This window comes from Microcystis wesenbergii FACHB-1317 (genome assembly GCF_014696875.1).
Taxonomy (GTDB): Bacteria; Cyanobacteriota; Cyanobacteriia; order Cyanobacteriales; family Microcystaceae; genus Microcystis; species Microcystis wesenbergii_A.
The window spans coordinates 1-55,387 of sequence record NZ_JACJQV010000189.1; the positions used below are offsets into that span (position 1 = coordinate 1).

At 42.2% G+C, this 55,387-nt stretch carries 57 protein-coding genes and 2 pseudogenes; 36 read left to right on the forward strand and 23 right to left on the reverse strand.

All coding sequences use genetic code 11. The features are described 5' to 3' along the window. Window positions 1-137 precede the first annotated feature (137 nt). From H6F92_RS18635 to H6F92_RS18655, 5 genes and pseudogenes are all read left to right on the forward strand, one after another. Window positions 138-986: pseudogene (locus tag H6F92_RS18635) on the forward strand (IS630 family transposase); the annotation flags it as partial. A gap of 597 nt (window positions 987-1,583) precedes the next feature. Then, entirely contained in the window at window positions 1,584-1,781 is a 198-nt protein-coding gene (locus tag H6F92_RS18640) for a hypothetical protein (RefSeq protein WP_190359039.1), read from the forward strand. Window positions 1,782-1,843: 62 nt separating this feature from the next. After that, a complete protein-coding gene (locus tag H6F92_RS18645; RefSeq protein ID WP_190359040.1) occupies window positions 1,844-3,565 on the forward strand; it encodes a methionine biosynthesis protein MetW in 1,722 nt (573 codons plus the stop codon). 27 nt (window positions 3,566-3,592) lie between these two features. Further along, complete coding sequence (locus H6F92_RS18650; RefSeq protein ID WP_190359041.1) at window positions 3,593-4,636, forward strand: glycosyltransferase family 4 protein; 1,044 nt, start codon at window positions 3,593-3,595, stop codon at window positions 4,634-4,636. Continuing rightward, complete coding sequence (locus H6F92_RS18655) at window positions 4,633-5,928, forward strand: glycosyltransferase (RefSeq protein WP_190359042.1); 1,296 nt, start codon at window positions 4,633-4,635, stop codon at window positions 5,926-5,928. The genes H6F92_RS18650 and H6F92_RS18655 overlap by 4 nt, the downstream gene beginning before the upstream one ends. Here H6F92_RS18655 and H6F92_RS18660 read toward each other — a convergent pair. After that, complete coding sequence (locus H6F92_RS18660) at window positions 5,925-6,848, reverse strand: PhzF family phenazine biosynthesis protein (RefSeq protein WP_190359078.1); 924 nt, start codon at window positions 6,846-6,848, stop codon at window positions 5,925-5,927. The genes H6F92_RS18655 and H6F92_RS18660 overlap by 4 nt on opposite strands. A 282-nt stretch (window positions 6,849-7,130) precedes the next feature. Here H6F92_RS18660 and H6F92_RS26210 point away from each other — a divergent pair, with 282 nt between their 5' ends. Further along, the gene (locus H6F92_RS26210) at window positions 7,131-7,370 is read left to right on the forward strand and encodes a hypothetical protein (protein WP_265795857.1); all 240 of its coding nucleotides are present in this window, start codon (window positions 7,131-7,133) and stop codon (window positions 7,368-7,370) included. On the opposite strand, the gene H6F92_RS18665 is transcribed toward H6F92_RS26210, so the two are convergent. Next, window positions 7,310-7,783 (reverse strand): hypothetical protein, encoded by a 474-nt coding sequence (locus H6F92_RS18665; RefSeq protein ID WP_079209492.1) that lies wholly within the window; start codon window positions 7,781-7,783, stop codon window positions 7,310-7,312. The genes H6F92_RS26210 and H6F92_RS18665 overlap by 61 nt on opposite strands. A 61-nt stretch (window positions 7,784-7,844) precedes the next feature. Between H6F92_RS18665 and H6F92_RS18670 the strand changes: the two genes are divergently transcribed. From H6F92_RS18670 to ligA, 4 genes are all read left to right on the forward strand, one after another. Continuing rightward, window positions 7,845-9,164, forward strand: coding sequence for an aminopeptidase P N-terminal domain-containing protein (locus H6F92_RS18670; RefSeq protein WP_190359043.1), 1,320 nt, complete (start codon window positions 7,845-7,847; stop codon window positions 9,162-9,164). Window positions 9,165-9,292: 128 nt separating this feature from the next. Continuing rightward, complete coding sequence (locus tag H6F92_RS18675) at window positions 9,293-9,856, forward strand: Uma2 family endonuclease (protein WP_190359044.1); 564 nt, start codon at window positions 9,293-9,295, stop codon at window positions 9,854-9,856. 23 nt (window positions 9,857-9,879) lie between these two features. Continuing rightward, on the forward strand, window positions 9,880-10,446 hold the full coding sequence (locus tag H6F92_RS18680) for a Uma2 family endonuclease (RefSeq protein ID WP_190359045.1): 567 nt from the start codon (window positions 9,880-9,882) through the stop codon (window positions 10,444-10,446). Window positions 10,447-10,460: 14 nt separating this feature from the next. Then, entirely contained in the window at window positions 10,461-12,470 is a 2,010-nt protein-coding gene (gene ligA, locus H6F92_RS18685) for an NAD-dependent DNA ligase LigA (RefSeq protein WP_190359046.1), read from the forward strand. 4 nt (window positions 12,471-12,474) lie between these two features. Here the strand turns inward: ligA and H6F92_RS18690 are convergent, their stop codons facing one another. Next, window positions 12,475-13,320 (reverse strand): hypothetical protein, encoded by an 846-nt coding sequence (locus H6F92_RS18690; protein WP_190359047.1) that lies wholly within the window; start codon window positions 13,318-13,320, stop codon window positions 12,475-12,477. A gap of 2 nt (window positions 13,321-13,322) precedes the next feature. Next, a complete protein-coding gene (locus tag H6F92_RS18695; protein ID WP_265795363.1) occupies window positions 13,323-13,595 on the reverse strand; it encodes a DUF4160 domain-containing protein in 273 nt (90 codons plus the stop codon). A 166-nt stretch (window positions 13,596-13,761) separates the two neighbouring features. Here H6F92_RS18695 and sppA point away from each other — a divergent pair, with 166 nt between their 5' ends. Then, entirely contained in the window at window positions 13,762-14,583 is an 822-nt protein-coding gene (gene sppA, locus H6F92_RS18700) for a signal peptide peptidase SppA (protein WP_002739893.1), read from the forward strand. 68 nt (window positions 14,584-14,651) lie between these two features. Further along, window positions 14,652-15,053, forward strand: a complete 402-nt coding sequence (aroH, locus tag H6F92_RS18705) for a chorismate mutase (protein ID WP_190359049.1) — start codon at window positions 14,652-14,654, stop codon at window positions 15,051-15,053. Between the two features lie 16 nt (window positions 15,054-15,069). Here the strand turns inward: aroH and H6F92_RS18710 are convergent, their stop codons facing one another. Next, window positions 15,070-15,963: an alpha/beta fold hydrolase gene (locus tag H6F92_RS18710; RefSeq protein ID WP_190359050.1), complete on the reverse strand. Its 894-nt coding sequence runs from the start codon at window positions 15,961-15,963 to the stop codon at window positions 15,070-15,072. 58 nt (window positions 15,964-16,021) lie between these two features. Here H6F92_RS18710 and H6F92_RS18715 point away from each other — a divergent pair, with 58 nt between their 5' ends. Next, window positions 16,022-16,870, forward strand: a complete 849-nt coding sequence (locus H6F92_RS18715; RefSeq protein ID WP_190359051.1) for an alpha/beta fold hydrolase — start codon at window positions 16,022-16,024, stop codon at window positions 16,868-16,870. Between the two features lie 134 nt (window positions 16,871-17,004). On the opposite strand, the gene H6F92_RS18720 is transcribed toward H6F92_RS18715, so the two are convergent. From H6F92_RS18720 to accA, 3 genes are all read right to left on the reverse strand, one after another. Then, complete coding sequence (locus tag H6F92_RS18720) at window positions 17,005-18,180, reverse strand: lipid-A-disaccharide synthase-related protein (protein WP_190359052.1); 1,176 nt, start codon at window positions 18,178-18,180, stop codon at window positions 17,005-17,007. Next, window positions 18,173-18,640: a cobalamin biosynthesis protein gene (locus tag H6F92_RS18725; RefSeq protein ID WP_190359079.1), complete on the reverse strand. Its 468-nt coding sequence runs from the start codon at window positions 18,638-18,640 to the stop codon at window positions 18,173-18,175. The genes H6F92_RS18720 and H6F92_RS18725 overlap by 8 nt, the downstream gene beginning before the upstream one ends. A gap of 118 nt (window positions 18,641-18,758) precedes the next feature. Further along, a complete protein-coding gene (accA, locus tag H6F92_RS18730; RefSeq protein WP_190359053.1) occupies window positions 18,759-19,748 on the reverse strand; it encodes an acetyl-CoA carboxylase carboxyl transferase subunit alpha in 990 nt (329 codons plus the stop codon). A 350-nt stretch (window positions 19,749-20,098) separates the two neighbouring features. Between accA and H6F92_RS18735 the strand changes: the two genes are divergently transcribed. Next, entirely contained in the window at window positions 20,099-21,046 is a 948-nt protein-coding gene (locus H6F92_RS18735) for a fused MFS/spermidine synthase (protein ID WP_190359054.1), read from the forward strand. A gap of 404 nt (window positions 21,047-21,450) precedes the next feature. On the opposite strand, the gene recJ is transcribed toward H6F92_RS18735, so the two are convergent. The 5 genes from recJ to H6F92_RS18760 form a co-directional block, all read right to left on the reverse strand. Beyond that, window positions 21,451-23,733 carry a single-stranded-DNA-specific exonuclease RecJ gene (recJ, locus tag H6F92_RS18740; protein WP_190359055.1) on the reverse strand — a complete coding sequence of 761 codons (2,283 nt, stop codon included), beginning with the start codon at window positions 23,731-23,733 and terminating at the stop codon, window positions 21,451-21,453. A 276-nt stretch (window positions 23,734-24,009) separates the two neighbouring features. Beyond that, window positions 24,010-24,264 (reverse strand): MoaD/ThiS family protein, encoded by a 255-nt coding sequence (locus H6F92_RS18745; RefSeq protein WP_002760275.1) that lies wholly within the window; start codon window positions 24,262-24,264, stop codon window positions 24,010-24,012. Window positions 24,265-24,283: 19 nt separating this feature from the next. Next, window positions 24,284-27,307, reverse strand: coding sequence for an exonuclease subunit SbcC (gene sbcC / locus H6F92_RS18750; RefSeq protein WP_190359056.1), 3,024 nt, complete (start codon window positions 27,305-27,307; stop codon window positions 24,284-24,286). Window positions 27,308-27,529: 222 nt separating this feature from the next. Then, window positions 27,530-27,979: a type II toxin-antitoxin system VapC family toxin gene (locus H6F92_RS18755; RefSeq protein WP_045358103.1), complete on the reverse strand. Its 450-nt coding sequence runs from the start codon at window positions 27,977-27,979 to the stop codon at window positions 27,530-27,532. Next, on the reverse strand, window positions 27,979-28,206 hold the full coding sequence (locus H6F92_RS18760; RefSeq protein ID WP_190359057.1) for a hypothetical protein: 228 nt from the start codon (window positions 28,204-28,206) through the stop codon (window positions 27,979-27,981). The genes H6F92_RS18755 and H6F92_RS18760 overlap by 1 nt, the downstream gene beginning before the upstream one ends. 208 nt (window positions 28,207-28,414) lie before the next feature. Between H6F92_RS18760 and H6F92_RS18765 the strand changes: the two genes are divergently transcribed. Both H6F92_RS18765 and hrcA read left to right on the forward strand, forming a co-directional pair. Beyond that, window positions 28,415-28,753 (forward strand): rhodanese-like domain-containing protein, encoded by a 339-nt coding sequence (locus H6F92_RS18765; protein WP_190359058.1) that lies wholly within the window; start codon window positions 28,415-28,417, stop codon window positions 28,751-28,753. A gap of 157 nt (window positions 28,754-28,910) precedes the next feature. Beyond that, on the forward strand, window positions 28,911-29,987 hold the full coding sequence (gene hrcA / locus H6F92_RS18770; protein WP_190359059.1) for a heat-inducible transcriptional repressor HrcA: 1,077 nt from the start codon (window positions 28,911-28,913) through the stop codon (window positions 29,985-29,987). Here the strand turns inward: hrcA and H6F92_RS18775 are convergent. Further along, the gene (locus H6F92_RS18775) at window positions 29,974-30,267 is read right to left on the reverse strand and encodes a hypothetical protein (RefSeq protein ID WP_002760270.1); all 294 of its coding nucleotides are present in this window, start codon (window positions 30,265-30,267) and stop codon (window positions 29,974-29,976) included. The two genes, hrcA and H6F92_RS18775, sit on opposite strands and share 14 nt — an antisense overlap. A 630-nt stretch (window positions 30,268-30,897) precedes the next feature. Between H6F92_RS18775 and H6F92_RS18780 the strand changes: the two genes are divergently transcribed. The 6 genes from H6F92_RS18780 to H6F92_RS18805 all read left to right on the forward strand — a co-directional run bounded on the left by H6F92_RS18780 (window position 30,898) and on the right by H6F92_RS18805 (window position 37,331). Continuing rightward, window positions 30,898-31,536, forward strand: coding sequence for a PEP-CTERM sorting domain-containing protein (locus H6F92_RS18780; RefSeq protein ID WP_190359060.1), 639 nt, complete (start codon window positions 30,898-30,900; stop codon window positions 31,534-31,536). Between the two features lie 308 nt (window positions 31,537-31,844). Beyond that, entirely contained in the window at window positions 31,845-32,756 is a 912-nt protein-coding gene (gene menA, locus H6F92_RS18785) for a 2-carboxy-1,4-naphthoquinone phytyltransferase (protein WP_190359061.1), read from the forward strand. A gap of 258 nt (window positions 32,757-33,014) precedes the next feature. Next, window positions 33,015-34,709 (forward strand): helicase HerA domain-containing protein, encoded by a 1,695-nt coding sequence (locus H6F92_RS18790; RefSeq protein ID WP_190359062.1) that lies wholly within the window; start codon window positions 33,015-33,017, stop codon window positions 34,707-34,709. 56 nt (window positions 34,710-34,765) lie between these two features. Beyond that, a complete protein-coding gene (locus H6F92_RS18795; RefSeq protein ID WP_190359063.1) occupies window positions 34,766-35,218 on the forward strand; it encodes a DUF29 domain-containing protein in 453 nt (150 codons plus the stop codon). A gap of 2 nt (window positions 35,219-35,220) precedes the next feature. Then, the gene (gene rlmD / locus H6F92_RS18800) at window positions 35,221-36,588 is read left to right on the forward strand and encodes a 23S rRNA (uracil(1939)-C(5))-methyltransferase RlmD (protein WP_190359064.1); all 1,368 of its coding nucleotides are present in this window, start codon (window positions 35,221-35,223) and stop codon (window positions 36,586-36,588) included. A gap of 341 nt (window positions 36,589-36,929) precedes the next feature. Next, on the forward strand, window positions 36,930-37,331 hold the full coding sequence (locus H6F92_RS18805) for an ATP-binding protein (RefSeq protein WP_147072253.1): 402 nt from the start codon (window positions 36,930-36,932) through the stop codon (window positions 37,329-37,331). Here the strand turns inward: H6F92_RS18805 and H6F92_RS18810 are convergent. Next, window positions 37,328-37,609 carry a DUF6439 family protein gene (locus H6F92_RS18810; RefSeq protein ID WP_190359065.1) on the reverse strand — a complete coding sequence of 94 codons (282 nt, stop codon included), beginning with the start codon at window positions 37,607-37,609 and terminating at the stop codon, window positions 37,328-37,330. The two genes, H6F92_RS18805 and H6F92_RS18810, sit on opposite strands and share 4 nt — an antisense overlap. 72 nt (window positions 37,610-37,681) lie before the next feature. On the opposite strand from H6F92_RS18810, the gene H6F92_RS18815 reads away from it, so the two are divergent. Next, entirely contained in the window at window positions 37,682-38,083 is a 402-nt protein-coding gene (locus H6F92_RS18815; protein WP_190359066.1) for a sll0565 family protein, read from the forward strand. Window positions 38,084-38,408: 325 nt separating this feature from the next. Here the strand turns inward: H6F92_RS18815 and metK are convergent, their stop codons facing one another. Continuing rightward, window positions 38,409-39,659 (reverse strand): methionine adenosyltransferase, encoded by a 1,251-nt coding sequence (gene metK, locus H6F92_RS18820; protein ID WP_190359067.1) that lies wholly within the window; start codon window positions 39,657-39,659, stop codon window positions 38,409-38,411. 325 nt (window positions 39,660-39,984) lie between these two features. Between metK and pcrA the strand changes: the two genes are divergently transcribed. Then, on the forward strand, window positions 39,985-42,306 hold the full coding sequence (pcrA, locus tag H6F92_RS18825; RefSeq protein ID WP_190359068.1) for a DNA helicase PcrA: 2,322 nt from the start codon (window positions 39,985-39,987) through the stop codon (window positions 42,304-42,306). Between the two features lie 9 nt (window positions 42,307-42,315). On the opposite strand, the gene H6F92_RS18830 is transcribed toward pcrA, so the two are convergent. Next, the gene (locus H6F92_RS18830; protein WP_002759489.1) at window positions 42,316-42,657 is read right to left on the reverse strand and encodes a DUF5615 family PIN-like protein; all 342 of its coding nucleotides are present in this window, start codon (window positions 42,655-42,657) and stop codon (window positions 42,316-42,318) included. Further along, on the reverse strand, window positions 42,654-42,887 hold the full coding sequence (locus H6F92_RS18835; RefSeq protein WP_190359069.1) for a DUF433 domain-containing protein: 234 nt from the start codon (window positions 42,885-42,887) through the stop codon (window positions 42,654-42,656). Before H6F92_RS18835 ends, H6F92_RS18830 begins: the two co-directional genes overlap by 4 nt. Before the next feature lie 325 nt (window positions 42,888-43,212). Here H6F92_RS18835 and H6F92_RS18840 point away from each other — a divergent pair, with 325 nt between their 5' ends. Beyond that, window positions 43,213-43,644, forward strand: a complete 432-nt coding sequence (locus H6F92_RS18840; RefSeq protein WP_045358126.1) for a CAAD domain-containing protein — start codon at window positions 43,213-43,215, stop codon at window positions 43,642-43,644. Window positions 43,645-44,212: 568 nt separating this feature from the next. Here H6F92_RS18840 and H6F92_RS18845 read toward each other — a convergent pair. After that, the gene (locus tag H6F92_RS18845) at window positions 44,213-45,385 is read right to left on the reverse strand and encodes a CBS domain-containing protein (RefSeq protein WP_190359070.1); all 1,173 of its coding nucleotides are present in this window, start codon (window positions 45,383-45,385) and stop codon (window positions 44,213-44,215) included. Window positions 45,386-45,623: 238 nt separating this feature from the next. Beyond that, a complete protein-coding gene (locus tag H6F92_RS18850) occupies window positions 45,624-46,064 on the reverse strand; it encodes a recombinase family protein (protein WP_190359071.1) in 441 nt (146 codons plus the stop codon). A 47-nt stretch (window positions 46,065-46,111) separates the two neighbouring features. Here H6F92_RS18850 and H6F92_RS18855 point away from each other — a divergent pair, with 47 nt between their 5' ends. The 7 genes and pseudogenes from H6F92_RS18855 to H6F92_RS18885 all read left to right on the forward strand — a co-directional run bounded on the left by H6F92_RS18855 (window position 46,112) and on the right by H6F92_RS18885 (window position 50,256). Continuing rightward, window positions 46,112-46,267 (forward strand): hypothetical protein, encoded by a 156-nt coding sequence (locus H6F92_RS18855; RefSeq protein WP_190359072.1) that lies wholly within the window; start codon window positions 46,112-46,114, stop codon window positions 46,265-46,267. Between the two features lie 71 nt (window positions 46,268-46,338). Next, a complete protein-coding gene (gene trxA, locus H6F92_RS18860) occupies window positions 46,339-46,662 on the forward strand; it encodes a thioredoxin (RefSeq protein WP_002790944.1) in 324 nt (107 codons plus the stop codon). Between the two features lie 67 nt (window positions 46,663-46,729). After that, window positions 46,730-47,056, forward strand: a complete 327-nt coding sequence (locus tag H6F92_RS18865; protein ID WP_190359073.1) for a hypothetical protein — start codon at window positions 46,730-46,732, stop codon at window positions 47,054-47,056. Between the two features lie 51 nt (window positions 47,057-47,107). Further along, on the forward strand, window positions 47,108-47,725 hold the full coding sequence (locus H6F92_RS18870; RefSeq protein ID WP_002746099.1) for a CP12 domain-containing protein: 618 nt from the start codon (window positions 47,108-47,110) through the stop codon (window positions 47,723-47,725). A 480-nt stretch (window positions 47,726-48,205) separates the two neighbouring features. Further along, a pseudogene (locus H6F92_RS18875) lies at window positions 48,206-48,517 on the forward strand (IS1 family transposase); the annotation flags it as partial. A gap of 115 nt (window positions 48,518-48,632) precedes the next feature. Next, on the forward strand, window positions 48,633-48,782 hold the full coding sequence (locus H6F92_RS18880; RefSeq protein ID WP_206755598.1) for a hypothetical protein: 150 nt from the start codon (window positions 48,633-48,635) through the stop codon (window positions 48,780-48,782). A gap of 313 nt (window positions 48,783-49,095) precedes the next feature. After that, window positions 49,096-50,256 (forward strand): aminotransferase class V-fold PLP-dependent enzyme, encoded by a 1,161-nt coding sequence (locus H6F92_RS18885; RefSeq protein WP_190359074.1) that lies wholly within the window; start codon window positions 49,096-49,098, stop codon window positions 50,254-50,256. A gap of 128 nt (window positions 50,257-50,384) precedes the next feature. Here the strand turns inward: H6F92_RS18885 and H6F92_RS18890 are convergent, their stop codons facing one another. Next, the gene (locus H6F92_RS18890) at window positions 50,385-51,161 is read right to left on the reverse strand and encodes an RNA polymerase sigma factor SigF (protein WP_190359075.1); all 777 of its coding nucleotides are present in this window, start codon (window positions 51,159-51,161) and stop codon (window positions 50,385-50,387) included. 329 nt (window positions 51,162-51,490) lie between these two features. Here H6F92_RS18890 and H6F92_RS18895 point away from each other — a divergent pair, with 329 nt between their 5' ends. The 4 genes from H6F92_RS18895 to H6F92_RS18905 all read left to right on the forward strand — a co-directional run bounded on the left by H6F92_RS18895 (window position 51,491) and on the right by H6F92_RS18905 (window position 52,376). Then, window positions 51,491-51,772: a hemolysin XhlA family protein gene (locus H6F92_RS18895; protein WP_190359076.1), complete on the forward strand. Its 282-nt coding sequence runs from the start codon at window positions 51,491-51,493 to the stop codon at window positions 51,770-51,772. Between the two features lie 71 nt (window positions 51,773-51,843). Further along, window positions 51,844-52,047 (forward strand): type II toxin-antitoxin system HicB family antitoxin, encoded by a 204-nt coding sequence (locus H6F92_RS18900; RefSeq protein WP_190359077.1) that lies wholly within the window; start codon window positions 51,844-51,846, stop codon window positions 52,045-52,047. Between the two features lie 39 nt (window positions 52,048-52,086). Then, window positions 52,087-52,158, forward strand: coding sequence for a type II toxin-antitoxin system HicA family toxin (locus H6F92_RS27095; protein ID WP_409790921.1), 72 nt, complete (start codon window positions 52,087-52,089; stop codon window positions 52,156-52,158). Between the two features lie 8 nt (window positions 52,159-52,166). Continuing rightward, a complete protein-coding gene (locus H6F92_RS18905; protein WP_185239110.1) occupies window positions 52,167-52,376 on the forward strand; it encodes a hypothetical protein in 210 nt (69 codons plus the stop codon). Between the two features lie 559 nt (window positions 52,377-52,935). Here H6F92_RS18905 and groL read toward each other — a convergent pair. Further along, the gene (gene groL / locus H6F92_RS18910; RefSeq protein ID WP_002769846.1) at window positions 52,936-54,561 is read right to left on the reverse strand and encodes a chaperonin GroEL; all 1,626 of its coding nucleotides are present in this window, start codon (window positions 54,559-54,561) and stop codon (window positions 52,936-52,938) included. 46 nt (window positions 54,562-54,607) lie between these two features. After that, window positions 54,608-54,919 carry a co-chaperone GroES gene (groES, locus tag H6F92_RS18915; RefSeq protein ID WP_002737272.1) on the reverse strand — a complete coding sequence of 104 codons (312 nt, stop codon included), beginning with the start codon at window positions 54,917-54,919 and terminating at the stop codon, window positions 54,608-54,610. Window positions 54,920-55,387: the final 468 nt, after the last annotated feature.

Below are 55,387 nucleotides of genomic sequence, written 5' to 3' on the forward strand. Positions count from 1 at the left end.
CCTCGAATGGAAATTTTTTCTTTCTTCCAGACATCGATAATTTTTTGGCGAAAATCTACGGAATAGGGTCTCATAGGAAGCTGGTAAGTTCTATTATTTGTCTATTTGCTTTCTATTGTACCTCATAGCTCCAAGAATTGCTATATCTTCGAGATTATCAAGAAGGCGGAATAGAAAAATTAAAAGAAATCAACTTCTATCGCCCTAAAAGTGAATTAGAGTCTCAAAGAGAAACGCTCAAAAAATATTTCGAGAAAAATCCACCAGCCACAATAAATGAAGCTGTATATAGGAGAGAAGAATTGACGGGAATAAAACGAAGTCCTACCCAAGTGAGAAAATTTTTAAAATCAATGGGAATGAAATGTTTAAAAGTAGGTTCTCTTCCTTCTAAAGCTGACCCAGATGAACAAGAGGACTACAAAGAAAAAAAGCTAGAACCCAGACTAAATGAGGCTAAAGAAGGAAAAAGGGCTGTTTTTTTTGTTGATGCCGCTCACTTTGTTATGGGAGCTTTTCTCGGTTTTGTTTGGTGTTTTGAGAGACTTTTTGTTAAGTCACCGAGCGGGCGTAAACGCTTCAATGTTTTAGGAGCATTGAACGCAATAACTCATGAAGTTATTCTGGTTACTAATGACACTTATATTACAGCAACTCAAGTCTGTGAACTTATTGAAAAAATAGCTGCTTTAGGACTAATGATTCCCATCACTCTAGTCTTAGATAATGCCCGCTATCAGAAATGTAAAATTGTTGAAGAATTGGCTCTTTCTTTGTCAATAGAGCTACTCTATCTGCCGTCTTATTCGCCTAATCTAAATTTAATTGAAAGGTTGTGGAAATTTGTCAAAAAGAAATGTTTATATGGTAAATATTATGAAAACTTTTCTGACTTTTCTTCAGCTATTTATGAATGTCTGAATGATGCCCATCTGAAACATAAAAAAGAACTGGATTCGGGAGCATCTCACCTTTGTAACCCCTAAATCAGGTTTTTATGTCAAGCTATTTTGAAAGCCTTGCTAGAAACCAGCTTTAAGGATAAGTATAATTACTCACTTGCATAAATGAGATGCTCCCCTAGATTCCTTGCTGACTCTACGATTTCAGAAGTTTAATAAATCTCAGATTACGAACCCCTAAAGTATAGCATAGATGACCTCAATTATCAAGCTATGGCAAAATTTTTTTTTGTGGGAGTAGTTTCGCTCAAGGTCTTCTACCGTCGGTAATGATCGCTGAAGACTGAACCCCGACCAGACTGAGTAGATTCTTTAAGACCTAACTTTATATCCCCACCCCTCAGAATACACCCTGATTCACCTTGATTTGGCAATTCGGTTACAATATTTAAACTGTCTTAGTTTATCGAGATGTACCCATAGGTTAGTCCGACTTCCTCGGTCAATTTTGCTGGGGCAATTTGTCCAACCCTAGCCATCTGATCCTCACTGCTGGTGCTGGAATTTGGCGGGAATTTTTTCTGGCTGCTAATCTGTGTGTGTTAGAGGGAGCGGAAACAAATCTAAAAATGTCTAGTCTGGTATCTATCGAACTCTTTTCTGATTCTGAGGTTTAATTTTTTGGTTCTAAAACCTGATGGGCTATTGTCGAGAGAGCCAGAAACTTGCCGCTCCGTCACCACAGGGCAGCAAATGTCTTGTTCGGGGAAACTTTATCAGAAAAAAACTGTCTTAACAGCGATGCCCTCCCAGCCTGATGGTACAGGAACCTGTAAGATGGGATTGGTAGTCACTATCGAGAATCTAGATTCTCGATAGTGGCAGTTTCGTCTCTGTCGGTTCCGGAATAAACGAGAATATTAAACTTAATTTTTTCTTCTATGACTATCGAAACTTACTATCCCCATCTAAATGTCAAGCATTTGCTTGATAAAATTCGCCGAGAAGCCCTGCGTCAAAATCTGCACCTTGGGGTTCCCTCAGCACCATTACCACCACCACCGGCAGCGACAAGGGAATTAGTCCTGAAGGGGGATTTTGATCGGGAAGCAATTAATAATCAAATCGATTATATAGAGGGATTTATCAAAACAGCCGAGTCAAGAGCGGCAGTGCGTAACCAACTGCCAGAGAAATTTGGACGTTTCCCCTGGTTATTATTTAAACCCTTGCAAGCTCTGGCTTTAAAGATTCTCAATACCATATTTCGCGATCAAAGGGAAGTGAACTTCAATCTGGCCAGTGCCTTGCGAGAATGCCTACAATTAAATCGACAGTTATTATCAGAGGTGGAAAGTTTGCGATCGCAATCCCAGCGAGATTTAGAGAATTTAATGGCGGTTAGTCAGAGTTTATCTGGTTACAGCCAAGCGGTGGAGAAAAATCTGGTCAATAATACCCAAAATCTACAGGAAAAACTGCATAATCTTGACCAAAAATGGCAGGAGCGGCAGCAGCAAAATCAAGATGAACTCCAAGGAGAAATCCAGGAACTTGAGCGAGAGATGCAAAGCCAAATCGAGCAACTGGCTCAAAAGGGGGATAGGATCGCTAATCAAATTCAAGAGGGGCTGCAAAGCCAAATCGAGCAACTAGATCAAAAGCGCGATCGGATCGCCAATCAAATTCAAGAGGGGCTGCAAAGCCAAATCGAGCAACTAGATCAAAAGCGCGATCGGATCGCTAATCAAATTCAAGAGGGACTGCAAACCCAAATCCAACACCTCGATCGAGAATTGTATCAGAAGACCGAGCAATTGCAGGAGTATCTAGAAACCCAAATTAAAGATAGTAATGAGAAGAATTTTCAAAATAGCCATTATTTGAAGATAGATTTACTGCAACAAAAGCGCTTAATTAATAAGTTTTTAGAAGTGACAGCAGGATCGGAAGAGGGATTTTCGAGGGAACCAGCGCAAATTTTTGCGGGAGAGTTAGATCATTCTCTAGATGCTTTTTACTTCGCTTTTGAGGAGCATTTTCGCGGCAGTCGCGAGGAAATTAATAGGAGATTAGAAGTATATCTTCCTCGACTCAGAGAAGCACAAATTGCTCCGGGAGACTCGCTGATTTTAGATTTAGGTTGTGGTCGGGGAGAGTGGTTAGAGCTTTTGCGAGATAATGGTTACAGAGCCAGAGGTATCGATCTAAACCGAGTCGTCATTGAACAGTGTCAAAGTCGAGGATTAGACGTTTTAGAAGGGGATGTTATCGCTTATTTGCAATCAATGCCAGACGAAAGCGTGGCGGTAATCACGGGATTCCATATTATTGAACATCTACCCTTTGAAATATTAGTCAAGCTATTAAATGAAGCATTTCGAGTGCTGCGTCATCGAGGTTTGGTTATCTTTGAGACTCCCAATCCTGCTAATGTTTTAGTGGGCAGTTGTAATTTTTACTTCGATCCAACCCACCGCAATCCTCTACCCAGTTTAATGACTCAATTCCTAGGGCAATACTGCGGTTTTGCCGAGGTAGAAATTCTTAATTTAAACCCTTCAACGGAAACTGCTATCTGCGAAGACTCGGAAATCGCCAAGCGATTTAATGAATGTTTTTATGGTCCGATGGATTATGCGATAATCGGCTATAAACTGTAAAAATTAGATTATTTTGAGTGCTTATCTATGCGAATTATTATTGCCACAAGTCAAGCCCCCTTTATTTATGGTGGTGCGGAAATTTTAGCCACACAATTATGTCAATCACTACAAGAAGCAGGTCACGAAGCTGAAATAGTAGCAATACCTTTTCGGTCTGATCCCTTAGAGAGAATATTAGACACAATGTTAAGCTGTCGCTTGCTAGATTTATCAAGTTTTTACGGACAGAAAATTGATCGATTAATCGGCCTAAAATTTCCCGCCTATTTAATTCAGCATCCCAATAAAGTTCTATGGTTATTGCATCAACATCGGCAGGCCTACGATCTCTGGGGTGGTGAATATGATGGTTTAGATATCAGTGCCAACGGGTTAGCGATTCGAGAAAGCATTATCAGAGCGGATAATAAAGTTTGTGCCGAATGTCAAGGAATTTATACAATTTCTCAAAAGGTTGTCCGCCGTCTGAAAACCTATAATAATGTTGATTCTATGGCTGTCTATCATCCCCCTCAAGATGCAGATTCCTTTTATTTTCAGGAAGAGGAGGGTTATTTCTTTTTTCCCAGCCGCATTAATCGGATTAAACGACAGGAATTGGTGCTGGAAGCCTTAGCAAAAACAACTCACCCCGTGCCAGTTATTTTTGCTGGTAAAGCCGAGGGTAATTTTGACATTTATTTGCAGGAAAAAATTGCCAAGCTGGGACTAACAGAAAGAGCCAGGTTTATCGGCAGAATAACTAATGAACAAAAAATTGCCTATTCTGCTAAATCCCTAGGAGTTATCTATCCACCTTTTGACGAAGATTACGGATATGTCACCCTGGAAGGAATGTTAGCTTCTAAACCGGTGATTACCTGCCAAGATTCGGGAGGACCCCTGGAATTTATTCGTGATCGAGAAACCGGTTTAATTGTGGAACCGACGGCTAATGCTCTAGCAGCAGCGATGGACGAACTTTGGGAAAATCGGTCTTGGGCAGCAAACTTAGGTAAATCTGCTGGTGAATACTACAAAAGTCTCGATATTAATTGGTCAAACGTTATCAAAAAACTACTCGCATGAAAATTAATTGGTTTTCCCCTTTACCTCCCGCTAAAACTGGTATCGCTGATTACATGACTTGTATCTTGCCAGCTTTGATTAAAAATTGTCAGTTAGAACTATGGACTAATCAAAAAATTTACGATCGAGAACTAAACAACTATGTTAAAGTTAACTCCTACCATAGAGGTAACATAATGTGGTCAAAAATTAACCAAGCAGACATAAATATTTATCATATTGGTAATAACCCAGATTTTCATGAGGATATCTGGCGGATTAGTTGTCAATGCCCCGGTATAGTTGTCCTTCATGATTTAAAGCTGCAGGATTTTTTTAGTGAAATTGCTAGAATCAATAATGACCTAGATGGCTATCTTAATCAAATGTTCTATTACTATGGAAAGGAAGGAAAAATAGCCACAGAAATGTGGTGGGATCAGAAAATTACTATGCAATTTATGGCTGATAATTATCCCCTGACTCCTTTAGCGTTAAAAAATGCTATTGGGGTGATTACTCACAGTCAGGAAGGTTATCGTAAGTTTCGGCAAGAAAATGCGCTTCTTACTGCTTATTTTCCCCTACCCTATTCTAGATGCGATTTGTCATCAAATTACGAATTGCAGAAAAACCGGGATTTTTATCAACTAATTGTTTTTGGTCATATTGGAAAAAATAGATGTGTTGATATGATTCTGGATGCTTTAGCTAGTTTTTCCCAAAAACAAGCTTTTCGCTTAGACATTTATGGAGAATTATGGGATAGTAATTATCTCGTTCAAAAAATTAATAGCTTAAATTTAAATAATTTAGTAACCTTGCATGGTTTTGTTACGGAAACCAAATTAGAAACCGCCTTAGCTGACGCAGATTTAGCAATCAATTTACGTTATCCTACTATGGGAGAAGCATCCGTCAGTCAGCTGCAGATTTGGAGCCATGGTTTGCCAAGTTTAGTGACTAAAATAGGCTGGTATAGTGAGTTGCCAGAAAATACCGTAGGTTATGTGACTGTTGGCAACGAAATCGCCGATTTACATCAACATTTCTATCAATTTCTTCACGATCCGCAATTCTATCAGACTATCGGTAAAAATGGTCAAATTTGGCTAGAAAATAATCATTCCCCCGAATCATACGCCAAAGCTCTGGTGGATTTCGCTCGGGAAGCCTGTCAACAAAGATATCGTTATGCAGCCAATTATTTTATCGAAAAAGTAGGCAAAGAAATTAGTTATTGGAATGATGACAAAATCTCGGATTTAGAGCTAAAGTCCCTAGCGGAAACCATTCATTTTCTAACCAGCTAAAGTGCTTCCCCATCGGGAATTATCATCTTGCCTTGGCAGACTAGAACTGATGCACCACCCACAGAAACTTCCGTAATTGACCGGTTATTTTTCTGAAACTTTAATTGTATGTTGCTTGGTCTGCCCATTTCCACTCCCTGGATTATCGTCCATTGATTCATCCCTTCCCTAGAAGATTCTAACCCCCCTAGATAGCCCGCTAAAGCGGCCACAGCCGAACCGGTGGCGGGATCTTCCATAACTCCTAAACCGGGGGCAAACATTCGGCCATAGAGACGAGATTGGGGTGATTCTGGTTCAAAACAGCAGACAAAAAGGGAATTAGCGGGGGATTGTCCCAATAATGATGACCAGAGACTTAGATTTAGTTTTATTTTCCCTAAAATATCGCGGTTTCTAACGGGGATGAATAAAAAAGGAAGGCCACAGGAAAAGGCGCGAGGGGGATAACCGGGTAAGAAATCGGCAACGCTTAGGGAAAGAATCGCCGCTAAATCATCGAGAGCATAATTATCCGCCACTAATTCTGGCAATTGTGCCACTTTTAACTCACTATAGACCGGTTTTTCCCCGTCCATGAGAATTTTTACCGGTACTAAACCGACTCCTTCCTCCAGATAAATCGTGGTTTCTTGGTGGGGGGGAATAGCACCGATTAGGGCTAAAATATAGGCTGTGCCGACGGTAGGATGCCCTGCAAAGGGTAATTCGGTACTGGGGGTGAAAATCAGGACTTTTTTGCTGCCTTGGGTCGTTTCTGGCGGAAAAACGAAGACTGTCTCTGAGAAGTTAAATTCGGCGGCGATTTTTTGCATCTGGGTGTGGGTTAATCCAGACGCTTCCGGAAAAACCGCCAGGGGATTACCGCCAAAAATGCGATCGCTAAAAACATCGGCGGTATAGTAGGAATAGATAGGCACGCGGGGATAGGGCAACAGTTATCGGAGAATTTTTTCATCTTACACCTATTTTCACCCCTGACCGTCCCCGGTTGTCTGTCTAGGGATAGATACTCCTTGTCAGTCCTGTTAGTCTCTGTTTATTAAGAAATAATTAAAATACAGAGTTTTTCCTAAAGATAAGGTATGTCTTGATAGGGCATCGTCTCGGAGTCTCCTCATAACTGCTATAGGCTCTACTACTTAGGGTTTGCTGAAAAAGCTTTTCCTGGGGGCAGGGTGTGGCCCCCCAATCCCCCCGACATCGGGGGGATTGGGTGTGGGGTGTGGGGTTTTATCGATTTTCAGGTGGTCAACTACCTAATTTTCAGGGAAAAAGTCCTGGAATTTTCCCCCCGATCCCCGCAATGGCTGGCACTTTTTGAGGGGAAAAAAGTCCAAAAGTCTTATCCAACAAGGTTTTTAGATTTATTCAGCAGACCCTACTTATTCGGTTCTAATCTGGCTAATAAACTGACTAACTTATCTCTGACGGAATTGTGAGTGTATTCGTCTTCAGGGTGAGGTTTTTGATTGGGTTGTTGAAAATAGGGACGTTCTCCGTATAATTGTCCCCATTTCACATCGACTCGGTGTACTAATTCATAGAGTAATTCTTGATTGTCTAAAATTTCTTCTAGGATTAACTGTAAAGCTTGAACGGGATTATCTAAATTTTGACTGACTTTTGTTAATTCTTCATCGACGATAAGCTGTAAAATTATCTGCAAAGCTCCCGAAGAATCCCCTAAATTAGCGGCAATAAACTGTTTAATTTCAGTCCTTACCTGCACTAATTTGGGGACAGGAGATTCCCCTTTGAGGAAATCCGCCCCCTCTTGAGCGATAAAATCTGCTAGGGTAAACTCGCGCCTTTCGATGATATCTTGGGAAAAATCCGGTTCTTCAGGGGTCATAAATTAAAAATATTAGCGATAATAGACTCTAGGACTTATTGTGACATTTTTAGGAATATCTATGGGCATCGATCGCAGAGAGTTTCAACACCGTCGTCAGCAGGTAATGGAAAAAATCGGCAATGGAACCGCAATTTTTCGCAGTGCGCCCATGGTGGTCATGCACAATGACGTAGAATACACCTATCGTCAGGATAGTGACTTTTTTTACCTGACAGGATTTAATGAACCAGAGGCGGTGGCGGTTTTAGCACCCCATCACCCCGAACATCAGTTTATCCTGTTCGTACAGCCAAAGGACCCGGAAAAAGAAACCTGGACAGGCTATCTCCACGGTGTGGAAGGAGCAAAGGAGATTTTTGCTGCTGATGAGGCCTATTCTATCGAAGAATTGGACGAAAAATTACCTCAATATCTCGAAAAAGCCGACCGAATTTATTATCATCTCGGACGGGACAAAACTTTTAATACAAATGTTCTAAAGCACTGGCAAAAATTAATCGCCACTTTTCCCCGTCGCGGCACTGGACCGACTGCTTTAGAGGATACTAATTTTATTCTCCATCCTTTGCGCTTACTGAAAACCGAGGCCGAATTGGACAATATTCGCCAAGCAACTGCTATTTCAGCACAGGCACATAATCGGGCCAGAGAATTTACCAAAGTTGGTCACTACGAGTATCAAATTCAAGCGGAAATCGAGCATACTTTTCGCCTAGAAGGGGGTATGGGTCCTGCTTATCCTTCTATTGTTGCTAGTGGTGCTAATGCCTGTATTCTGCACTATATCAACAATAATCGCCAAGTACAAGAAAATGAGCTTTTGTTAATTGATGCCGGTTGTGCCTACAATTACTATAACGGTGATATTACCCGCACTTTTCCCGTTAATGGTAAATTTACCCCCGAACAAAAAATTATCTATGAAATTGTTCTGGAAGCTCAATTAAAGGCGATTGAAGTGGTAAAAACCGGTAATCCTTATAATCTTTTTCATGACACAGCCGTGAGGACAATTGTCGAGGGATTAGTGGATTTAGGGCTATTGGTCGGCGATATTGATGAGATAATTAAAGAGGAAAAATATAAGCCTTTTTATATGCACAGAACTGGTCATTGGTTAGGATTAGATGTCCATGATGCAGGAGGTTATAAAGTTAACGAAGAAACTTGGCAAACTTTGCAACCCGGTCATGTTTTAACCGTGGAACCGGGGATTTATATCTCCCCCGATATTAAACCTGCTGAAGGACAGCCGGAAGTGCCAGAAAAATGGCGAGGTATCGGTATCCGTATCGAAGATGATGTGTTAGTTACTGCCACAGGAAATGAGGTTTTAACTGCAACAGTTCCCAAAAAAGTTGAGGATATCGAATCTTAAGTAAAAAGCTAGGTGTTAAAAATTGTCAGTTCCCCCCTAACCCTAGGGTTGATTCATAGTAGGGTTGATTCATGAATCAACCCTACCCCCCTTAAGGAGATTCAATTAAGTTTTTTCTAGAGATTATTATGGTTGCTACCCAACAAAAAATATATACCTTTACAGAATATTTAAATTATCAGGACTCCACAGATAATAAATACGAATTATTTAACGGAGAATTAATTCCCATGCCTCCCGCTAGTGGCTTTCATGCTTTGATACTTAGATATATATTTAAGGTGTTAGAAAGGGAAATAGAGAGGCTACAATTAGACTGGCAAGTTATGCCCGCCACCGTAGGAATTCGCACCGATAAAGCTAAATCGAGAATTCCAGACTTAATGATTTTAACTGCCGAACAATGTCAAGAGATTAGAAATATGACCACAGCAGTGATTGAATTTCCTCCCCTCTTAGTTGTAGAAATTGTTAGCCCGGGTAATGCCGATGATGACTACCGTTATAAACGTTCAGAATACGCAGTGAGAGGCATTCCTGAATACTGGATTATCGATTCTATTGCCCTAAAAATATCGGTTTTAACCCTGATTTCAGGATTTTATGAACTGGCAGAATTTAACAAAGAAGATAGAATAATATCGGTGACATTTCCCGATTTACAATTAACTCCTCAAATGGTTTTTGAATAGTAAAATCTCGGCTGGAGGTTATCATGATTGCTACCCGACAAAAAATATATAGCTTTGCAGAATATTTAAATTATCAGGACTCCACAGATAATAAGTACGAATTATTTAACGGAGAATTAATTTCCATGCCTCCCGCTAGTGGCTTTCATGCTTTAATTCTTGCCTTTATTTATGATTATTTAATGGCAGAAATTAAAAGATTAAATCTAACTTGGAAAGTTATGCCCGCCACGGTGGGAATTCGCACCGATAAAGCTAAATCGAGAATTCCAGACTTAATGATTTTAACTGCCGAACAATGTCAAGAGATTAGAAATATGACCACAGCAGTGATTGAATTTCCCCCCCTCTTAGTTGTAGAAATCGTTAGCCCTGGTAATGCCGATGATGACTACCGTTATAAGCGTTCAGAATATGCGGTAAGAGGCATTACTGAATACTGGATTATCGATCCTATTGCCCTAAAAATATCGGTTTTAACCCTGATTTCGGGATTTTATGAACTGGCAGAATTTAATAACGAAGATAGGATAAAATCGGTAACATTCCCCGATTTACAATTAACTCCTCAAATGGTCTTTGCCCAGTAGCATTATTAACGATTATGACTATCCCCTTAGAAATCCAACAACGTTGCCAACAACTAAAAACAGAACTACAAAGAGCCAGTTATGCTTATTATGTTCTTGATGATCCTTTTATACCCGATAGCGTTTATGATCAACTTTATCGGGAATTAGAAGACCTAGAAAAGCGTTATCCCCAATTAATCACCTCCGATAGTCCCACCCAAAGAGTCGGGGATAAAATCTCTAGTCAATTCGTTTCTGTTCGTCATAATATTCCCCTGTATAGTCTCGAAAATGCCTTTAACCTAGAAGAATTAAATAAATGGGGCAGCCGTTGGCAGAGATATATAAATGAAACCCAAGACACGGAATATGTGTGTGAATTAAAAATCGATGGTTCCGCGTTAGCTTTAACCTACGAAAACGGCTTTTTAGTCAGAGGTGTTACTAGAGGGGATGGAGTCACTGGCGAAGATATTACCCCCAATGTGCGGACAATTCGCTCTATTCCTTTACGCTTAAATATAGATAATCCCCCGGCAATTGTGGAAGTGCGCGGCGAAGCCTTTTTACCCCTCGATACCTTCGATAAAATCAATCAAGAAAGAGAAGAAAAAGGGGAATCTCTCTTTGCTAATCCCCGCAATGCAGCAGCAGGAACCCTACGACAATTAGATCCGAAAATAGTTGATAAAAGACGCTTACAATTTTTTGCCTATACCCTACATTTAGACGATAACCATATCACTACTCAATGGCAATCCTTAGATAGATTAGAAACCATGGGATTTCTGGTTAATCCCCACCGTCAACTCTGTCCATCCCTGCAAGAAGTGGCGCAATACTATCAAGATTGGCAAGAAAAACGTCATCAATTAGCCTACATGACCGATGGTGTCGTAGTCAAAATCAACGATTTACAGCGACAAAATCGGTTAGGATTCACCCAAAAATTCCCCCGGTGGGCCATCGCTTTAAAATATCCTGCCGAAGAAGTCCCCACAGTAGTTAAAGATATTATCGTCAATGTGGGACGCACCGGCGCAGTCACACCCATGGCGGTGATGGAACCAGTACAGGTAGCAGGGACCACCGTACAAAGGGCTACTTTACATAATAGAGATCGAGTGGCCGAATTAGATATCCGAGTCGGTGACACGGTAATTATCCGCAAAGCGGGGGAAATTATCCCGGAAGTGGTGAGAATCCTGCCAGAATTGCGTCCTAACCAGACTTTACCCTTCCAGATGCCCACTAATTGCCCTGAATGTCAATCTCCCCTAGTCCGTCCGGTGGGGGAAGCGGTGACGCGCTGTGTTAATAGTTCCTGTCCGGCGATTTTGCGGGGAAGTGTAGTACATTGGGCCAGTCGCGACGCTCTCGATATCCGGGGATTAGGGGAAAAAGTGGTGATTTTGCTGATTGAACAGGGATTAGTTACCGCCATTTCTGACCTCTACAGCCTCGAAAAAACAGAAATTGCCAAATTAGACAGAATGGGCAAGAAATCCGCCTTAAATTTGATTACAGCTATCACTCAGAGCAAAAATCAAAGCTGGTCGAGGGTACTTTATGGGCTAGGAATTCGCTATGTGGGCAGCGTTAACGCCAAAATTCTCGCCGAAAGTTTTCGGACTGTGGAGGAGTTAGCTAACGCCAGCGTGACTGATTTAGCTTCTGTCTATGGTATCGGTGAAGAAATCGCTCAATCGGTCTATGATTGGTTTAGAATCGAGGCTAATCGGGATTTAGTCGCTAAATTACAGGCGGCCGGTTTACAATTTGCCGCAGCAGCAAAAACCACCACCACTAAAGCCACCTTAGCAGGGAAAACCTTTGTTATTACTGGCACTTTACCAACTCTCAAACGGGAGGAAGCGAAAGAATTAATCGAAAAAGCCGGGGGGAAAGTGACGGGTTCTGTGAGCAAAAAAACCGATTATTTACTGCTAGGAGAAGCGGCGGGTTCTAAACTAGAAAAAGCCCTAGAATTGGGCATTACTCAGCTAACCGAAGCACAATTACTCGAATTAATCAAGGTTTAAAAGCTTAAGATTGGAGCAAATCTACTGAAGTATTATCGATTAACCCAGCAACAGCATCAAGATAATCATTAAGTTCCATGTTGTGAGCTTGAGCAAATAAATTAAGGGTTTCTACCTTTGTTCCTTCTCCCTGTTCAATGCGTCTCACTTGACGCTCGGATACTCCTATAATATCTGATTGTCGCAGTTGATGCTGTTTGCGTAAAGAGGCAATCGCTTGACCGAAAATCTGATCATGTTTTAATTTAATCGCTGTAAACTTTTGTTTTGCTGCCGGTTCAATCACACTCAAAAAAGCCGCTATATCAAGATGAATGTCCACCACTGGCCAATGAATATAACTACCATCTTCTGCTATAATAAACTTCTCTCTTTCTTCTAGAGGAATACGCTGTAAAGCTGGCATAGATGCAAAGGGAATTTCTAGATCATCGAAATCACAGCGACTGATTAATAAACTTTCCCCAATAACTAAAGCTGTGGCGATTAAATGTTCTTGCGCTCCCCATATCCAAGCATTAATTACCCTTGTCGGTAAAGTAAAATCTCGATAAACGAGGGTATTTCGCAGGGTGCGTAAATTGGCCCGTTTAAATAGTTGCGGCAAGTAGATAGAATCAATGTCTGCTCGGATAAAAAGACCTCGCAGATGATGTTTATCACTAGCGGTTCTGACAATATCTGACACTGCTTTTAAACCAGTCAAAGAAGTACAAATAAAGATTTTTTTTAAAGAATCAATATTCTTTAAATCTGGTAAGGAAAGAATCTGCACAGATTGAGACTCTGGCAAGAAATTATAACTTTCTTTATCCTCAATTATAACAGTAATTTCTGGCTTGTTTAACATGATTAATTCCCCTGAATACAGACTTTTGCCTCCCATTCGCTCAGGAGTTTAGAACGATTGGCTAAAACGTGGTCGAGTATTTGCTTTTTTTCCTTACTAGATATTTTGGCATTGGCGGGCCATTTTACCTCAAACTTTAGACCATTTTCTTGATTACAAAGCAAGAAAAAAACTCTAATTTCCCATTGCCCCGGTTTACGAACATGAAAATGAGGTGGCAAATGATCATGAGAATTGAAAAACAGATCTAAGCCATCTAAATTAAAGGATTCCACCTTACCCAAATGTTCACCTCGCCTACCTCAACTCTGATCACTTAATGCTATTATACACTTAACCAGACATTTTGTTCTTAAATTCTGAAATATAATGTCTGCTTAACCTAGAACGATCAAAGCGTTAGATTAGAAAGAGTCCTTTTTTGAGAGATACTTAAACCTGATGGTCTGGCCTTTTAAACCGAAAACCCGCAAACAAATCGCTCGAATAGAAATTACAGGTGCAATTGCCTCCGATACCCGCAAAAGAGTCTTAAAAGCCCTAGAAATCGTCAAAGAAAGGCAATATCCCGCCCTACTTCTCCGCATTGACTCCCCTGGGGGAACCGTGGGGGATTCCCAAGAAATTTATGAAGCATTGAAGCGGTTACAAAAAACCACCAAAATAATCGCTAGTTTTGGCAATATTTCCGCCTCTGGCGGCGTTTATATCGGTATGGGGGCTAATTATATTATGGCTAACCCCGGCACGATTACCGGCTCGATTGGTGTTATCCTGAGGGGGAACAATCTAGAAAGATTGTTGGATAAGGTGGGAGTTTCGTTTAAAGTGATTAAATCGGGCCCTTATAAAGATATTCTCTCCTTCGATCGAGAATTAACTGATGAAGAAGAAAGAATTCTCCAGGATATGATCGATACCAGTTATCAGCAATTTCTGCAAACCGTCGCCGGAGCGAGAAATTTAGATGTCAATCAGGTGAAAAGTTTTGCTGATGGGCGCATTTTTACCGGTCAACAGGCGTTAGAATTAGGAGTGGTTGATCGCTTAGGAACCGAGGAAGATGCCCGACTTTGGGCGCTAGAATTGGCAGGATTACCCCCAGATAAAACTAAATGTCAGACTATCGAAGAACCGAAACCCCTCCTCAGTCGTCTGACGGGTAATCGTTCCCAAATACCCCTAGGATTACAAAAAACCCTACAGCGTCTAGAATTTGAATTGGAAGTGAACGGACAACTATTGTGGTTATACCGACCCTGATGACCAGATTAAAGTCGAGAAAAAGGGCGCGTTAACCCCTAAAATTGACTCATCAGGATTAGCGGAGGATGACAATCGTGCAGTGGAAGGTTCGAGCCATTCGGGGAGCAACGACGGTAACGGTTAATACTATTGAAGCTATACGAGAAGCAGTAACAGAACTCCTCGAAGCGATCGAAATTCACAATAGTCTCGATCCCGATGATATTGTTAGTATTATCTTTACGGCAACTCAGGATTTAGACGCGATTTTCCCCGCTGCTATCGCTCGCGAACGTCCCGACTGGCAAAATGTCCCCCTCCTCGATGTGCAACAGATGCACGTCGCTGGTAGTCTAGAAAAGTGTATTCGCGTAATTCTCCACGTTAATACTCCCAAACTACAAGGGGAAATGCAGCACGTCTATCTCCGGGGGGCGAAAAATCTTCGCCCCGATTGGCAGATTTCTCCAGTAACTATTAATCGCTAAAATCTTCCATAACTGACTAAATCCCCATTTCCGACAGCCAACTCAAAATTAATTGATTAACTTTTTCGGGATGTTCATCGTGGGGACAGTGACCAGCTTTGGCAATCGGATAAAATTGGGTATTATTTCCCATTTTAGCTCTTTCTTGGTAAATTACCGAACCGGCGATCGGTGTCCAAGGGTCATCCTCTCCCCAGAGTACCAATAAAGGGCGATCGATTTGCGGTAATAATTCCTGGGGAGAAGGTCCGGGGGGTGCTGTCAACACCGATGCGAACACTCCCCACGCACCCGCATCACAGGAGGGTTGATAGAGAATTTCGACTAATTCCTCGGTAATCGCGGTATGATCCCGATAAACCTGTTTTAAAGTGTTACGGATGCGATTTTTCTGCCTTACCTGTTCAAAAATAAACTTTCCTGTCACGGGAGAACTAACTAAACCGGTAAAGGCAGCCATGATTAAACGCAAAGGGAAATTTAATTCTTCGGGACGATGGTTTAATCCTCCGGCACAGTTGATAATTACTCCTCCGGCAGTGATTTCGGGAGATTCTGCCATCAGCATTAAGGTAATCAGTCCCCCGATGGAATTACCGACAAATACGGTCGGTTTTGCGATTTTTTCCCGCCAAAAGTCTTGTATTTGCCGCTGCCAAAGGTTGAGACTATAATCTAAAGCGGGCTTATCCGCACCCCCAAATCCCAAGAGATCTAGGGCATAGACTTGATAGCCATTTTCCGCTAAAACGGGGATATTTTTGCGCCAATGACCGATAGATGCGCCAAAACCGTGAATTAAGACTAGGGGTTGTCCTTCTCCCCGCACAGTGTAGGGGATGGTGTGACCTTGCCATGTCCAAGACAATTGCTCTAAGCTAGTCGCAGTGATCGGAGATTGTAGTGCCATTGTATGAAGTTTTATTAAGTGATATTTAAATTATAGAGTAAAAATCAGCCGAGAATTTATGCCACAACGCCGGACTTTTACCAATAACTCGATGACAATTTCCTATTTACAATGGAGCGATCGAGGTATCCCTCTACTATTATTGCATGGCATGGCGGATCATGCTTTGGTTTGGTCAAGTTTGGGCGATTATTTAAGCTCAAATTATCAAGTTATTGCCCCAGATTTGCGGGGACATGGGGAAAGCGGTAAACCCGCAACCGGTTATCACTTTCAGGATTATATCGGCGATTTAAGGGCTTTAATTAATCATTTAGGTTGGACGCAAGCACATATTTTAGGTCATTCTTGGAGTGCTAAAATAGCGGCAATTTGGGCAACTCAACAGCCAGAAGTATTTAAGAGTTTAATTTTAGTCGATCCCTTTTTTATCGATAAAATGCCTAGTTGGATTAGGATAACTTTTCCGATTCTCTATCAGGTTTTGCCCTTTTTAAAGATTACTCGTTCCTTTGATAGTTATCAGAGCATAGAAGCGATCGCTCGTCAATTAAAACAATATAAAGGTTGGTCAAATTTACAGCAAGAGGTGTTTAAAAATGCCATCGAACAAAAAGCGGATGGTAGTTGGAGCAGTAAATTTACTTTATCGGCACGCGGGGAAATTTTTGAGGATGTCATGGGGTTTGCTGGATTAACTAAAACTTTAGATATTCCCAGTTTATTAATCCTTCCTCAACAAGGATTAAATCGCACTACTTGGCAAATTCAATCCTATAAAAAGTATTTAACTTCTCTAGAGATTAAAAAGATACAGGGTAATCATTGGGCATTTTTAGGGGAACCTGAAACTTTTAATCAAGCAGTGGCTGAGTTTTTATCTGTTCGGGAAAATGACTATGGTTAATTAAAAGGTAATTGAGCTAATTTTAAGCTGGATTACGCTGCCCTAAGTAGGTAGGTATTAAAAACTTTCAGATGCCCCTTATTAAGGGGGGATAGAACCTAAAATCAATTTTTAATTTAATTATAACCAGCTACTTAACACCCTAGGTTTATATAAATTTCCTCGGCAATATTTCTGCTACCTCCAGACTCTCCCACTCTAATTTTACCATTCTCTAAACATCTGTGTAAATAACGATAATCTGCCAAAATATCGATAATTTTAACCGCGGCATTTTTAAATAAATTTACCTCTGTGGGTTTCTGTCCAATAGTTATCACCGATTCCCCTAGTAAGCGCATTTGTGCCTCAGCAAAAGGGTAGGTAAATTGGGGACCAAATCCGGGTATTTGTAGGACGGGTTTTCCTAATCCTACCGCTTGTTCTACTGCTGTACCTGCCATGGCTAAACAAGCGTCACAATGGTGTAGAATATCGGCAAAAGCATCACGATAACAGTACAATAAAGCCCCATTTTTCTCTAATTTTCCCGCTCCTAAATAATGCCATCCCTCTTGTTTAGCTAAATTTTCTAAGTCGGTTTCTCGGATGCTAGGAACGATAGCAGCCCGAAACTGCATCGGCTTAATTTTAACTATTTCCTCACAGACTTGTAACTGTAAAGCTAAATTACTCAAAGCTTCGGGTAAACGACTCCCCGCTAATAAAGCAATCATGGGAATTTGACTATCTAATTCCAAATCTTTACCCGTTGGTGTTAGGACATCCATAATCGGATAACCAGCAAAAATCGCTTTTTTAATACCCCGATTTTGTAGATCTGTTGCTGTATATTTATCTCTGGTAAAAACCCTTAAACACTTGTCTGATCTTAAACATAATTCTGTGAGTAAAGGTAATTTAATTCTACCTTCGTAATAACTGGAAGTAGAAACAATAAAAGCCACAAAAGGACGACCAGTTAAACGAGCGATCGCAATTGGCACTATATCCCCCACTGCTATCAATAAATCACAATTATTGCTAACTTTAAAAGCTGCCCGAATTTGTTTAATAGTTAGACCAATTAATCCCGCACCAATATCCTTAATCCAATTAAAAGGATTAGTATAAATAATTCCCCCCGATGGCATAGTGGCAGTGGGGGCAATAATGGGTACTGGCAATTTTTGATAAGCTTTTCCCTCTCCCACTAAAGGCAAAGCAGCTATAGATAATTGGGGCTGAATTTTTTGTAATTCCCCCAGAATTAAACTAGCATTTAAATCCTCGCCATGACCATTACTAAGAAATAAAATCTGTTTAAGCATCGATTTTGTATCCTCTATATTCCCTTGCTGCCAAAGAAACCGCCACAGTCACCGATTTTGCTTCTATTTGCTTGCTGACTAGCAAAGTCTCGCCCATTTTTAAAGCGGCAGCTTCGGCGACGCTAGGGGTTCCCCTTTCCTTGTTGACAATAGCTGAGGGATTGGGGACCTTAATATCTCTCAACTCCTCGGCAGTAAAGGTTTTTAGGGGCAATCCTTTCTCCTGACAGTAGGCAATTAAACCCTGTTCATCAGCTTTGATGTCAAGGGTGGCGATACCGGCAATAGCGGCTAAAGAGAGGTGATAACGCTCAAAAACAGCCCTAATTGCCCTATCTATGACTGCTTTCTCCGTGCCACGGATGCAACCTATTCCTAGCCATAATACTCGTCCATGCCATTGCACTTTTGCTGGGGAAGGAGCCGTTTCATCTGGTTGGTCTTTGAACCTGCCATCAATATTATAGCTTTCTGGGTGCAACCCTCAAACTGAAGCTGAAGCCTAGCAAATCTACAAAACAAACTAATCACTGAAAACTCACATCTGATAACTGATCACACTGATCACTGCTCACTGATTAAGCTGTAGCTTCTAAAAATACGCCTAAATTGCGGAATTTTTGATAACGAGATTCGCGCCGTTGTTGGGGTGTTAACAAAGATAAAGCCTCTAAATTGTCACTAATAGCGGCTTTTAAATTGGCTGCCGCTTTAATCGGATCAGCATGGGCTCCTCTGGAGGGTTCAGGAACGATCTGATCGATAATATTTAACTCTTTTAAATCTTTTGAGGTAATTTTGAGGGCAACTGCCGCTTTATCGGATTTTTTGGCATCTTTCCAGAGAATAGCGGCACAAGCTTCGGGAGTCGCCACAGTATAGACAGAATGCTCTAACATTAATAGGCGATCGCCGACCCCAATCCCCAAAGCACCGCCGGAACCACCTTCGCCAATAACAGTACAAATGATCGGCACATCTAAACGGAACATTTCCCGAAGATTATAGGCGATCGCTTCCCCTTGACCTAATTTTTCCGCTTCTACCCCCGCCCAGGCGCCGGGGGTGTCAATAAAGGTTAAAATTGGCTGATTAAACTGATGGGCGTGTTCCATTAAACGCATGGCTTTACGATAACCACCGGGGGCAGCCATGCCGAAATTTCTAGCCACATTATCCTTAGTATCCCGGCCTTTTTGATGCCCGATAATCACCACGGGACGACCGTTAAAACGGGCAACACCCCCCACAAGAGCGGGATCGTCGTAACCACCGCGATCCCCGTGCAACTCGAACCATTCATCGGTGATGGCTTGAATATAATCTAGGGTACTGGGGCGCCGGGGATGACGGGCTAATTGTAGCCGTTGGGAAGGAGTGAGATTGCTAAAAATCTCACGACGTAATTGATTAGCTCGTTCGTCTAGTTGACTAATTTGTTCCGAGACATCTACGCTATTTTCTTGGGCTAATTCTTTAATCTGTTCGATGCGGGATTCTAATTCGTAGAGGGGTTTCTCAAAATCTAGGAGAAAAATCTTTTTCTCGGTAGTCTCGTTTTTGGTCATAGGTTAGTGGCTAGAAGTTTACTGTTCGCTAAGTAGGTAGGCGTTAAAAATTATCAAATACCCCCCTTATCAACGGGGGATTAAGGGGGGATCGGCACCCCCCTTATCAAGGGAGATCCCCCCGCCTATCGGCACCCCCCTTATCAAGGGGGGCAGGGGGGATCAGAGGCAAAATCTATCTTCAATTTAATTATAACTACTTACTTAATCTTTTCTAGCTTACCGTTTTTCAGCGATCGATTATCGGCAGCTTCGGGATGACTGGGAGATAATTTCAGGTTATCGATCGAATTTTGTCAATTGTCGTATAATAACAGATCGTGCCTTTTTCACCCCAAGGAGGATTAGTTATGGCAGGAAGTGAACTAAAAGCGGATCTATGGGTTAACGAATATATTACCCCCTGGGACATTTATAGTCATGGGGTTTCGCGGATTTTAGCCTACAAAAAAACCGCTTTTCAGGAGATGTATATTGTTGAATCGGGGGCCTATGGAAAAGCCTTGGTACTGGATGGGAAATGGCAATCTTGTACGGGGGATGAATTTATTTATCATGAAGCATTAGTGCAACCGGCAATGATTGCCCACCAAGAAGCAAAAACTGCTTTAATTCTGGGAGGTGGTGAAGGTGCGACAACGCGGGAGTTATTGCGTTGGAAAACAATCGAAAAAGTGATGATGATCGATATCGATGGGGATGTGGTGGCAGCTTGTAAGGAACATCTTCCCGAAATGCACCAAGGCACTTTTGATGATCCTCGTTTTGAGTTAGTTGTGGCTGATGCTTTAGAAGTTTTAGACACCACTAACGATAAATGGGATATTATTATTTCCGATCTGGTTGATCCCATCGGAGAGGGTCCTTCTTTCCCCCTATTCACGAAAGAATACTTTGAAAAACTACAAAGAGTTTTGGCCGAAAATGGCATTGTGGTTGTCCAATCTGGCCCGGTTTCTCCTCCTTCGGTGATGTATCATGCGCGTTTGGTGAATACTTTAAAAGCAGTTTTTCCCCACGTTCATTCCTATTGCGCTCCCACTCCTAGTTATGGTTCCCCTTGGGGTTTTACTCTCTGTGCTAATCATCCTTTAAATACTCGTCCCGATCCCGAGGTGGTGGATGAATTAATCAGCGATACAACTACGGGAGGATTACGTTTAATTGATGGCATGACTTTACTAGGAATGTTACAAACTCCTCTCTATATTCGTCAAGCTATCGCACAAAATACGGAAGTTTATACCCTAGCAAAACCCCCGAAATTCTTCGGTCAAGGAGTTATCAGTAATCAGTAATCAGTAATCAGTAATCAGTAATCAGTAATCAGTAATCAGTAATCATCAGTTATCAGTTATCAGTTATCAGTTATCAGTTATCAGTTATCAGTTATCAGTTATCAGTTATCAGTTATCAGTTATCAGTTATCAGTTATCAGTTATCAGTAATCAGTAATCAGTAATCAGTTATCAGTAATCAGTTATCAGTTATCAGTTATCAGTTATCAGTAATCAGTAATCAGTTATCAGTTATCAGTAATCAGTAATCAGTTATCAGTAATCAGTAATCAGTTATCAGTTATCAGTAATCACTTCACTGAGAAAACTCCCCACACCCTACACCCCACACCCTACACCCCACACCCTACACCCCACACCCTACACCCTACACCCCACCAACAAACTTTTTTAGCAACCCCTAATTAGAAATCGATCGAGTCTTCGTGATTAAGAATTGTTTGCAGAATTTCTAGGGGAACAGTAGCAAAGTATTGCTGGAGAAAGTTTTCTAGGGCCACCGCTTCTAGAAATTGTTCAATCTTATTAATTTTTGCCTCATGATTGACTAATTCAAAGGATAAATTTTCTTGATTTTTCTTGACTTTAAAGCCATTTTCTGCTAGGGAAATTAATCCTAATTCTAGGGTATGATAACTGAGGTTTAAGCGGTTTTGTAATTGTTGACGGGAAATACTGGTTTTAGTTCTAGCTAAATATTTCCCAATCCCCACAAGGTTTATCCATGTGGTGTGAGCGGATTTTTTTAAAGGACTAGCATAGGCAAGAACTAACTTTTTATCCCGTAAAATTGCCTGTTGATATTCCCTAGAAAGTTTTGTCCAATCCCGGGGACATTCCCAGAGAAAAAGTGGATTTAATTGGCTAACTTGTTGATTAATTTCCCGATTGCGATTGTCGATTAAAAAATCTTTTTTATTGCTATAGATTAGGGATTCTTGTTGATAAATTTGCAGAGCAATTAAGCGCACTTCATAGCGATTTTTGTAGGTATTAAAATCTAATTCGACTAAGGCATTATAATGGGTATCGGCAGCAATTTCATCTTTGTGATGACCCCACCACATACCGGGGAATCCCTGCTCGATTGAACTATCCCAGATCTCAAAAGTTGTCCGGGGATAAGTAATTTTTTTGCCTTTTAAATCCTCAAGATTTTTATGCCAAAGATTTTGAAAATAACAATTTTGAATTAATAGCTTCGGTGTCGGATTACCCATCCCGCAGGGTTCCAGTAATTTTAATTCTCGAAATAGACTTTTTCCCAATTGGGAAACCGTCACCACCGCATCCACTTCTATCTGGGAAGAAAGGGAAGTTAAATCAATTCCTGTGCGTCGCAACTGTTGATTAATTCCCTCAATAAATAGGGGTAAATTTTCTATGGTTAAACTTAAACCCGCGGCCAAAGGATGACCACCAAAACGATGTAAAAGATGGGATTGAGAGGATACTAATTGATAGAGATCGATCTCACGAATTGACCGAGCGGAACCCTTAGCAAAAGGTGGTTCACTGGTACTTAATAAAATTGTTGGTCGCTGGTATTCTTGGGCAATTTGTCCCGCAACTAATCCTAAAATTCCCGCCGGCCATTGGGGATCATCTAAAATAATTACATTAGTGGTAGAAAGATCAATTCTCTCTAGTTTTTTCTGAACTTGTTTAATAATATCCCGTTGGATTTCTTGGCGACGAATATTGGCTAATTCCGCTTGTTCAGCTAATTCGTGACAACGCTTTTCATCTTCACTGGTGAGTAATTCCACACAAAATCTAGCATCGCCATAAATGCGACTGACGGCATTAATTCGCGGTCCAATACCGAAGGATATATCCATCGGTCTATCTCCGGTTTTGTTACATAAATCGAGTAATTTTTTAACTCCTAAACGCTGAGTATTTTGCAGTTTTTGAAGACCTTTTTGGGCTAAATAACGACATTCTCCCGTCAATTTGACTAAATCAGCAATTAAACCAATCGCAACTAAATCCAGTAAATTTTCTAGGGGTTTTCTGGGAATATCTGCCAGGGTTAAATACATCGCTTCCACTAATTTATAAGCAACGGCAACCCCAGAAAGATGATAGAAAGGATGGGTTTCCACAAAATAGCGGGGATTAATCAGGGCAATCACCTCGGGGCGCTCGTCGGGTAGGGTATGATGATCGGTGATGATAATATCGATTCCTAGACTGTTTGCATAGTCAATTTCAGCGATATTCGTGCTTCCCGTGTCACAGGTGACGATTAAACGGGTTCCTTGATGCGCTAGTTTCTCGATACCGGGACAATTGAGGCCGTGGGATTCTTTTTGGCGATCGGGTATGTAATAATCTAACTGTTGATAGGGTGGAAAAAACTGCCCCAATCCTTCCCAAAGGACACTGGTAGCGGTGACACCATCGGCATCAAAATCACCCCAAATAGTCACTTTTTCGCCTTTATTTAGGGCTTTTTCCAGTCTTTTGACGGCGAAGTTCATTTCTTGCCCAAAATCAAAGGGAGTTTTTGACTGATAAGCTTTCTCATCCAGAAACGTCCGCAGAGTCGCCCCATCTTGGACACCGCGATGCCATAATATTTGTGCCACGACGCTGCCATCCGACTCTGGGGTGTAGTCTTGGACTATTTTTAAAAACTCTTGGGGAAGCTCTACCGATGGGGGAATTTGCCAGTTAGACACGGGATATCAGGGAAAAAGTAAAAAAGGTGGCAGTTTTTGTGATTTTCCCTATCTCCATTTAGGGCTTGCTGAATAAATGTGAAATGTAGGCAAGGTAAGGGTTTTGTGGCTTTACGAGCGAAACAGGTGCAAGATTTTGAGAGAATCGTGCTTCAAAACCTTGCGTCTTCATCAGCCCGCGTCCTGTAGGGGCGAAGCATTCGGACAATAACCTATCGGTGAAACCGTAGATTTTCTATCCGAATGCTTCGCCCGTACTTTTTCAGCAAACCCCATTTAGCCACCACTAACGGGGGGAATTAAAACTATCTCATCGCCATTTTCGAGGATTTTCTCTCCCGAAACAAACTGAAGATTAACTCCAAAACGAGTAACGTCGCGCCATCTTTCTAATTGGGGATAGGGGGCTATAATATAGTTTAACACTGCTGCTGCGGAAGTGTGGGCAGGAAATTCGAGGTTTAATTGTGAAGTTTGATAGACTTCTTGATAAATAGCAAATAGTTTTACTGTGATCGTAATCTTTTCCATCTTTACATCAATATTTTTCCTAGGATAATAACATCAATTGAGAACCCTGTTCGGTTTTGCGGACTTCGATGCGGTGTTGAAAAGCTTCTTTAAATTGGGGCATATGAGTTACAGTCAAAATACAGGCAAAATCGGCGGATATAGCATTAATTGCCGCGATTAAGCGATCGCATCCTTCCGCATCCTGAGTTCCGAATCCTTCGTCAACAATGAGCATTTGTAAGGCTGTTCCGGCTCTTTGTGCCAATAATCTCGCTAAAGCTAATCGAATCGAGAAATTAATCCGAAAAGCTTCCCCTCCTGAATAGGTTTCGTAGGGACGGGATCCCCGGGTATCGCCAATAATAATATCTAAAGTATCGATTAACTTTTGTCGCTGTTTCTTCGTACCTTTACCGCTTTTTTGGGTTAAAAACTGCACATGAAATTGGTTACCGGTTAAGCGAGCTAAAATATGATTAGTTTGTGCTTCCAACTCTGGTAAAACATTCTCAATCATCAGAGTTTGTAAACCATTTTTGCCGAAAGCTATGGCTAACTCTTTATAAACTGTATATTGTTTTTTAACTTTAGCTAAATCGCTCTCTTTTTCTGTCAGTTGTTTACCTAACGTTTCCAGTTGATGTAACTTCTCCTCAACCCGACCTTTTTGGGAGAGCAATCCATCAATTATCTGTCTTCGCTGTTGAATATTAGTCGATAATGCGGCTATTTCTTGGCGATAGTCAGTCAAAGTACCAATCTTTTGACTAATATTTGCTAACTCCTGATTTATCTTCTGGCGATCCTGATTTCGCAGCTGTAATCTTTGCTCAATGTCAGCAATTTTAGCAGCTATTTCTGGATAATTTTTTTCTGCTTGTTGCCAGTCTTGATACTGTAATCTTACCCCCTGTAATTGTCGGATCAGATTTTGAATATTCTGATGTTCACTGCGATCATAATTTAAGTTTTGAATAAACTTTTCTAAGCGTTCAATTTCCTGTTTAAGTGGGGAATTTTGACCTAGTTCTTGCTTCTCCTGTTCTAGTCTAGCTAATTTATTAATTAAATTAGGTTTCTCAGCCTTGATATTAGATAAACGACGGTTTGCTTGCTTAAGTTCTGATTCTTGAATTTCTGCCCAACGCCATCTTTTTTCTTCTCCTCTGACTAAAGCATGACTTTGTTCATCATAGTTTAATAGGGCGATTTCTTGATTGACAATTTGCAATTCTTGCTGTAATTCTAGGGCATAATTACCACTGCGTAAAAGTGCTTCTAACTCCACAAGTATCTCCTCGGTTTTCTCTAGTTCTATTTCCTTTTCTTCAATAGTTTCTAACTTGACTTCTAACTGCACATATTTTTGTTGTAGATTCGATCTTACAGGCAATTCTTGTTTAATTTGGGCTAATTCCTCCCGTAAACGTTTTAAATCTCGATCGCAGTCTGCCATCTGTTCCTGTAGGGACCAGATTTGCTCTTGAATTTGTTCTTGATGTTGATGGGTTTTCCTGATTACCTGATGACGGTGATGACTGTCTAAATTCTGTTCACACAAAGGACAAACCGAATCGGGAATATTCAATTTTTCCAATTTACCAGTTAACTCTAAAAGTTGTTCTTCATATCTTTTCTGTTGCTCCAATAAACTTTTTTTATCCACTTGTTTAACGGTTTCCTTTTCTTCCACTCGTTCACAATAGGTTTGTTTTTTATCTAGTTCCTTAATTCGTTTGGCTAAATTGAGAGCTTCCTCTCTTAGTACAGGAATACGAGCGATTTCTGTCTCTAATTGTTGCCGATTTATTTGCAGTTGTTCCCGACGAGCATTAATCCCGGCTTTTTCCCGTTCCAACTGTATATTTAGATCAGCTTTTCGGCTATTTAAAGGGGCATATTTTAAAGCTAATCTATCCAATTCCTGAAGACGTTGACGATGATAATTTAACTTCTCTAATCCTGCTTGAATATCCCCCGCTTGCTCGATAATTTTTTGAGTTTCTTGTTCCTGTCTTCCCAATTCTTCTAAACGAGCGCTCGTTTGTTGGATGGGAAGGGTAAATTCGTTAATTTTTTGCTGTAATTTCTGTTCTAATTGTTGTTTATCATACTGGGCCTGTTGCCAAGCTTGCAATTGACTTGACAAACTGGCCTCTTTCTGGTCTAAATTGATTAGGCGCTCGTGTGCGGTGATAATGTCATTTTTGCGATGAAGAATAGTCCTTATTTGATTTAATTGATTGTCTAGACTAACTTTTTCCCAGTCTAATCTCTCAATTTCTGCTAATAAAGCTCGCTCCTGTTCTCTTTGCCAATGCAGCTGTTTTTCCCAATTCTGACGCTGATTTTCTTCCCCTTGCAGTTGCTGTAAACGCCGATTATTTACCTCTTGTTCTTGATTAATTTGGTTAATTTGGGTGCTTAACTCTTGCAGGTGTTCTTGATAAGAATTTTTCTCCTGAAGACGGAGTTTGATAGTTTCTACTTGCTGCTCGATCTGGAGGGACTGTCCATCAAATTGTTTCGATATATCCTTGGCTTTATTCGCTAAAATTTCATAGCGATCGAGTTGTAATAATTCTGCTAAAATCTGTTTACGACCACTGGGAGGCTGTTTCATAAACTCGTCCGCTTGTCCCTGTCGTAAATAAGCAGAATTAATGAAAGTTTTATGGTCTATTTTTAGATAAGTATTAATCTGCGCTTGGGTATCTTTAATACTTTTGCCCGATAAAGGACGAAAACTTTGATCATTAATCACCTGAAAATCTAAACCAGAAGCTTTTCCCCCCCGGTGACGACTACGGATAATTTTATAGATTTCTCCCCCATAACTAAACTCGAAATCTACCCGCGCATAATCGCTGCCCGCATGAATCACATCATCAGCAATCGAGGTGCGACTTTCTCCCCAAATTGCCCAAGTAATTGCTTCCAGTAAAGAGGATTTTCCCGCACCATTGGCACCACAAATACAGGCAGTATGTAATCCGCGAAAATCTAGCACTGCCTCGCGATAACTGAGAAAATTTTTCAGGGTTAATTGTAGGGGAATCATAAGCTGGGGAGTGGGGAGGTGGGGAAGTGGGGAGAATACAGTACAACTTAGAAATTAATCAGAGGATAAAAAACTGGGGAAAAGATAGCTTCAGCGCAATACCTATCGGTGAATCTATTCGGTATCAATAACTCCCTCCTGCAATAACCTCTAATCAAAGCTTAACTGAAATCCAGCCGGGGGCAAATGCGCTTTTTTGGTTCTCCGCAATTCTCCTCACCATTAGGGATTAAGTAAGTCTTGCGGCTGAAGGATGATGATATTAGGAAGGGGAACAAAGTCATCAGGATTAAAGGTTAATAAATGAGTGATACTATGAGCTTTCATAACAGCCAGAAGCCTAATATCGTGAGTCCTTTTTCCCTTGATGTTATAGTCAGTGACTAATTGAAACCAAAGGGTAAATATCTCTGGCGTTTCTTCGAGGACAGTGAATCTGGTTAGAAATTGATTGATTTGATTTTTAGTTCTTTCAGGAGTCCAGCCTAACCCATTAACCTCAGTAGGACGGGTGGCAACTACCCAAAACTCAATGATAATTTGTGAGGTCAAGCAGCATTTATGTCCTTGCTCTATTAAGATATAGGTCGCATCTCTTGCTAAGGCATAATTAGCGGAAATTCGGTCACTCAGCCTCAGTAAAATATTAGTATCAAATAGATATTTAGCCATTAGTCATAGATAGTTTCACGCCCTAAGGCTTCATCGGGTAATCCGGGGGTATCCTTGGGTTGACTTTCCAGAAATTTTAGCCAATCTTCTGCTTTTTCTTGGGAGGTCATCTCTGCAATTTTTGGCGAAGTTATCTGAGTTAGAAATTGGCTGAAGTTTAAGACTTCTTGTTGTTTTTCTAAAGGAAGTTTTCGCAAGTTTTCGATAATGGCTTGTTCGATATTCATCAAAATTCAGCTTGTCGATTAATCGGCGTACTAAAAAGCATCAATCTCTTCAATACCTGCCGTTTCCCCATTATATCACCCCCCGCTCTGGCACTGACCAAATCCCCCCACTTGACTGGGATATTATTCCTACGCAAGTCCCTAACCGCTCAGGGTCCCTCGATTTGCTACTCTAAAGGAAAGATAACCGATTCTTAAGACCAAATCTATGAGCATTCCCGAAATTAGCGTCCATGAACTCGCTCTCCGTTTAGCTGATCATGATCCTAATTTACAACTTATTGATGTGCGCGAACCGGAGGAAGTTGCGATCGCATCTGTGGCCAGTTTTACCATTTTACCCTTGAGTCAATACCAAGAATGGTCGCCCACTATTGCCACCCAATTCAACCCCCAAGCGGAAACCCTCGTTATCTGTCACCATGGCATGAGCTCCCTGCAAATGTGCCAATGGCTACAAAGTCAGGGTTTTACTAATGTTAAAAATATTAACGGTGGCATCGATGCTTATGCCCTCCTCGTCGATCCTAATATTCCCCGTTACTAATTTTGATCGCCCCCATCGGGAAAAGAGAGGGGTAAACTATCCCCTTTCTCCCCACGGAGGACTGACTACTGATAACTGATAACTGATAACTGATAACTGAATAAGCGTTATACTGTCTAAAAAAATGTTATAAATCTTTTGTTAAGATTATTCCCCTATGTCCGCTAGAACCCATCTCAGCGATCGCTATCAACATATCTTAAAGGCGACAATTCAACATTATATCGCCACAGCCGAACCGGTTGGCTCGAAAACTCTGCTAGAGGAGTACAAATTTACTGTCAGTTCCGCCACGATTCGCAATGCTCTCGGTAAACTGGAAAAAGAAGGTTTACTCTATCAACCCCACACTTCCTCCGGACGCATTCCCTCCGATTGGGGTTATCGTCTCTACGTCGATGAGTTAATGACTCCCGATGACCGTATCGGCGAAAAAATCGGCTATTATCTGCATCAAAACGCTAAATCTCCTGCTTGGAGTCTCGAAAGTCTGCTGCAACGGGCCACCCAGTTTTTAGCCGGTTTAAGCGGTTATATCGCTATCGTTACCCTTCCCCACACCCTCACCAATACCCTGCGTCATCTGCAATTAATCCCCGTCTCGGACCGGCAGATTATGTTAATTATTGTTACAGATAGTTTACAAACACGCTCGGTTATGATAGAGATTCCTGAGTCTATGGCAACGGACAAGGGGGATGGATTAGCAGAAGAATTACAAATCCTCTCTAATTTTCTGGGGGAAAAATTAAAAGGTTATTGCTTGGCAGATTTAATTAACCTCGATTGGCAGCAAATCGAGCGAGAATTTGCCCGTTATACCCATTTTCTCCGACAATTAAGCCAAGAAATCAGCGCTAGTCTCCAATCCACTGCCACCCCAGAGATTATCGTCCATGGTGTCGCTGAAGTCATTCGACAGCCAGAATTCGCCCAATGGCAACAAGTACAAATGTTACTGCATCTATTGGAAGCAGAACAGGATCGCCTTTTACCCCTGATTTTACAAAGGCCAGAACCAGAAAAATCAACTAAAAAAGTCAAAATCACCATTGGTTCCGAAAATACTCTGGAATCCATGCGCCCTTGTACTCTTATCTCCGCTTTTTATAAACAGGGAGATACTCCCGTCGGTAGTGTTGGCATTATCGGACCGACGCGAATGTTATACGAAAATACTATTCCCCTAGTGGAATCCACCGCTAACTATCTCAGCGAGGCTATAAGTAAGTAGATATCCCCCGCAGAGGTTCGGGAATAGGACAATCGACAGTAAACTCTAAAATTGTCTCACCATCCCCCAAATAGCCAGAATTGGCAAAACAGAGCAACATCCGCACCAGCGCCACCCACACCTCGGCATCGAACTCCCAATCCTGTCCCCGACGCGCTCCACAGGCGATCGATTTTAGCGCCCAAAAATAACTATTTCTCACCACTGAACCGCCTTTTTTATAAACAGGTACATCCTCATGGTGAATATAAAGAATATCATCTTTAGCGATCGCTCTCATCGGTGGCTAGGAAGGTTGCGGGAATTTTCAGCTGACTGTCTAGATAATAACATCTTTAGCGATCGCTTGAGTCGCCCCAGAAAACCCACCCTAATCATGAATTTATATGAGATATTTGGCTTGTTCTCGGCTGAGATGAAAGATTATGTCAAGTTTTCCCAAAATATCCCCAACAGTCTTGACAAACTGAAGTTTTTTCCCATAGAGCTTTTTCATTGGATACGATAGATTAATGCCTATTCCCGGTCCTGGAATTGGATAATATTGACTTATAAATGCCGCACTTAAAATCAGCTTTTTTCGGGGATATACGTGTGTAATACGTGTGTAAATTGTTTTATAGCGTTTCCTGTTCGCAAGAGGTACATTATCGATGTTGAAAAGCTTAATTAGCAAAGGTTTAACTGTGCCACACAGGTGTGAGAACCGCTATATGTAAAGAAAAATTAACAAAAATACTCTTGACGCAACAAAAAGTCATCGATTAACATGAATATTCATAAAAATCAACAGTAATAGTTATGTATTACTTATTTTCTGCTGATGTTAATTTTCTGCCGATGTTCCCCTAAACCTTTTGAACTCAGGCAATTTGCCTAATTTATCCCCTTGTTAGACAAGGAAAAAATCATGAGAAGCCATCAAGTCGCAGTTTTATTATCTACTTTCGCTACCGTTGCCCTAGTTGCCCCCGCAGTCCAAGCGGGAACCCTCGTTACCTCCCTACCGATTGTTTTTCAAACCACGACAGGTAATTTTAACTCCCCTTCTTCTCCACCACCACCTAGTGGCAATCCCGATCCCATCAATGGCATCAGTGCTACGATCACCAATGCAGGACAAGGTGATACAGACCCCTTTACTCCTGCTACTGGCGGCGCAATTCTAGGTAATTTCATCGCCGCTAATGTTTTAGGTTCATTCACTTACGACTCTTCCAATGCTGACGGTAAACTAGAGTTCGATCTCTTTGCTCACGGAACTCACGTATTCAATAACGTTCTTGCCAGTGGCGTTGGTACTATTGCCAGTACCTCCTTCAACTTCGATGTCTCGTCGGTGGTACCTACTAACTTTAGTCTTCCTCTGTTCATTCGTTTCACTCAAACTGGTACTAGCGTCTCTTCCACTTTGGCTGGCGTTAAAATAGAAATCACCACCAAAACACCTGAACCCGGAACTAGGACCGCTATCGGTTTATTAGGTCTGGGTTTAGCCGGTGCAGCTATCCGTCGTCAACTGCCAGAAAAAACCAAAACCAAAGTCTAACCCTTCGACTAAGCTCAGGGCAAGATTAGCGAAAATTTCGGTTTGACACTAAAACGGGCTGTGTCGGGTTGGGCGCATCTCAATTTTTGAAGAACTATCTAGGGCTGGCTGAATAAATCTAAAAACCTTGTTGGATAATATCTTTAGGCCTTTTTGAAATCAAAAAGTGCTAGCCATTGGAGTTATCGGGGGGAAATTCAGGCACTTTTTCCCTGAAAATTAGGTAATTGACCACCTAAAAATGGGTAAAACCCTACACCCCACACCCTACTACTAGGAAAAACTTTTTCAGCAAACCCTATTTAACTATGACCAGCGATACTGTCACCAATCCCTCACCCAAAAAACTCTGGTTAGCGGCCCTTAAACCACCAATGTATAGTGTGGCGATTATACCGATTATTTTGGGAACAGCGATCGCTTATCAGGAAACAGGTCAATTTTCTCCCCCGATTTTTGTCACTTTTATCCTCTCAGCTATTTTAATTCTCGCTTGGTTAAATCTCAGTAATGATGTTTTTGATGCCGATACCGGGATCGATGTTAATAAAGCTCATTCGATCGTTAATTTAACTGGCAATAAATCTTTAATTTTCTGGCTGAGTAATCTTTTTCTATTAGTGGGTATTGCTGGTATTTTTGCCATTAGTTATGGGCGAGGCGATTGGATGATCCTAGAATTAATCGCCCTCTGCTGTTTTTTGGGCTATACCTATCAAGGACCGCCCTTCCGTCTCGGTTATCAAGGATTAGGTGAAATTATCTGTTTCTTTACTTTTGGACCCTTGGCGATTGCCGCTGCCTACTATTCCCAAGTCGGTGCTTTTTCTCTCTCTAGTCTAGCGGCTTCAATTATTATCGGGATTACCACTTCTATCATCCTTTTTTGTTCCCATTTCCATCAAGTCGCCGATGATCTCAAAGCGGGTAAAAAATCACCTATTGCCCGTTTGGGTACTTTAAAAGGTTCTAGAGTTTTAACCGTAGTGACGGTTCTCGTTTACGTTTTAACGGTAGTTTTTGTCCTGCTGCAGGTTTATCCCCCTCTCAGCCTTTTAATCTTCCTTAGTCTCCCTTTCGCTTGGCAATTAGTCCACCACGTTAACCAAAATCACGACCAACCTCAGCTAGTCAGTAACTGCAAGTTTATAGCGGTTAATCTTCACTTTTTTAGTGGCATTCTCTTCTCCCTTGGCTATTTCCTTGCTTCCCGTTCATAAACCGGATTTTTTTTCTTAAACCCCTTGACAAAACCCCGCCACTTGACATATACTTGTATTAATAATGGAAATCCGTGCCTGCCTGCGAACCCCTCATTTTTAGACAGGATAGACCGAAAAAAAATTAACCGACTTGAATCAGTTATCAGTTATCAGTTATCAGATTTGAGTTTTAAGTTCACTGTTTACTGATCACTGAAAACACTTCCTCATTCATAATTCATAATTCATAATTCATCGCCACAAATCAAGGTTAGCATGAGTGAACAACCCCTCGGATCGGTTATTCAAGGTTCCCTGAGTGAAGGTTTAGAAATCCGTCTTTATCCGGATATTTCCGTGGAGGATATGCGCGTCGGTAAATTTTTAGTGGTGCAAGGCACTCGCTCGCGTTTTTTCTGTCTCCTCACCGATGTCTCCCTAGGTAACTCCAGTCCCCGGATTATCGCGAATCCTCCCCATCCCGATGATAGTTTTATGCGCGATGTTTTAGCGGGTAGCGGTACTTATGGTACTATTGACCTATCTCCCATGCTCATGTTTACTCCGACTGGAGGTAATTCTCCCGCAGTTTCTGACACTTCCTTAGGCTCTTTTCAACCCCAAACTAGCACCGATTTAGAATTACTGCCAGTTAAAACTATTCCCGCCCATTTTAGCCAAGTTTATGAAGCTTGTGAGCAGGATTTTCGCATGGTTTTCGGTTGGGAAGATGACCCCACCAGAAAGAATTTTGCTATTGGTCAACCCCTTGACATGGACGTGCCAATATGTATTAATCTCGATCGCTTTGTGGAACGTAGTAACGGTGTTTTTGGCAAATCCGGGACGGGAAAATCCTTTTTAACCAGATTACTAATTTCGGGCATTATTCGCAAACAAGCAGGGGTTAACCTCATGTTTGATATGCACTCGGAATACGGTTGGGAAGCGATGAAAGAGGGGAAGGAGGTTTCTACGGTGAAAGGATTATGTCAATTATTCCCCGGACAGGTGGAAATTTATACCCTCGATCCCGATTCTACCAAACGCCGGGGAGTACGAGGAGCGCAGGAATTATTCTTAAGTTATAATCAAATTGAAATCGAGGATATTCGTTTAATCGGTCGGGAATTAGGCATCTCGGAAGCTAGTTTAGATAATGCCAATATTCTCTATAACGAGTATGGAGAATCTTGGATTACTCAGTTATTAAATATGAGTAACGAGGATATTAAAATCTTCTGTACGGAAAAACAGGGTCATGCGGGATCAATCATGTCCCTCCAGAGAAAATTAATGCGTCTAGATAGTTTGAAATATTTAAGAAGTGTTTGTCCTCACAATTATATCGATCAGGTTTTACAAGCTTTAGATGCAGGTAAGCACGTTGTTATTGAATTTGGCTCCCAAAGTAATATGCTTTCCTATATGTTAGCCACCAATATGATCACCCGTCGGATTCATGCTAATTATGTTAAAAAAGCTGAATATTTTTTACAAACTAAAAACCCCGTTGATCGACCGCAACAGTTAGTGATTACCATTGAAGAAGCTCATCGATTTTTAGATTCTGCTGTGGTACATCAAACTATTTTTGGAACCATCGCCAGGGAGATGCGAAAATACTTTGTTACTCTCTTAATTGTCGATCAAAGACCTTCAGGAATTGATAACGAAGTTATGTCTCAGGTAGGGACGAGAATCACCTGTTTATTAAACGATGAAAAGGACATCGAAGCCATATTTACTGGGGTTTCTGGAGGGGGAAGTTTGCGATCAGTTTTAGCGAAATTAGACTCAAAACAACAAGCTTTAGTTTTAGGTCATGCGGTCCCTATGCCGGTAGTAATTCGTACTCGCGCCTACGATCAAAAATTCTATGCTGAAATAGGTGCGACCGACTGGCGAGAATTACCCGATGAGGAAGTTTTAGCGGCGGCCAAAATTGCCAAAGCTGATCTAGGATTTTAGAAAAATTAATTTTTGATTGTAGAATAGAGTTGGATTGTTTTTACTGTTTACCTCCCATGACCGCTCAAATACCGATCTCGAAGATCAGCTTATACGATCGAGATTTTCAGCTATGGATCGAGACAACCGTTAACCAATTACGACGGGAAGATTTTGCCTCGGTTGACTGGACTAATCTGATCGAGGAATTAGGAAGCATAGGAAAAAATAATCGACAGGCTTTCAAAAGTTTGTTAATTCAATTATTAGCTCATCTGCTCAAGTTAGTTTATTGGCAGACGGAAAGGGAGTATAATGCTAATAAATGGGAAGCGGAAATTATTAATTTTCGAGTTCAAATTGCCGATCTGCTGGAAGACAGTCCTAGTTTAAAACCTTATCTCCTCGAAATTTTCGATTCTTGTTATGGAAAAGCTAGGCAAATAGTCTCGAAATTGAGCAGGCAAGAAATTCCTATAGAAGTCATTATTACCCCAGCAGAAACCCTGGCTGAAAACTGGTTTCCCTAACTATGCAACAAGGTGATTTAATCGAGATCGAGATTACCGACCTCAACCATACGGGCGAAGGTGTGGGAAAATACCGAGGACAGGTGATTTTTGTACCAGATACGGTCATTGGCGATCGCATTCAAACTCGCATCACCTATATCAAAAAAAGTCATGCGATCGGCAAACTACAAACTATTCTACAAGCATCTCCCCATCGTATCCGTCCCCGCTGCATCGTTGCCGATAAATGTGGTGGCTGTCAATGGCAACACATCGAGGATCAATTTCAGCTTCAGGTCAAAAAAGAGCAAGTACAAGAGGTATTAACCAGAATTGGCGGTTTTAGCGATCCTTTGGTTTATCCTCCCCTCACCGGTAATTCTCCCCTCGCTTATCGCAATAAAGCTACCTATCCCCTCGGATTTTCCCCCACCGGCAATGTGCAAGCGGGTTATTATCGTCGCGGCAGCCATCATCTGATTAATCTCAATCAATGTCCGATTCAAGATCAGGCTTTAAATCCGTTTCTAGCAGAGATAAAACAGGATATTCAGGAGCAAGGCTGGTCAATTTATGATGAAAAGACCCACCAAGGACAATTACGCCATTTATCCCTAAGAATTGGCCGCCACACGGGAGAAATTTTATTAACCCTGATTAGTACCGATAATAATTTACAGGGAATTGAGGCACAGGCGCGGCAATGGCTGGCAAAATACGCCAATTTAGTCGGTGTAACCGTGAATTATCACCCCGAGCGAGGTAATGCTATTTTTGGCAGTCAGACTCAAACTATCGCCGGACGGGACTATATTACCGAAAAGTTCGCCGGATTAACCTATCAATTGGCTGCCGATACCTTTTTTCAGGTTAATACAGAGGCTGCTGAAGCCTTATTTGCGGTTATTTGTCAGAAATTAGACCTTAAAGGTGAAGAAATTCTTATTGATGCCTACTGTGGCATCGGTACTTTTACTTTACCCCTCGCTAAACGGGTTAAAGAGGTGATTGGACTAGAATCCTATAGCTTTTCCCTCGATCGAGCCAAGATTAACGCCCAATTAAATAATATTACCAACACAACTTTTATTTTGGGGGCAGTAGAAAAAACTTTACCGCAACTGACAGTTAAACCCGACATTATTCTACTCGATCCGCCCCGCAAAGGTTGCGATCGATCTGTCCTCGATAGTCTGTTACAGCTGCAAAGTCAACGCATTGTTTATATCAGTTGTCAAAGTGCAACTTTAGCCAGAGACTTGCAATATCTCTGTAAAACAGGCGATTATCAACTGCTAGAAGTGCAAACAGCTGATTTCTTTCCCCAAACTCCCCACGTCGAATGCGCCGCTTTTCTTAGACAAAAAACAGCGAATATGGTAGGATGAAATAGGAGGAAAAACCCGACACTTTAGCCGTTTATGGCTGAAAAGTCAATGGGTAAGGATAATAGCATATTAAAGACCGTTCCAATCAACTACTTTTTTGATTAATTACCCACTCAAAGTGGCCTTGATTCTCGATTGGTTTGTAGATCAATCATAAAAATATCTAATCAATCTCAGAGACAGAAAAGGGATAAAATATGACTCATTAGGTATGGCAATCATCTAGATCGACGGTTAAGAGACCTTAATCTTTCTGTAAGAGAACAGTCATTGAATAAAAGCTAGAGGTAAAGCGCGTGATTGCTATTTCACTGCCAACAAGCAAACGAAGCTGGAACACCATGAGTTTCGCTTCCACCTTGTATCTTTGTCCGATTTTAGATTTACTGACCGCTAGTATTCCGGAAGAATTAGAACCAGAAATTAGATTAGGATTGCAAGAAGCTTTAGTTAATGCCGCTAAACACGGCAATCATCTCGATCCCAGCAAAACCGTGGTCGTTCACTTTTCCAGCAGTAAAGACGAGTATTCTTGGGTAATTACCGACGAAGGTTGTGGATTTACCCCACGTTGTCCCCATCATGGCTGTAGTTGCGATTGTCCCAATTTTCCCCCCGAAGAAGCGGAAAATGGCCGAGGACTGTGTATGTTATATCAAATCTTCGACCAAGTTCACTGGAATCAAAAAGGAACCCAACTGAAACTTTGTAAACAAATTAAACAGGAACGCTGGTTCACCTAAGGACCATGACCGTGAGAAGGACAGGGAGGAGCAGAAATCGAGCGATCGAGCCAGCCTGTAGCCTGTTGTAGCCGAGGAAGTGCTTCTTCTGGCTGATTATCTAATAAAAACACCAAAGCCGTCCCTAATTGTTCGGCAGCCCGAGCATTACGATTGGCTTTCAGACGATGCCAGTCAATCGGTGCGATCGCCAAACGTGCCGCCAAAATCCGCGCCAATTCTAGGGTAGATAGATCATCAATAGTCTGAGATGGGGAGGAGATAGGGGATGGAATCATAATCAAAAGGTTTCGTAAAACCATAAAATCGTCTATAACTATAGTTTAGACGCAGGAAATCCCATCGAGTCCATGTCCTTAGAAGAAAACCCATACCCTAACGATGAATCGGCAGAATTTACCGAAGCAATTGAAGAAGTCGAAGCGGCAATCGCAACATTAAAAGACCGTTATCGACAGATCAACGAAGCAGAACAGCAAAAAAAAGACCTAGAGGCACAATTTAGCCAAATAGAACCCCAATGGCGGGAAAATCCCCTACCTGAACTAGAAAAGGAATTGGCACAAATTCGCGAACAGATTCAAGAATTAGAGGTAATTTTAGAAAGCAATTTACTCAAAGAAGGGGAATTAAAGCGCCTATTCTGGGAAGGAATCCGTCGCGGACTGCTGGGGGAGGTTTTTTGGCAAATTGTCCGCTTTGGTGGTATCGGAGTCTTACTGGGTTGGATTCTGCGATCCTGCAGCGGGTGATTAACTGCAGCGGAAGTGGGGTGTGGGGTGTGGGGTGTGGGGTGTAGGGAGATGGGGAGATGGGGAGATGGGGAGACCACTTCGTGCGCGTTGCGGGGGGGAGTGAGGAGAATAAATAAAAATAATCTCCTGATACTAAATCTGGTTATTAAAAACTGATTATTTATTCTCCGTTTTGCATGAGTGCATGAGTAGAAAACGGGTTTCTCCGAGAAACCCGTTTTCTGTGCGTTACTCAACGGATTTACTGCTATAGCTAGACAAAAATAAGGAATAGAGCCTGAAACTCTACTCCTCAATCAAAAATTGCAGTTAATTTCTAACCCTATACTACCACAGAAGTCAAAGCTTCTTTGAGGATAGCGGCTTTATCGGTTTTTTCCCAAGGTAAATCGAGATCATTGCGACCAAAATGACCATAAGCGGCCACATCTTGGTAAAAACGATCGCCTCTTTCACTGGGTAAACCGCGCAGGTTAAAGGTTTGGATAATACCGGCCGGACGGAGTTCAAAGTATTTATTGATTAAGTCGAGAATCACATCATCAGCGACTTTGCCAGTGCCAAAGGTTTCCACGAAGAGACTCACCGGACGAGCTACCCCAATCGCATAACCCACTTGAATCTCGCACTTATCGGCCAAACCAGCAGCGACGATATTTTTGGCCACATAACGGCAAGCATAGGCCGCGGAGCGATCGACTTTGGTAGGATCCTTACCGGAGAAAGCGCCGCCACCGTGACGAGAATAGCCACCGTAGGTATCGACGATAATTTTCCGTCCCGTTAATCCCGCGTCGCCTTGGGGTCCACCAATGACGAATTTTCCGGTGGGATTAACCAGATAACGGGTATTGGCATCGGGTTTAATCTCTAAATCGCTGAAGACCGGTTGTACTACCGCTTCCCAGAGATCACTTTTAATCTTTTGTTGGACGAGATCATTATCGGTGATATCGCCGATAGTAGCATCGTGTTGGGTAGAAACAAGGATAGTATCGATACCCACGGGACGACCATCTTCATAAATAACCGATACTTGCGTTTTACCGTCGGGACGCAGATAGGACAGTTCACCCGTTTTTCTGACTGCCGCTAAACGGCGAGCGATGCGGTGGGCTAAACTGATCGGTAAGGGCATAAATTCGGGGGTTTCATTGCAAGCGAAACCGAAGACAATACCCTGGTCTCCCGCACCAATTTTATCGAGTTCATCATTGCTGAGAAGTTCGCGATTTTCCTGAGCAGCCGTGACACCCTGGGAAATATCGGGAGATTGTTCGTCTAAAGCGACTAAAACGGTGCAACTATTCGAGGAAAATCCGTTATCTGCGTTGATATAACCGATTTCAGCGATTTTACTGCGAACTAAATTGACGAAATGAACCTGTGCTTTCGAGGTGATTTCACCAGTAATCAAGACTAACCCTGTATTGACAACCACTTCAGCCGCTACACGACTGTGGTCATCTTGGGATAACAGAGCATCGAGAATAGTATCAGAAATCTGGTCACAAATTTTATCGGGATGTCCCTCCGTAACCGATTCGGAGGTGAACAAATAACGTTTAGACAAGTGATGTCCCTCACATAGTAGTACATTTGAACGCACAAAGATTCCAAGAAATCTTTGATCATACAGTGTAACAGGGAATTTGTAGAGATCGAGTATTTTCAATAAGAAACCGCCCGAACATTGTCCGGACGGAGTGTGGTGTGAGGAGTGAACGGAAACTTTCGTCTCCGCTAATTCCATTGTAGATGACAACTTAGAATCTTGAGCGATTTGAAACAAACTAGCCCAAAAAATTTTTATTTCTTGAAGGGGTTGACTAATGCCCGATCCCCGTCTCGATGATGTAGCCTGATTAATAGAGGTCGCAGAGCTATAGGGAAAGATTATGACAGTCACAGCCGATTATTTAGAACAACTCAATCCTTCCCAGCGCCTTGCTGTTGAGCATTTTTGCGGCCCTTTGTTGGTGGTTGCTGGAGCAGGATCGGGAAAAACTAGCGCTTTAACCTATCGTATCGCCCATTTGATCCGTCATCACGGGGTCGAGCCGGAAAATATTCTCGCGGTCACTTTTACCAATAAGGCGGCCCGGGAAATGAAAACTAGAATTGAAAAAACTTTTGCTCAACAGAAAGCACAGGAAAAATACGGTCAAAGATTAGAACTTTTAGAAGAATACGAACAGAAAAAACTCTTTTCTCAAGTTTATCGGAATTATACTAAAAAACTCTGGATCGGGACTTTTCACAGTCTTTGTGGTCGAATTTTGCGCTATGACATTAATAAATATCAGGATGAATATGGTCATAGTTGGCAAAGGAATTTTTCGATTATGGACGAGTCTGATGCCCAGAGTTTGGTGAAAAATATCGTCACCAAACAGATGAATTTAGACGATAAAAAATTTGATGCTCGCAATCTGCGTTATGCGATTAGTAATGCTAAAAATTTAGGGTTAACTCCCGAGGATTACGCCAGAGAAAACCCTCATTTTCGGGGAAAGGTCATTTCTGAGGTTTATCAGGCTTATCAGATGCAATTGGCCCAAAATAATGCCCTAGATTTTGATGATTTGATACTGGTTCCAGTCCGTCTTTTTCAGCAAAATGAATCTATTCTCGGTTATTGGCACACGCAATTTAAGCATATTTTAGTCGATGAATACCAAGATACTAACCGGATTCAGTACGAGTTAATTCGGCTTTTGTCCACCAATGGTGAAACGAAAAAAAGTGAGTGGAATTGGACGGATCGATCGATTTTTGTGGTGGGTGATGCCGACCAATCTATCTATAGTTTTCGGATGGCAGATTTTACTATTCTGCTCAATTTTCAAGCGGACTTTGGCGATGGTTTACCCGATGATGATACCCGCACGATGGTGAAACTACAGGAAAACTATCGTTCACGGGAGAATATTCTACAAGCGGCAAATAAATTAATTGAAAAGAATAGTCAAAGAATCGATAAAGTCCTTGTTCCCACCAGAGAAGGAGGCGAGAGTATCTATGTTTTTAAAGCCAGAGATGAACAGGAAGAAGCGGCTTTTGTTATCGATAAAATTCGAGAATTTACCCAAGAAAACCCCGAATTAAATTGGGGTAGTTTTGCCATTCTCTACCGAATTAATGCCCAATCTCGTCCCTTTGAAGATGGGTTAATTCGCAATAATATTCCCTATAATATTGTCGGGGGATTTAAATTTTATGATCGACAGGAGATTAAAGATGCGATCGCTTATTTACGAGTGATTGCCAATCCTGCTGATACCGTTAGTTTACTGAGAATTATTAACACTCCCCGACGCGGTATCGGTAAAACCACAATCGATAATTTGCTCAAAGCTGCCCAAGAATTAGGAGTACCTTTATGGGAAATTATCAGCGACGAAACTTCCGTTAATACTCTCGCCGGTCGTGCCACTAAAAGCATCAATAAGTTAGCGAAAATTATCCAAAATCTGCAAGAAAAAATCACCGATTTATCCGCTAGTGAAATCCTAGATCAAATCATGGAGAATTCGGGATATATTGATGAATTAAAACAGCAGGGAACCGAGGAAGCTGATACCCGCATCGAGAATATTCAAGAATTGTATAGCGCCGTCGTACAATTCCAAGAAGAAAACGAAGAAACCAATCTCCGGGAATTTCTCGCTAGTGCTAGTTTAGCCTCGGATTTAGATAATCTTCAGGAAGGTCAAGAAAAAGTCTCGTTAATGACCCTTCATTCCGCCAAAGGTTTAGAGTTTCCTATCGTCTTTTTAGTCGGTTTAGAACAGGGCATTTTTCCCCATAATCGTAGTTTAAACGATCCCATTGCCCTTGAGGAAGAACGCCGTTTGTGTTATGTGGGAGTGACTCGGGCCAAGGAACAATTATTTTTAACCTACGCAAAAGAAAGATATGTCTGGGGGAATAAAGAGATGAAGGTAGCTTCCCAATTTTTGCAGGAATTGCCCCCAGAATTGCTCACAAGCAACCTGAAACCGAAAAAGACCCCAAAAGTGGTTGCCATGGAAAAAACTGTCTCTGATCAAAGAAAATGGCAGGTAGGCGATCGAGTGTTACACTCTACTTTTGGAGAAGGAGAAGTGACCCATATCCTCGGTACGGGCAAAAAAATGAATCTAGCGGTCAAATTTTCGGGTTTAGGTCAGAAAATCATCGATCCTCGCACCGCACCCATGCAACTTATCCACGAATAGGGAAGGACTTTAAGGAGTATTGCTAATCTCTACAATTATTGTTCCTTGCTCTAGTTGTTTCAACGCATCGGGTAAAGTAGCTGTCAGTAATCGCCGCAGATTCTGATTTGTGACATTACCACAGGTTAACCATAAAATTTGAGGAGGTGTTCCCAGACGACAAACCAAATCAATAAAGTCACTATCTTTGGTCATAATCACGGCATTTTCCGCTCGCGCTGCTGCAAAGATCTCGATATCTTGAGCATCTCGAAGGGATAAGTCTCGCAGGGACGATGCTTCTAAATCAAAGGTCGCTGATAACCAGCTTGCTAGAGTTGGAGGTAGTTGAGCATCAATCCAAATTTTCATGCCGTTAGTTTAGGAAAATCCGTACACCGTGCTGCAAAAAGTAAACAAGCTTGGATATCTGCGAGTTCCAAATCGGGAAAGTCTTCTAGAATTTCAGTTATGCTCACATTCTCCGCTAACATTTCCAAAATATCCTTTACTCGAATTCGCATCCCCCGAATACAAGGACGACCACCACACTGGCCGGGTGTTTGAGTAATGCGGGTAAGCAAGCTAACTGTGGAGTCCATAGAACGCATCTCGAAGATATTTAGTCTGCATTTAATTATCTTATCTGGTAATCCTAACAACCAATCCCTAGCACCCAACTGACACCCCCTGATTCCTCAACTCCGATCGCTACCTGCTGTTAGAATAGAGAATTGCAGTCAGACTGACGATAAAATTGAGAAGCTAAATCCTTGATTCTTAATAGTTGTTGAGAAACTTTCCGCCTACTATCGCAATTATCCGATAATATGGGCAACAGCGAGTTAGTCTATTCAGTCTGTTAAAATTGACCCCCGTTGGTCGTATTCGCGCACTATCTAACCTTGATGATGAGGATCAGTTAATATGGAATCAATGCAACCCACCGAGACCAAAAATCCGATTAGAACAGATTTACCCGGCTCTCTGAGCAAACCCAGCAGCAGCAGCACCGAACAGATTTGGTCTGAATATGTAGAACCAGTTTGGGATTCGGTAATGTCCTATCTGGCTAATGTCCCCGATTATATCGGTAGTTTCTTCTCTGGATACAAAAAACCTTTAATCGTTCTGGGGGCAATTTTGGCGAGTTTTGTCACCGTGAAAGTTACCCTAGCGGTTTTAGATGCGATCGATGATATTCCCCTCCTTGCTCCTATCCTACAATTAGTTGGGATCGTTTACACTGGTTGGTTTGTCTGGCGCTATCTGCTCAAAGATGAAAATCGTCGCGAGTTATTAGCCGAAATTGATGCACTAAAAGCGCAAGTTTTTGGCAGTCACAATAACCCTTTATAAGTGGGTGGGTGGAATTAAATATAAGATGAACGTAGGTTGGGTTAAAGCATGAAACCCAACGCCTAACCCATCCTACAAATAATTGTGCCTCCCTACTTAGAATCAAGCATAGATAACCGAGGAGTTGAGTGTTTCCGCTCAACTCTTTTGTTTTTGCACAACAGCAAAAATCGAGGCCGTCTGGTTCTTCTCATACCATTTTTCTTTATTCTTGGCAGGTATCTTGCCCCCCGATGTCGGGTAGGGCTGATTCATTCTCTAGTTTGATTCCTTGTTTGTCTGTCTTCAATCGCTTACGGGGCAAGCAAAGCAAGGCATTTTAAAAATTTTTCAGATATTTGTTCTGAGAAATTGACTGAAAACCTTGCCAGATAAGGATTTGATTGAATGACATTTGCGAGAATGAAACGACCCTACGATGTCGGGGGGTTGGGGGGGTGGGGGGGTTAGGGGTGAGGGCAATTAACCATCTCTGCCATTACTTGTGAAAAATGGTATCACTGAAAATGCCAACAGAGAATTTATCACTCTCTATTCTAACTCTCCTCCTCTGACAGAAGAGGAATATCTAAGAGCTAATTTCACGGCCGAGGTACTCAAGCTTATCGAGAACAGATTGAAGCAAAGATCGCCGCTGCTCGACGACAATATCTAAGTTAGCCAACATATACTTTACGTCTTTGTAGGCATTGTCCAGCAAGGTAAGTAATAATTCGCGATCGCCTGCGATCTCTTTTTCTGATGGGGTGCGGGTCTGTTGGGGAAATAAGTCCGCTGGTGGGGAAGGAAGGGAGGGCGATCGCTCGGACTCTAGCTGTTGAATCGTTTGTTGTAAATTTTCAATCACCCCATACATTTCCATCGGGTCAAAAACCCTTAACAGACTGGTTTGTGTGACAATACCCAACCCCCGACCCCAGTTCCAAGAAACCACCAAACGCCCCACCCGCCGTTTTTGCATTTCCTGATGGGCCGTCCACAGGGAATCCTCGGGGTTGAGGAGAAATAAGGGCGTACTCATCACCGTCTGGGCCTTAGTTTTGTGCAGATCGATTTGAACTGCTTGAAACTGGACAAGATCTCGCTCTGTCACAATACCAACGGGGTAGTCATTGTCTTCGGAATTTCTCTGGGTGATCACCACACAACTGACACGATGTTCGGCCATTAACTGGGCCAATTGCAAGACTGTGGCGGTGAGTGGGGCCTGTACCACTTGAGTGGTCATCACATCCGATACGCGACGAAACCGCAATAGATTGGCCGGACGCAATATCTGGCGAATACTTTCATGGGATATCACCCCGACTAACTGTCCTTGGTCATCGACAATCGGCAAATGGCGAATTCGGTAGCGCCGAAACAAAAACAGGGCGGCAAAAATGTCTTGAGCAGATTGCTGGGGCAAGGTGATCAGGGGATGTACCATCACATCGGCAACGGTTGTCTCGGTCAGGTTAATTCCTTGGGCGGTGAGTCGCACCACATCCCGTTCTGTCAAAATTCCTAATAACTCTTGTCCTTGCACCACCAGCAGACAGCTAACACGCGCTTCTCCGGCCGGAGCAGCTAGAGGGGATAGGTCATCGGTGAGCAAACACAGACGACTATGGGCTTGACCGATCATGGCGATCGCATCTGCCACAGAAGTGGTTGGCGGCACCGTCAAGGGTTGGCGATTGATCGCCTTTTCCAGATCGGGGGCCCAACTCAGAGGTGTATCGAGGGACATCAGCACCATCCTGCAATTGCAAAGGCCAAGATAGACAGAACAGCCACTGGGCAAAGAACCCAGACTCTCAGAGTTGCCAAAACCCGTTCTAAAACTATCTCAAAGTGTAGCGTCATTTAACTTTTTCCTAAAAGATGTAACGTTTTGTTACAATTTTTATTAAACTCGTAAAGATTTTAGACCCACTTCGGTGTATCATAGAGGGATGTAACAGGGTAAAGCCTGAAACTTTTTATTTAGGGGTTATTCAGCCTCTAATGGTTTTAGGAGCGGCATCACCAGACGCTGGGGTGAGTACTTCTGGGTTCTGGTCGGCCTGAAGGGTTACTCCGGAAATTCTGGACACCTTTCCATAAAGTCGATCCAGCACCCGCTTTACGGAAATACGCTGCCATGGTAGACCGCGTTTGGTGGTGTAGCCCTGTTCATTAAGCCAATCGGCGATCTTCTGCAAGGATTTCCCTGATTTGTGATGACGGCGAATCAGTTCAATGATCCGGCACTCTTCCGGATCATCCACTAATTCCCCATCGATCGATCGTTGTCCAAAGGCAGGGGAGCCGTAGCCCGCATAACCACCGTTGCTTGCTTTTGCTTGTCTGCCTTGTTCTAGCCGCTCCCAGGCAGATAAATCGTTGGAAGGGTTCGCTGTCATAGGGTATCTAAATGCAACAACTTGCAAAACCATATTATCGCAACTTAACGTCGCAAATTTGTTTTGATTGGGGGCAGCCGATGACGACTTACACAGTAAAACCCCTGCATGAGCAGGGACTAGATGTCACCATCGATGTCTGGGATAACCAAACTATAGACGATACCCCCGGGAGGCGGACAAAGTTAAAGGGTCAAAGGCCAAGCATTTTTAGAGGAGGAGCGGTTCAAAGCTGAATTTATCTTCTAAAACGCAGCGAGAAAAGAATTTGTCCTAAGTTACACAAAATCAATCTGGAGATATAAACATGGGTACGGCTACATTTATTCAAGATGAAACTGAATTTGATTCCCTGTTAAAGAGTGAATCACTGTTGGTGGTAGATTGCACAGCAACCTGGTGTGGACCTTGCAAACTGGTGGCACCGTTGATCGATCGATTGGCCGATGACTATCGCGATCGCGCCAAAGTCTTCAAACTTGACCTAGACAGTAACAAACCCGTGGCCAAACGTTTTGGGATTAGAAGTATTCCGGCGGTCATGGTATTTAAACAAGGGGAATTGATAGAGACATTAGTTGGGGTTAAACCCTATGAAGAATTTACGGCAGCCGTAGAACGACAATTATAGTCTTCCACTCTGGGCAAACGTCCGACGTTGACTCTTTCCTTCTCACACCACTATTTAATTTTGAGGTATGGCGATGAACAAGCTTATAGAAATTCGGTGTCCCAACTGTGGCAGCGTAGCTCAAAGGCTCTTGAGCGATCGCCTACCCGCAGGATATAAGTGTCCAGCCCGGCAGGTTGCTCAGACGGAATGCCCAGTGTGTGATTATTTCATCGCCATGTGTTGGCAAAATGGCGCTGTGCTGGAGGCCTATGCTCCAGGCATTCAGGGGAACACAGCTGCGGCCATGCCGTCCCAGCCTAAACCAGCGATCGCCCATTGGTCTTTGTCATCTGTGTTCAAAGTGGCACTCAGCCCACAAGAGTCTAGGAAATTGCTATCGGGGCAACCCTAGTCAACTTTTGCGTTTATACCGGTCCTTTCATTTAACCAAACCAAACCATATATGCTACAAGCTCAAGAAATTATGACTCAAAACGTTGTCACCATTCGTGGTTCGGCAACGGTTGCCGATGCCGTGAAATTGATGAAAGAAAAAAAACTGCGGGGTTTGATTGTCGAACCGCGCCATGAACAGGACCCCTATGGAATTGTCACCGAAACCGACATCGTTTACAAAGTGGCGGCCTTTGGCCACGATCCTAAAACTATGCGGGTCTATGAAATTATGGCCAAGCCCTGTGTGGTTGTCAATCCCGAACTGGGGGTGGAATATGTGGCCCGGTTATTTGCTCAAACCCGCATTCGCCGCGCCCCAGTGATTCAGGGTAAAACTTTGCTGGGCATTATTTCTGTGAGTGATATTCTCTTCAAGAGCGATTTTGTCGAAAAGCCGAAGCGGTTGTTCATTGAAGATGAAATTGAAGCGGCTCGCGAAGACGCGCGGGCAATTTGTGCGGCCAAGGGTGAAACCTCTCCCGATTGCGCTGCAGCCTGGGATGTGGTGGAGGAACTCCAGGCGGAAGCCTCCCATCAACGGGCCAAAAAACAGGGGAGTAACTCATTTCAGGCTTACTGCGAAGCCAATCCCGATGCCTTAGAGTGCCGCATTTATGACGATTAAATCCTTACGGGTTTTGGGAAAATCGATCGCCTTTAGGATGAGAACATGAACTACACGCGACCCGCCTAGGGCTGAGGTCGCGGTTTCCGTCGCTTTATCATAGACGCTTGCTTAAACCCCCCATAATCAGCGTCTGGGGTGTCGGGTTTGGTAGTGATCCGATAGTAGTGGCGTAGCTCTCTTGCTTATCTAGCCTGAGTTGTGTAGAATATTTACTAATAAAAATAATTACCTGACAAATGTCAAGAATTTGCTTTTTATGATTGCTGTTTTTATCAATATCTTCTCTTGGATCATTAAATTTTGGTTGGATTGCGATGAAGATTTAGAACATAATCTTCTGACAAAAGATTCACAAGCTTCAATATTTCGTTGTCCTAAATGTGGTTCTTTCTCAATCCTATATTCTGGCACTAACATCGGATTTTAACAGGTCAAAAGCCTTATTTTCAAAGGTTTTTACCATTATTCAGCCAGCCCTATTTAGGAGATAGAAGCCGTAAATCAGCTAAAAAGCTCTGGAAAAGTCTCCCAGTAGTTTATCGACAATGTGCTGTTGCTTACACAGACTTTTGGGAGTCATATAAGACAGTAATTCCTCGTAAACGTCATCGGGCAGTAGGTAAAGAAACTGGTCAAACTAATCCTATTGAAAGATTAAATAATACTCTTCGACAAAGAATTTCTAGATTGGTCAGACAGAGTCTATCGTTCTCCAAAAAAATTGATAATCATATCGGGGCTATCTGGTATTTCATACACGACTACAATGCCCAATTGGCAAGGCATTAAGCCCCATCACTACTATCGAATCACCACCCACAGATGGTTGCTATTGTAATTCCCCTTTTGTTGACACTTCCCAGTCACCAGTACTTACCTCATTCTGATGAAAACCGCTATACCTATGAACCTACATCTTACCCGACAACAAGAGCATCTAATTCAACGGAAAGTGAAAACGGGAAAATATCAATCTCCAGAAAATCATCCTCTCATAGATGGAGAAACTTTTGTCACTGAAATTATCCATCGTTTTCAAACCATGGGAGATTAATCTAAAATGGGTGGTTATGTCATAAATATACTAGCTAGTCAGAAGCTGAATATAATAGGCAATTTTTCAGCTATTTACCTCGTTTACCTCGTTGCAAGGGTCTCCCTTGCAACGCATTTCCAAAGGTTCTACCTCTTGTGTAACCCATCAGGAAACGGAGGGAGATCCTCCCTTGTCTCGTTCCAAGGTAGAACCTTGGAACGAGACAAGACAAAGCACTGATGATCATACAAAGTCGAGAAGAGCCTCTGAATATAATAGGCAATTTTTCAGCTATTTTTTCTAGTTCTCAATAAAATCAAACTAATTCAATATGTCCAAAAACTCTTGGTTAATTCCCGATAATATCTATTTTATCAACCATGGTTCCTATGGTGCAACCCCTAGAATAGTCTTGGATTATCAGCAACAATTGCGGGAACGAATGGAAAGGCAACCTTTAGCATTTTTGGGGAGAGAATTAGAGGGTTTATTAGATATTGCTAGGCAAAAATTAGCGGATTTAGTGGGAGTCAATAGCGATGATTTAGTCTTTGTTCCCAATGCAACCACCGCAGTGAATGCGGTGTTAAATTCTCTCACTTTTCAGGAAAATGAGGAAATTCTGATCACCGATCAGACCTATAATGCTTGTGCTAATGCAGTTAAACATATAGCTAAAAGATGGGGATCAAAGGTAATTATCGCTAAAATTCCCTTTCCCGTCCAGTCTCCTTTAGAAATTAGTCAAGCAATTTTAGCATCTGTTTCTCCCCGGACAAAATTAGTAGTTTTAGATCATGTCACCAGTCCCACGTCCTTAATTTGGCCAATCGCAGAAATTGTGCAAGAATTAAATAATTGGGGTATTGATACTCTCATCGATGGCGCTCATGCTTTAGGTTTTTTACCCCTTAATATCGGGGCAATTAATCCCACCTATTATACTGCTAATTGTCATAAGTGGTTATGTAGTCCCAAGGGGGCTGCTTTTCTCTATGTGCGCGGGGATAAACAGGCAATAATTCGACCTTTAACTATTAGCCATGGGGCTAATTCTCCTCGACAAGATCGCTCCCGTTTTCAGTTAGAATTTGCTTGGATGGGAACCGATGATCCCAGCGCTTATTTATCAGTGCCAAAAGCGATCGAGTTTTTAAATTCTCTCTCTATTGATGGTTTACTGGGTCTGATGGCGAGGAATCGTAATTTGGTTTTAAAAGCCAGAAATTTGCTTTGTCGCGCCTTGCGGGTCAATTATCCCTGTCCAGAATCAATGATTGGATCGATGTCCTCAATTCTAATTCCTAATTATGCTTGGGCAGCCGAAGATTTATCTAGGCAACTCTGGGAAAAATATCAGATTGAAGTGCCGATAATTGCTTGGGGAGAAGCATCATTGATTGTGAGAATTTCTGCTCACTACTATAATTCGATCGAGCAGTATGAATATTTAACTGAGGTTTTAAATTACTTGCTATTTGGGCAAAGATAAGCGGGGATCATGCCACTCCTAATAATCTTGTTTTTAAGCTATAGATGCAAAAAATTGAGTTTTTGAGGTGTGTTTTGATCATTTTTCTGATTTTTGGAGATTTTAAGGGTTGAGAACCGATAATTTTCTTAAAATACTTCTTGAGTCATGGTTTCCTTGAGAATTTCTAAACCTTTTTTCACCCGACGGGAGACGGTAACGACACTAATGCCTAATTGTTCGGCGGTTTCCCGTTGAGTAAGATCTTTAAGGAAGACAAATTCAAGAATATGACGGGTTTTGTCTTCTAATTGAGCGAGTGCCTGTTGTAAACGAATGCGATCCTCTTGACATAGTTGAAAGCTGCGATAATGGGGATCGGGAATGAGGTCTTTTAAACAGGTATTATTATCTTCATCGTTATTAACCGTCACATCGAGACTAAGAGGTTCACGGTTTTGGAAAGCCAGTTTTACCTCTTGCCATTCTTCGATCGAAATATTTAAAGCGAGGGAGATTTCCGTATCATTGGGTTGACGGTTGTGGACAGTTTGGAAATCCCGACGCACATTTGTCGCTTGTCTGCCTAAATCTAACCAACGGCGAGGAATACGAACCGTGTAACCCTTATCCCGCAGATAGTGTTGAATTTCGCCGCGAATATAGGGAATAGCGAAAGAACTAAAGGCATTACCTTTGCTGCTGTCAAAACGCTTAATCGCCCGAATTAGTCCCATACAGCCAACCTGCACTAAATCTTCGTAATTTTCATGGCATTGATTGACCCAATGATGAGCTTCCTTTCTGACTAATCCTAAATTTAACTCCATAATCCGATCCCGTAACTTATTATCCCCTGTTTTTTGGTATTCTTGGAACAGGGTGAGGGTTGCCATCTTAAGATTTTCTTGATTGAGGATAGACATAGTGTATTAAAGGACTTAAAAAACCATTGACTGTAAAAGATCACTATTGCAATTAGCTTTGACCAATCCCAATATAGTCTAGATTAGAAGCGGAAAGCAATCGCAACAATGTCATTGACTCTGACTATGATACAACCTTTGTATAAAAACTTGTGTGATTTCACCCAGGGAAAGGAAGTATTTAAGACCATTTTTCTGTATTCGTAGCGGGCATCCACACCCCTATCCCACCCCCTTGGGGTTGGTGGTGCGAAAAATCAAGCATCTCTGCCATTGCTGATCATTAGCGTATAATATTACCGGGCGATCGAATAATCTCCGAAATTCAGATGAGTCAATCCCCCGTCACTATCACCTATTCCCTAGAAACTGTTCTAACAAGAATCGAAGGCAAGTTAGACTCTTTACAGAAAGATGTCACCGATCTAAAAGTAGATATGGCCGAGGTGAAAACCGAACTCAAGATTATTGATAGGCGATTGGAAAAAGTAGAGGGAACACAGAACGCTTTAATTAAGGATGTATCTGACCTTAAGGGAGCAAAATCGTTACGGCGACAGGGCCACCACTTTACCCACGGACAAAGGTTAATTTTTTACACAACCCCGTAGAAATGTTAGATTTTAGGGGTGGTGATAATTATCTATCCATCCCTCCCATTGATCGATCTAGGAGATAAGCAATGAAAATGAAAGTTATCGTTCACGAGGCGGAGGAAGGTGGCTTCTGGGGGGAAGTCCCGGCGCTCCCCGGCTGTGCCACCCAAGCAGAAACTTTCGAGGAACTACTAGAGAATTTACACGAGGCGATCGAAGGTTGTCTATCCATAGATGTGGAATCCTTGCCGAACGATCCGAAAACTCGGATTCTAGAGATAGCGATATGAAATCGATTTCCGGGAAAAAGTTCGCCAAAGTTCGCCAAAATTTTAGAGCGTCACGGATGGGAATTATTGAGAATTCAAGGTAGCCATCACATTTACTGTATTACTCGTTAAGACTGTCTATGAACCATCGTCAACAATTAATTCAAGAACTCGAACAAGCACCTGATGATCTAATAGAAACCGTGTTAGATTTTTTACATCGAGTTCAGGCAACAGGCAACAGTCATCCTCTGGCCAAGTTTTCAGGCATTTTAAGCGATTCAGAGGCACAAGAACTACAACAAGCCATTAAAACAGAATGTCGTCAGGTAGATGTCAATGAGTGGTGAAATGGATTGCTGCTCAATGTATAGAAAATAATTGGGTATTGGTGACAGATGATACTGATTTTAATTATGTAGATGGACTGATTTTAGAACGTTGGTAAGGAGCGTATCACCTACAAAAACAGCCTACAATATTACTAGGCGATCGAATGTTCCCGGAAATTCATGAGTCAATCCCCCGTTACCGATTCCCTAGAAATTATCCTGACAAATATCACGGAAAAATTAGTATAGTAAATTCGTAGGTCGGGTTGAGGCAACGAAACCCGACATAAATCCTCTAAATACGGTTATTAAAAGCTGATTATCTATTGCCCCTTTTGCCTTTCCTCATAAGTAGGGTTTGCGGCAAAAAGTACGGGCGAAGCATTCGGATAGAAAATCTCCAGTTTCACCGATAGGTTATTGCCCGAATGCTTCGCCCCTCTGAGTAACGCACAGAAAACGGGTTTCTCCGAGAAACCCGTTTTCTACTCATGTACTCATGCAAAAAGATGTTTTTTCATCAAAAAAAAACTCGATCGCTTAATTGCGATCGAGTCAAGAAAAAACAGACTAATTATTAATAGTCGAAGTCACCACCGCCGGCGGGAGCAGCGGCTTTTTCTTTTTCGGGTTTATCCACCACAATACACTCGGTAGTTAAAACCATACCGGCAATAGAAGCGGCATTTTGTAGGGCAGAACGAGTCACTTTCGCGGGGTCAACGATACCCGCCTCAAACATATCGGAGAACTCACCGGTAGCGGCATTATAACCGACATTAAAGGGCTTTTCTTTCACCCGTTCGGCAATAACTGCACCGTTTTGGCCGGCATTTTCAGCGATCCGTTTTAAGGGGGCAGCAATGGCGCGAGAAACGATTAAAGCACCGGTTAATTCTTCATGGTGTAGGGTTTCTTTGGCCCAAGTTTCCAATTGGGGAGCCAGGTGAGCTAAAGTAGTACCACCCCCTGGGACGATACCTTCTTCTACGGCTGCTTTAGTGGCGTTAATTGCGTCTTCTAAGCGCAATTTGCGGTCTTTCATTTCCGTTTCCGTAGCGGCACCGACTTTAATCACTGCCACACCCCCGGCTAATTTAGCCAGACGTTCTTGCAGTTTTTCCTTATCGTAGGAAGAATCGGTTTCCTCGATTTGACGGCGAATTTGCTCACAACGGGTTTTCACTGCCACGTCGTTGCCTTCGGCGACGATGGTGGTAGTATCTTTGTTCATGGTGATACGACGGGCCGTACCTAAGCTATCAATTTTGGTGGTTTCCAGTTTTAAACCCGCATCTTCGCTGATTACTTGACCACCGGTTAAGACGGCGATATCTTCTAACATCGCTTTTCTGCGATCGCCAAATCCAGGAGCTTTCACCGCAGTGACGTTAAGAACACCGCGCAGACGGTTAACCACTAGGGTTGCCAAAGCTTCTTTTTCAATGTCTTCGGCGATAATTACTAGGGGTTTACCTTGACGGGCCACTTGTTCGAGAATGGGAACCAAATCCTGTACTAAACCGATTTTTTTGTCGGTAATCAGAATAGCGGGATCCTCAAAAACGCATTCCATGCGTTCGGTGTCGGTGACAAAGTAGGGAGAGATATAACCTTTGTCAAAACGCATCCCTTCGGTGATTTCTAGTTCGGTGGTCATCGATTTCCCTTCTTCTAGGGAAATTACGCCTTCTTTGCCGACTTTATCCATGGCCGAGGCGATCATTTGACCGACTTCATCATCGTTACCGGCAGAGATAGCGCCCACTTGTGCGATCGCTTTGGAATCTTCTACGGGTTTCGCGTGTTTGGCGATTTGACTGACGAGGAAATCGGCAGCTTTATCGATACCTTTTTTCAGAGAAATCGGGTTAGCACCGGCGGCGACGTTGCGTAAACCTTCTTTAACGATAGCGTGGGCGAGAACGGTGGCGGTAGTTGTACCATCACCTGCCACATCGTTGGTTTTTGAGGCTGCTTGGCGAATTAAAGCCACACCAGTGTTCTCGATATGGTCTTCCAGTTCGATTTCTTTAGCGATGGTGATGCCATCATTGACGATTTGGGGTGCGCCAAATTTCTTTTCGAGGACGACGTTACGACCTTTGGGGCCAAGGGTGACGGCTACCGCTTCGGCCAGAAGATCCATGCCTTTTTCTAAGGCGCGACGGGCATCTTCGTTGTAGATAATAGATTTAGCCATAATGTATCGTTATTCGGGCAAAATAGGGGTTTTCAAGGGTAGATGATTAGGAAACGGCGGCGAGAATGTCTTTTTCGGAGAGGAGAACGAATTCTTCGCCACCAAGTTTGATATCGGTTCCGGCATATTTGGAGTAGAGAACTTTGTCACCCACACCCACTTCTACGGGGGTACGGCTACCGTCATCGTTGCGTTTGCCGGGGCCGACGGCCACGACTTCCCCGATTTGGGGTTTTTCTTTAGCGGCGTCGGGAAGGAAAATACCACCGGCGGTTTTTTCTTCGCTGGGGCTAACTTTAACGAAAACTCGATCGCCTAGGGGTTTAACAGTTGTTACGTTGATGCTGACTGCAGCCATGGAATATCCTCCGTTTGTCTTGTATTTGGGTAAGTGCTTTTTCCAGATTAGCACTCTTACCTTCCGAGTGCTAATTTACCGAAATAGAAGGCCCCCTGACAACGGCTCGAGCGGTACGGGTTTCCGAACTATGGTGTGAAGCTATAGCAGTTATCTTAATGGTGAGGTATAAAGTTTTCGTTTTGGGAAGGCAGCAGTCAGAATATCCCTTTTCCGTCACTCTAGGGAACGGGAAAACAGAAATGACAGGGAAAAACGGATGCCAACAGAGAATTTATCAATCGATTAAGCTGTTCGTAATTTAAATTGCTTGTTGAGATGAGGCAAGAGGCAATGGGCAACCCCCCCCCAACCCTAGGGCTGATTCATTCTCTAGTTTGATTCCTTGTTTGTCTGTCTTCAATCGCTTACGGGGCAAGCAAAGCAAGGCATTTTAAAAATTTTTCAGATATTTGTTCTGAGAAATTG

Coding starts and splice junctions, on each gene's coding strand:
- H6F92_RS18890 (WP_190359075.1), bottom strand. CDS start 51,161: ATGTCTATCCTCAATCAAGAAAATCTTAAGATGGCAACCCTCACCCTG.
- H6F92_RS18735 (WP_190359054.1), top strand. CDS start 20,099: ATGGCAGGAAGTGAACTAAAAGCGGATCTATGGGTTAACGAATATATT.
- H6F92_RS18880 (WP_206755598.1), top strand. CDS start 48,633: ATGAACCTACATCTTACCCGACAACAAGAGCATCTAATTCAACGGAAA.
- H6F92_RS18805 (WP_147072253.1), top strand. CDS start 36,930: ATGAGTTTCGCTTCCACCTTGTATCTTTGTCCGATTTTAGATTTACTG.
- H6F92_RS18780 (WP_190359060.1), top strand. CDS start 30,898: ATGAGAAGCCATCAAGTCGCAGTTTTATTATCTACTTTCGCTACCGTT.
- H6F92_RS18830 (WP_002759489.1), bottom strand. CDS start 42,657: ATGAAAATTTGGATTGATGCTCAACTACCTCCAACTCTAGCAAGCTGG.
- hrcA (WP_190359059.1), top strand. CDS start 28,911: ATGTCCGCTAGAACCCATCTCAGCGATCGCTATCAACATATCTTAAAG.
- H6F92_RS18835 (WP_190359069.1), bottom strand. CDS start 42,887: ATGGACTCCACAGTTAGCTTGCTTACCCGCATTACTCAAACACCCGGC.
- H6F92_RS18715 (WP_190359051.1), top strand. CDS start 16,022: ATGCCACAACGCCGGACTTTTACCAATAACTCGATGACAATTTCCTAT.
- H6F92_RS18675 (WP_190359044.1), top strand. CDS start 9,293: ATGGTTGCTACCCAACAAAAAATATATACCTTTACAGAATATTTAAAT.
- H6F92_RS18790 (WP_190359062.1), top strand. CDS start 33,015: ATGAGTGAACAACCCCTCGGATCGGTTATTCAAGGTTCCCTGAGTGAA.
- pcrA (WP_190359068.1), top strand. CDS start 39,985: ATGACAGTCACAGCCGATTATTTAGAACAACTCAATCCTTCCCAGCGC.
- sbcC (WP_190359056.1), bottom strand. CDS start 27,307: ATGATTCCCCTACAATTAACCCTGAAAAATTTTCTCAGTTATCGCGAG.
- groES (WP_002737272.1), bottom strand. CDS start 54,919: ATGGCTGCAGTCAGCATCAACGTAACAACTGTTAAACCCCTAGGCGAT.
- trxA (WP_002790944.1), top strand. CDS start 46,339: ATGGGTACGGCTACATTTATTCAAGATGAAACTGAATTTGATTCCCTG.
- H6F92_RS18815 (WP_190359066.1), top strand. CDS start 37,682: ATGTCCTTAGAAGAAAACCCATACCCTAACGATGAATCGGCAGAATTT.
- H6F92_RS18870 (WP_002746099.1), top strand. CDS start 47,108: ATGCTACAAGCTCAAGAAATTATGACTCAAAACGTTGTCACCATTCGT.
- H6F92_RS18760 (WP_190359057.1), bottom strand. CDS start 28,206: ATGAATATCGAACAAGCCATTATCGAAAACTTGCGAAAACTTCCTTTA.
- aroH (WP_190359049.1), top strand. CDS start 14,652: ATGACAATCGTGCAGTGGAAGGTTCGAGCCATTCGGGGAGCAACGACG.
- H6F92_RS18840 (WP_045358126.1), top strand. CDS start 43,213: ATGGAATCAATGCAACCCACCGAGACCAAAAATCCGATTAGAACAGAT.
- H6F92_RS18755 (WP_045358103.1), bottom strand. CDS start 27,979: ATGGCTAAATATCTATTTGATACTAATATTTTACTGAGGCTGAGTGAC.
- H6F92_RS18795 (WP_190359063.1), top strand. CDS start 34,766: ATGACCGCTCAAATACCGATCTCGAAGATCAGCTTATACGATCGAGAT.
- H6F92_RS18670 (WP_190359043.1), top strand. CDS start 7,845: ATGGGCATCGATCGCAGAGAGTTTCAACACCGTCGTCAGCAGGTAATG.
- H6F92_RS18810 (WP_190359065.1), bottom strand. CDS start 37,609: ATGATTCCATCCCCTATCTCCTCCCCATCTCAGACTATTGATGATCTA.
- sppA (WP_002739893.1), top strand. CDS start 13,762: ATGGTCTGGCCTTTTAAACCGAAAACCCGCAAACAAATCGCTCGAATA.
- H6F92_RS18745 (WP_002760275.1), bottom strand. CDS start 24,264: ATGGAAAAGATTACGATCACAGTAAAACTATTTGCTATTTATCAAGAA.
- H6F92_RS18850 (WP_190359071.1), bottom strand. CDS start 46,064: ATGGTTTTGCAAGTTGTTGCATTTAGATACCCTATGACAGCGAACCCT.
- H6F92_RS18775 (WP_002760270.1), bottom strand. CDS start 30,267: ATGAGAGCGATCGCTAAAGATGATATTCTTTATATTCACCATGAGGAT.
- H6F92_RS18665 (WP_079209492.1), bottom strand. CDS start 7,783: ATGACCCCTGAAGAACCGGATTTTTCCCAAGATATCATCGAAAGGCGC.
- H6F92_RS18900 (WP_190359077.1), top strand. CDS start 51,844: ATGAAAATGAAAGTTATCGTTCACGAGGCGGAGGAAGGTGGCTTCTGG.
- menA (WP_190359061.1), top strand. CDS start 31,845: ATGACCAGCGATACTGTCACCAATCCCTCACCCAAAAAACTCTGGTTA.
- H6F92_RS18765 (WP_190359058.1), top strand. CDS start 28,415: ATGAGCATTCCCGAAATTAGCGTCCATGAACTCGCTCTCCGTTTAGCT.
- H6F92_RS18710 (WP_190359050.1), bottom strand. CDS start 15,963: ATGGCACTACAATCTCCGATCACTGCGACTAGCTTAGAGCAATTGTCT.
- H6F92_RS18885 (WP_190359074.1), top strand. CDS start 49,096: ATGTCCAAAAACTCTTGGTTAATTCCCGATAATATCTATTTTATCAAC.
- accA (WP_190359053.1), bottom strand. CDS start 19,748: ATGACCAAAAACGAGACTACCGAGAAAAAGATTTTTCTCCTAGATTTT.
- H6F92_RS18895 (WP_190359076.1), top strand. CDS start 51,491: ATGAGTCAATCCCCCGTCACTATCACCTATTCCCTAGAAACTGTTCTA.
- ligA (WP_190359046.1), top strand. CDS start 10,461: ATGACTATCCCCTTAGAAATCCAACAACGTTGCCAACAACTAAAAACA.
- groL (WP_002769846.1), bottom strand. CDS start 54,561: ATGGCTAAATCTATTATCTACAACGAAGATGCCCGTCGCGCCTTAGAA.
- H6F92_RS18645 (WP_190359040.1), top strand. CDS start 1,844: ATGACTATCGAAACTTACTATCCCCATCTAAATGTCAAGCATTTGCTT.
- H6F92_RS18655 (WP_190359042.1), top strand. CDS start 4,633: ATGAAAATTAATTGGTTTTCCCCTTTACCTCCCGCTAAAACTGGTATC.
- H6F92_RS18845 (WP_190359070.1), bottom strand. CDS start 45,385: ATGGTGCTGATGTCCCTCGATACACCTCTGAGTTGGGCCCCCGATCTG.
- H6F92_RS18680 (WP_190359045.1), top strand. CDS start 9,880: ATGATTGCTACCCGACAAAAAATATATAGCTTTGCAGAATATTTAAAT.
- H6F92_RS18690 (WP_190359047.1), bottom strand. CDS start 13,320: ATGTTAAACAAGCCAGAAATTACTGTTATAATTGAGGATAAAGAAAGT.
- H6F92_RS18720 (WP_190359052.1), bottom strand. CDS start 18,180: ATGCTTAAACAGATTTTATTTCTTAGTAATGGTCATGGCGAGGATTTA.
- H6F92_RS18855 (WP_190359072.1), top strand. CDS start 46,112: ATGACGACTTACACAGTAAAACCCCTGCATGAGCAGGGACTAGATGTC.
- H6F92_RS18650 (WP_190359041.1), top strand. CDS start 3,593: ATGCGAATTATTATTGCCACAAGTCAAGCCCCCTTTATTTATGGTGGT.
- rlmD (WP_190359064.1), top strand. CDS start 35,221: ATGCAACAAGGTGATTTAATCGAGATCGAGATTACCGACCTCAACCAT.
- H6F92_RS18905 (WP_185239110.1), top strand. CDS start 52,167: ATGAACCATCGTCAACAATTAATTCAAGAACTCGAACAAGCACCTGAT.
- H6F92_RS18865 (WP_190359073.1), top strand. CDS start 46,730: ATGGCGATGAACAAGCTTATAGAAATTCGGTGTCCCAACTGTGGCAGC.